Annotated in this window: 51 protein-coding genes and 1 rRNA gene; 24 read left to right on the top strand and 28 right to left on the bottom strand. The window is 72.7% G+C overall.

Annotated features, from left to right (window positions below; all coding sequences use genetic code 11):
- Positions 1 to 117, top strand: a 5S ribosomal RNA gene (gene rrf / locus KME80_RS30580).
- Between the two features lie 150 nt (positions 118 to 267).
- On the opposite strand, the gene KME80_RS30575 is transcribed toward rrf, so the two are convergent.
- On the bottom strand, positions 268 to 1,746 hold the full coding sequence (locus KME80_RS30575; protein WP_219509888.1) for a phosphodiester glycosidase family protein: 1,479 nt from the start codon (positions 1,744 to 1,746) through the stop codon (positions 268 to 270).
- Positions 1,747 to 2,024: 278 nt separating this feature from the next.
- Between KME80_RS30575 and trpS the strand changes: the two genes are divergently transcribed.
- On the top strand, positions 2,025 to 2,987 hold the full coding sequence (trpS, locus tag KME80_RS30570) for a tryptophan--tRNA ligase (RefSeq protein ID WP_219509887.1): 963 nt from the start codon (positions 2,025 to 2,027) through the stop codon (positions 2,985 to 2,987).
- Here trpS and KME80_RS30565 read toward each other — a convergent pair.
- From KME80_RS30565 to KME80_RS30555, 3 genes are read right to left on the bottom strand one after another with little or no spacing between them, the layout of a single operon-like run.
- A complete protein-coding gene (locus KME80_RS30565) occupies positions 2,947 to 3,996 on the bottom strand; it encodes a methyltransferase (RefSeq protein ID WP_219509886.1) in 1,050 nt (349 codons plus the stop codon). The two genes, trpS and KME80_RS30565, sit on opposite strands and share 41 nt — an antisense overlap.
- A gap of 25 nt (positions 3,997 to 4,021) precedes the next feature.
- Positions 4,022 to 5,644 (bottom strand): PucR family transcriptional regulator, encoded by a 1,623-nt coding sequence (locus tag KME80_RS30560; protein ID WP_219509885.1) that lies wholly within the window; start codon positions 5,642 to 5,644, stop codon positions 4,022 to 4,024.
- A gap of 56 nt (positions 5,645 to 5,700) precedes the next feature.
- Positions 5,701 to 6,399 (bottom strand): TetR/AcrR family transcriptional regulator, encoded by a 699-nt coding sequence (locus tag KME80_RS30555; protein WP_219509884.1) that lies wholly within the window; start codon positions 6,397 to 6,399, stop codon positions 5,701 to 5,703.
- A gap of 70 nt (positions 6,400 to 6,469) precedes the next feature.
- Here KME80_RS30555 and KME80_RS30550 point away from each other — a divergent pair, with 70 nt between their 5' ends.
- On the top strand, positions 6,470 to 7,912 hold the full coding sequence (locus KME80_RS30550) for an MFS transporter (protein ID WP_308125988.1): 1,443 nt from the start codon (positions 6,470 to 6,472) through the stop codon (positions 7,910 to 7,912).
- Here KME80_RS30550 and KME80_RS30545 read toward each other — a convergent pair.
- Positions 7,909 to 8,610, bottom strand: coding sequence for an alternative oxidase (locus tag KME80_RS30545; RefSeq protein WP_219509882.1), 702 nt, complete (start codon positions 8,608 to 8,610; stop codon positions 7,909 to 7,911). The two genes, KME80_RS30550 and KME80_RS30545, sit on opposite strands and share 4 nt — an antisense overlap.
- 221 nt (positions 8,611 to 8,831) lie before the next feature.
- On the bottom strand, positions 8,832 to 9,104 hold the full coding sequence (locus KME80_RS30540) for a WGxxGxxG family protein (protein ID WP_219509881.1): 273 nt from the start codon (positions 9,102 to 9,104) through the stop codon (positions 8,832 to 8,834).
- Between the two features lie 246 nt (positions 9,105 to 9,350).
- Here KME80_RS30540 and KME80_RS30535 point away from each other — a divergent pair, with 246 nt between their 5' ends.
- The 3 genes from KME80_RS30535 to KME80_RS30525 all read left to right on the top strand — a co-directional run bounded on the left by KME80_RS30535 (position 9,351) and on the right by KME80_RS30525 (position 13,292).
- The gene (locus tag KME80_RS30535) at positions 9,351 to 10,631 is read left to right on the top strand and encodes an aspartate aminotransferase family protein (protein ID WP_219509880.1); all 1,281 of its coding nucleotides are present in this window, start codon (positions 9,351 to 9,353) and stop codon (positions 10,629 to 10,631) included.
- The gene (locus KME80_RS30530; protein WP_219509879.1) at positions 10,628 to 12,133 is read left to right on the top strand and encodes a CoA-acylating methylmalonate-semialdehyde dehydrogenase; all 1,506 of its coding nucleotides are present in this window, start codon (positions 10,628 to 10,630) and stop codon (positions 12,131 to 12,133) included. Before KME80_RS30535 ends, KME80_RS30530 begins: the two co-directional genes overlap by 4 nt.
- A 61-nt stretch (positions 12,134 to 12,194) precedes the next feature.
- Positions 12,195 to 13,292 (top strand): extracellular solute-binding protein, encoded by a 1,098-nt coding sequence (locus tag KME80_RS30525; RefSeq protein ID WP_219509878.1) that lies wholly within the window; start codon positions 12,195 to 12,197, stop codon positions 13,290 to 13,292.
- Positions 13,293 to 13,508: 216 nt separating this feature from the next.
- Here the strand turns inward: KME80_RS30525 and KME80_RS30520 are convergent, their stop codons facing one another.
- Both KME80_RS30520 and gabT read right to left on the bottom strand, forming a co-directional pair.
- Positions 13,509 to 13,685 (bottom strand): hypothetical protein, encoded by a 177-nt coding sequence (locus KME80_RS30520; protein WP_246646013.1) that lies wholly within the window; start codon positions 13,683 to 13,685, stop codon positions 13,509 to 13,511.
- A 232-nt stretch (positions 13,686 to 13,917) separates the two neighbouring features.
- Entirely contained in the window at positions 13,918 to 15,246 is a 1,329-nt protein-coding gene (gene gabT, locus KME80_RS30515; RefSeq protein ID WP_219509876.1) for a 4-aminobutyrate--2-oxoglutarate transaminase, read from the bottom strand.
- A 91-nt stretch (positions 15,247 to 15,337) separates the two neighbouring features.
- Here gabT and KME80_RS30510 point away from each other — a divergent pair, with 91 nt between their 5' ends.
- Positions 15,338 to 16,795: a PucR family transcriptional regulator gene (locus KME80_RS30510; protein ID WP_219509875.1), complete on the top strand. Its 1,458-nt coding sequence runs from the start codon at positions 15,338 to 15,340 to the stop codon at positions 16,793 to 16,795.
- On the opposite strand, the gene KME80_RS30505 is transcribed toward KME80_RS30510, so the two are convergent.
- A complete protein-coding gene (locus tag KME80_RS30505) occupies positions 16,792 to 17,418 on the bottom strand; it encodes a TetR/AcrR family transcriptional regulator (protein ID WP_219509874.1) in 627 nt (208 codons plus the stop codon). The two genes, KME80_RS30510 and KME80_RS30505, sit on opposite strands and share 4 nt — an antisense overlap.
- A gap of 231 nt (positions 17,419 to 17,649) precedes the next feature.
- On the opposite strand from KME80_RS30505, the gene KME80_RS30500 reads away from it, so the two are divergent.
- Both KME80_RS30500 and KME80_RS30495 read left to right on the top strand, forming a co-directional pair.
- Positions 17,650 to 19,077 (top strand): aldehyde dehydrogenase family protein, encoded by a 1,428-nt coding sequence (locus KME80_RS30500; protein WP_219509873.1) that lies wholly within the window; start codon positions 17,650 to 17,652, stop codon positions 19,075 to 19,077.
- A 30-nt stretch (positions 19,078 to 19,107) separates the two neighbouring features.
- Entirely contained in the window at positions 19,108 to 21,696 is a 2,589-nt protein-coding gene (locus tag KME80_RS30495; protein WP_219509871.1) for an NACHT domain-containing protein, read from the top strand.
- On the opposite strand, the gene KME80_RS30490 is transcribed toward KME80_RS30495, so the two are convergent.
- Both KME80_RS30490 and KME80_RS30485 read right to left on the bottom strand, forming a co-directional pair.
- Positions 21,677 to 22,849, bottom strand: a complete 1,173-nt coding sequence (locus tag KME80_RS30490; protein ID WP_246646012.1) for a trypsin-like serine peptidase — start codon at positions 22,847 to 22,849, stop codon at positions 21,677 to 21,679. The two genes, KME80_RS30495 and KME80_RS30490, sit on opposite strands and share 20 nt — an antisense overlap.
- Positions 22,850 to 22,905: 56 nt before the next feature.
- A complete protein-coding gene (locus KME80_RS30485) occupies positions 22,906 to 23,877 on the bottom strand; it encodes a trypsin-like serine peptidase (protein ID WP_219509870.1) in 972 nt (323 codons plus the stop codon).
- Between the two features lie 187 nt (positions 23,878 to 24,064).
- On the opposite strand from KME80_RS30485, the gene dxr reads away from it, so the two are divergent.
- The 3 genes from dxr to KME80_RS30470 are packed head-to-tail and all read left to right on the top strand — an operon-like array spanning position 24,065 to position 26,900.
- On the top strand, positions 24,065 to 25,255 hold the full coding sequence (gene dxr, locus KME80_RS30480) for a 1-deoxy-D-xylulose-5-phosphate reductoisomerase (protein WP_308125987.1): 1,191 nt from the start codon (positions 24,065 to 24,067) through the stop codon (positions 25,253 to 25,255).
- Between the two features lie 41 nt (positions 25,256 to 25,296).
- Entirely contained in the window at positions 25,297 to 26,466 is a 1,170-nt protein-coding gene (gene ispG / locus KME80_RS30475; protein ID WP_219509868.1) for a flavodoxin-dependent (E)-4-hydroxy-3-methylbut-2-enyl-diphosphate synthase, read from the top strand.
- On the top strand, positions 26,466 to 26,900 hold the full coding sequence (locus KME80_RS30470; RefSeq protein WP_219509867.1) for a cytidine deaminase: 435 nt from the start codon (positions 26,466 to 26,468) through the stop codon (positions 26,898 to 26,900). The genes ispG and KME80_RS30470 overlap by 1 nt, the downstream gene beginning before the upstream one ends.
- On the opposite strand, the gene KME80_RS30465 is transcribed toward KME80_RS30470, so the two are convergent.
- On the bottom strand, positions 26,895 to 27,728 hold the full coding sequence (locus KME80_RS30465) for a MarR family winged helix-turn-helix transcriptional regulator (RefSeq protein ID WP_219509866.1): 834 nt from the start codon (positions 27,726 to 27,728) through the stop codon (positions 26,895 to 26,897). The two genes, KME80_RS30470 and KME80_RS30465, sit on opposite strands and share 6 nt — an antisense overlap.
- Before the next feature lie 103 nt (positions 27,729 to 27,831).
- Here KME80_RS30465 and KME80_RS30460 point away from each other — a divergent pair, with 103 nt between their 5' ends.
- From KME80_RS30460 to KME80_RS30450, 3 genes are all read left to right on the top strand, one after another.
- A complete protein-coding gene (locus KME80_RS30460; RefSeq protein WP_246646010.1) occupies positions 27,832 to 28,476 on the top strand; it encodes a hemerythrin domain-containing protein in 645 nt (214 codons plus the stop codon).
- A 94-nt stretch (positions 28,477 to 28,570) separates the two neighbouring features.
- Positions 28,571 to 30,148 carry an alpha/beta hydrolase gene (locus tag KME80_RS30455; RefSeq protein WP_308125986.1) on the top strand — a complete coding sequence of 526 codons (1,578 nt, stop codon included), beginning with the start codon at positions 28,571 to 28,573 and terminating at the stop codon, positions 30,146 to 30,148.
- A 36-nt stretch (positions 30,149 to 30,184) separates the two neighbouring features.
- On the top strand, positions 30,185 to 31,027 hold the full coding sequence (locus KME80_RS30450; protein WP_219509891.1) for a GNAT family N-acetyltransferase: 843 nt from the start codon (positions 30,185 to 30,187) through the stop codon (positions 31,025 to 31,027).
- Here KME80_RS30450 and KME80_RS30445 read toward each other — a convergent pair.
- Positions 31,008 to 31,316 carry a hypothetical protein gene (locus KME80_RS30445; RefSeq protein WP_219509864.1) on the bottom strand — a complete coding sequence of 103 codons (309 nt, stop codon included), beginning with the start codon at positions 31,314 to 31,316 and terminating at the stop codon, positions 31,008 to 31,010. The genes KME80_RS30450 and KME80_RS30445 overlap by 20 nt on opposite strands.
- A 64-nt stretch (positions 31,317 to 31,380) precedes the next feature.
- Between KME80_RS30445 and KME80_RS30440 the strand changes: the two genes are divergently transcribed.
- Positions 31,381 to 31,770 carry a GntR family transcriptional regulator gene (locus KME80_RS30440; protein ID WP_219509862.1) on the top strand — a complete coding sequence of 130 codons (390 nt, stop codon included), beginning with the start codon at positions 31,381 to 31,383 and terminating at the stop codon, positions 31,768 to 31,770.
- A 4-nt stretch (positions 31,771 to 31,774) separates the two neighbouring features.
- Here the strand turns inward: KME80_RS30440 and KME80_RS30435 are convergent, their stop codons facing one another.
- On the bottom strand, positions 31,775 to 32,152 hold the full coding sequence (locus tag KME80_RS30435; protein ID WP_219509860.1) for a DUF3037 domain-containing protein: 378 nt from the start codon (positions 32,150 to 32,152) through the stop codon (positions 31,775 to 31,777).
- The gene (locus KME80_RS30430) at positions 32,149 to 32,952 is read right to left on the bottom strand and encodes a HipA family kinase (RefSeq protein WP_219509858.1); all 804 of its coding nucleotides are present in this window, start codon (positions 32,950 to 32,952) and stop codon (positions 32,149 to 32,151) included. Before KME80_RS30430 ends, KME80_RS30435 begins: the two co-directional genes overlap by 4 nt.
- 175 nt (positions 32,953 to 33,127) lie before the next feature.
- On the opposite strand from KME80_RS30430, the gene KME80_RS30425 reads away from it, so the two are divergent.
- Together KME80_RS30425 and KME80_RS52115 are read left to right on the top strand one after the other, a co-directional pair.
- A complete protein-coding gene (locus KME80_RS30425; RefSeq protein WP_219509856.1) occupies positions 33,128 to 34,900 on the top strand; it encodes a serine/threonine-protein kinase in 1,773 nt (590 codons plus the stop codon).
- A gap of 107 nt (positions 34,901 to 35,007) precedes the next feature.
- Positions 35,008 to 36,963 (top strand): serine/threonine-protein kinase, encoded by a 1,956-nt coding sequence (locus tag KME80_RS52115; protein ID WP_219509854.1) that lies wholly within the window; start codon positions 35,008 to 35,010, stop codon positions 36,961 to 36,963.
- Between the two features lie 12 nt (positions 36,964 to 36,975).
- On the opposite strand, the gene KME80_RS30415 is transcribed toward KME80_RS52115, so the two are convergent.
- From KME80_RS30415 to KME80_RS30395, 5 genes are read right to left on the bottom strand one after another with little or no spacing between them, the layout of a single operon-like run.
- Complete coding sequence (locus tag KME80_RS30415; RefSeq protein WP_219509852.1) at positions 36,976 to 37,950, bottom strand: DUF8094 domain-containing protein; 975 nt, start codon at positions 37,948 to 37,950, stop codon at positions 36,976 to 36,978.
- A gap of 54 nt (positions 37,951 to 38,004) precedes the next feature.
- Positions 38,005 to 38,811 (bottom strand): carbohydrate ABC transporter permease, encoded by an 807-nt coding sequence (locus tag KME80_RS30410; protein WP_219509850.1) that lies wholly within the window; start codon positions 38,809 to 38,811, stop codon positions 38,005 to 38,007.
- On the bottom strand, positions 38,801 to 39,712 hold the full coding sequence (locus tag KME80_RS30405; RefSeq protein WP_219509849.1) for a carbohydrate ABC transporter permease: 912 nt from the start codon (positions 39,710 to 39,712) through the stop codon (positions 38,801 to 38,803). Before KME80_RS30405 ends, KME80_RS30410 begins: the two co-directional genes overlap by 11 nt.
- Positions 39,712 to 40,962 (bottom strand): ABC transporter substrate-binding protein, encoded by a 1,251-nt coding sequence (locus KME80_RS30400; protein WP_219509848.1) that lies wholly within the window; start codon positions 40,960 to 40,962, stop codon positions 39,712 to 39,714. Before KME80_RS30400 ends, KME80_RS30405 begins: the two co-directional genes overlap by 1 nt.
- Positions 40,959 to 42,188 carry a Gfo/Idh/MocA family protein gene (locus tag KME80_RS30395; protein WP_219509847.1) on the bottom strand — a complete coding sequence of 410 codons (1,230 nt, stop codon included), beginning with the start codon at positions 42,186 to 42,188 and terminating at the stop codon, positions 40,959 to 40,961. Before KME80_RS30395 ends, KME80_RS30400 begins: the two co-directional genes overlap by 4 nt.
- Positions 42,189 to 42,287: 99 nt before the next feature.
- Here KME80_RS30395 and KME80_RS30390 point away from each other — a divergent pair, with 99 nt between their 5' ends.
- Complete coding sequence (locus tag KME80_RS30390) at positions 42,288 to 43,385, top strand: ROK family transcriptional regulator (RefSeq protein WP_219509846.1); 1,098 nt, start codon at positions 42,288 to 42,290, stop codon at positions 43,383 to 43,385.
- Here the strand turns inward: KME80_RS30390 and KME80_RS30385 are convergent.
- Complete coding sequence (locus KME80_RS30385; RefSeq protein WP_219509845.1) at positions 43,382 to 43,912, bottom strand: TetR/AcrR family transcriptional regulator; 531 nt, start codon at positions 43,910 to 43,912, stop codon at positions 43,382 to 43,384. The genes KME80_RS30390 and KME80_RS30385 overlap by 4 nt on opposite strands.
- A 76-nt stretch (positions 43,913 to 43,988) precedes the next feature.
- On the opposite strand from KME80_RS30385, the gene KME80_RS30380 reads away from it, so the two are divergent.
- Positions 43,989 to 46,190, top strand: coding sequence for an MMPL family transporter (locus tag KME80_RS30380; protein ID WP_219509844.1), 2,202 nt, complete (start codon positions 43,989 to 43,991; stop codon positions 46,188 to 46,190).
- A gap of 3 nt (positions 46,191 to 46,193) precedes the next feature.
- Here KME80_RS30380 and KME80_RS30375 read toward each other — a convergent pair whose 3' ends face one another.
- Complete coding sequence (locus tag KME80_RS30375; protein ID WP_219509842.1) at positions 46,194 to 46,994, bottom strand: DUF4037 domain-containing protein; 801 nt, start codon at positions 46,992 to 46,994, stop codon at positions 46,194 to 46,196.
- Between the two features lie 42 nt (positions 46,995 to 47,036).
- Entirely contained in the window at positions 47,037 to 47,498 is a 462-nt protein-coding gene (locus KME80_RS30370) for a MarR family winged helix-turn-helix transcriptional regulator (protein ID WP_219509841.1), read from the bottom strand.
- A gap of 89 nt (positions 47,499 to 47,587) precedes the next feature.
- Between KME80_RS30370 and KME80_RS30365 the strand changes: the two genes are divergently transcribed.
- Positions 47,588 to 48,430, top strand: a complete 843-nt coding sequence (locus tag KME80_RS30365) for an NAD(P)H-binding protein (RefSeq protein WP_219509839.1) — start codon at positions 47,588 to 47,590, stop codon at positions 48,428 to 48,430.
- Positions 48,431 to 48,444: 14 nt separating this feature from the next.
- On the top strand, positions 48,445 to 49,827 hold the full coding sequence (locus tag KME80_RS30360; protein WP_246646008.1) for an MFS transporter: 1,383 nt from the start codon (positions 48,445 to 48,447) through the stop codon (positions 49,825 to 49,827).
- Here the strand turns inward: KME80_RS30360 and KME80_RS30355 are convergent.
- Entirely contained in the window at positions 49,824 to 50,117 is a 294-nt protein-coding gene (locus tag KME80_RS30355) for a hypothetical protein (RefSeq protein ID WP_219509838.1), read from the bottom strand. The genes KME80_RS30360 and KME80_RS30355 overlap by 4 nt on opposite strands.
- Before the next feature lie 144 nt (positions 50,118 to 50,261).
- Here KME80_RS30355 and gdhA point away from each other — a divergent pair, with 144 nt between their 5' ends.
- Positions 50,262 to 51,605: an NADP-specific glutamate dehydrogenase gene (gene gdhA, locus KME80_RS30350; RefSeq protein WP_219509837.1), complete on the top strand. Its 1,344-nt coding sequence runs from the start codon at positions 50,262 to 50,264 to the stop codon at positions 51,603 to 51,605.
- Here gdhA and KME80_RS30345 read toward each other — a convergent pair.
- Both KME80_RS30345 and KME80_RS30340 read right to left on the bottom strand, forming a co-directional pair.
- Positions 51,602 to 52,093, bottom strand: a complete 492-nt coding sequence (locus KME80_RS30345; RefSeq protein ID WP_219509836.1) for a cupin domain-containing protein — start codon at positions 52,091 to 52,093, stop codon at positions 51,602 to 51,604. The genes gdhA and KME80_RS30345 overlap by 4 nt on opposite strands.
- A 75-nt stretch (positions 52,094 to 52,168) precedes the next feature.
- A complete protein-coding gene (locus KME80_RS30340; RefSeq protein ID WP_219509835.1) occupies positions 52,169 to 54,022 on the bottom strand; it encodes a CHAP domain-containing protein in 1,854 nt (617 codons plus the stop codon).
- A gap of 303 nt (positions 54,023 to 54,325) precedes the next feature.
- Between KME80_RS30340 and KME80_RS30335 the strand changes: the two genes are divergently transcribed.
- Positions 54,326 to 54,973 carry a PaaI family thioesterase gene (locus KME80_RS30335; RefSeq protein ID WP_219509834.1) on the top strand — a complete coding sequence of 216 codons (648 nt, stop codon included), beginning with the start codon at positions 54,326 to 54,328 and terminating at the stop codon, positions 54,971 to 54,973.
- Here the strand turns inward: KME80_RS30335 and KME80_RS30330 are convergent.
- Positions 54,958 to 55,281, bottom strand: a complete 324-nt coding sequence (locus tag KME80_RS30330) for a VOC family protein (RefSeq protein WP_308125985.1) — start codon at positions 55,279 to 55,281, stop codon at positions 54,958 to 54,960. The genes KME80_RS30335 and KME80_RS30330 overlap by 16 nt on opposite strands.
- Before the next feature lie 78 nt (positions 55,282 to 55,359).
- On the bottom strand, positions 55,360 to 55,790 hold a 431-nt coding region (locus KME80_RS30325; protein WP_219509832.1), incomplete at its 5' end, for a hypothetical protein.

The raw sequence follows: 55,790 nt of genomic DNA, 5'->3' as shown, positions 1-55,790 counted from the left end.
TACGGCGGTTATGGCGGGAAGGAAACACCCGGTTACATTCCGAACCCGGAAGTTAAGCTTCCCTGCGCCGATGGTACTGCACTCGGGAGGGTGTGGGAGAGTAGGTCACCGCCGGACAATCTTTCAGAGAGGGCCCCGACAGTCAGTGTCGGGGCCTTCTCTGCGTTGTGTGACGAGATTGGGCCCTCGGGGGTGATCCCGGGGGCCTTTTCGCGTTCTGGGGACGAACCGGCCCTGCCCCTCGAACGGGGCAGGGCCGAAGGGTGGTCAGCGGGGCGGCAGGACGAGGAGCGCGTCGCCGACGGCGCGTTCGCGGCCGTCCGCCGGCTGGTTGACGACCTTCTTGCCCACGACCATCGCCGTCGACCCGCCGCCGTCCAGGTTGATGGCCTGGGTGGCGCCGAGCCAGCGCATGAGCTGGGCCGCCTCGGTGAAGCTCGCGCCGACCGTGATGCCGGGCTTGCGGCCGTCGATGGTGGCGAGGATGAGGCTGCCGTTGCGGGTGGTGCCGAGCAGGGTGCGGGGGTGGCGGCGCAGGATCATGTTGACCGAGTCGTGGCCGTCGCGCTTGGCCGTGATCTTGGCGCGGCCGTTGCGGACCAGGCCGACGCCGCCGGCGACCACGTGCAGGTCGGGCGTCAGCTTGATGGCCTTGCCGGTGCGCAGGTCGGTGAGCTTGGTCAGTACCTGGACGCTGCCGCCTTCCACGGCGTGCTCGGCGAGCCAGTCGGCCGCCGCGCCGCTGCCGTGCAGGACGCGCCCGCCCTTGGGCACCGCGTAGCCGGAGGCGCGCACGCCGACGACCTTGCCGGCCGGGTCGAGGACGACGTCGGCGCCGCCGTTCGCGGGGGTCTTGGCGCCGTACTCCTCGGTGTAGAGGACGAGCTCGTCGGTGGCGGCGGCGCGGTTGACGCCGGCGACCGGGGCGCGGGCGCCGTCGTGGGAGACGGCGGTGACGGCCGACTTGAGCTCGGTGATGCGGGCCGTACGCCCGCGCAGGACGACGGCGGAGCGGCCGGGGACGGCCTCGCTGAGCAGGCGGCCCGCGACCACGGAGGCGCCGACGGGCTCGCCGCGCAGCTCCTTGGCGGTGTGGATGTTGAAGAAGCCGCCGTTGATGGCCGCGATGGCGCCCTGCGCCTTGGCCATTGCGGAGACGGTCTCCCGCTTGGCGACGCTGGTGCCCAGGGAGGCGGCGTACGAGCCGCGGAACGTGCGGGCGTCGATCATGACGACCTTGACGTTCCACGGGCCGGTGGTCTTGAGGCCGTCGTCGCCGAGGTAGTCGGTCTTGACCTTGAGCCCGGCTTCCTTGAGCTTCTTGGCCGTCTTGTCGGCCTCGGCCTTGTCCTTGAAGGACCACAGGCCGACGCGGACCATGTAGATCTCCTGGGCGGGCGCGTCGGCGACCTGCGGGCGGATGACCTTCTGCAGGCTCGCGGTCTCGCCGGCGGCCTCGACCTCGGCCACCCTGGCCTCCGCGGTGGCGCGGGTGCCGTAGTCGCGGCCGCTGGGCATGAGCACGGTCACCGTGTAGCCGTCGGTGGCGCTGCCGGCCTTCACGTCGTACAGGTCGATCCCGGGCGCGACGGCGGTCATGGTCTTGGTGGGCGCCGAGCGGGGGCCGAGCGGGAACTTGGCCGACGGGAACTTCACCGCCACCTGCTCCGCGGCGGCGCCTGGCACGGTGGTCACCGTGAACGTCGCGGCCATGGCCAAGCCGGCGACGATGGTGCGTCGAGACATCAGAACTCCAGAGGGCGGAAAACAATCCGACCCATCCTGGCGTGATCTTGGTCCCGGGGTCCTCGAAACACGCCAAACGGTGGAAGAGGTTACGAGATTGACACCGGGTATGGCTGGCATCTTTGATCCGCCCATACAATGGGTGCATGAAGCGCATCAGCATGTGGTGGTGGCCGCGAGACGGCCACTGACATCCGCATGCACGGGCCGTCCTCAGGGCGGCCCGGCGCGACGGGCTCCTCCCTGGGACGGCATGAACACCTCAGGAGGAGCAGAGCATGAACCACGTCGTTCTCACCGGTGACCGCCCGACCGGGCCGCTGCATCTGGGCCACTACTTCGGCTCGTTGGCCAACCGGGTGCGGCTGCAGGACACGTACGAGATGTATGTGTTGATCGCCGACTATCAGGTGATCACCGATCGGGATCTGCCGGGGGCGATCCAGCAGAACATCGACGCGTTGCTGCTGGACTACCTGGCGGTCGGCATCGACCCGGCGAAGGTGACGATCTTCCAGCACAGCGCGATCCCCGAGCTCAACCAGCTCATGCTGCCGTTCCTGAGCCTGATCTCGGTGGCCGAGCTGGGGCGCAACCCCACGGTCAAGGACGAGATCGCGCACAGCAGCCAGCAGGTGGTGAGCGGGCTCATGTTCACCTACCCGGTGCACCAGGCGGCCGACATCCTGTTCTGCAAGGGCACGCTGGTGCCCGTCGGAAAGGACCAGTTGCCGCACGTGGAGACGACCAGGCTGGTGGCGCGGCGGTTCAACGAGCGGTACGGGCCGGTGTTCCCGGTGCCCGAGGCCATGATGGGCGAGCAGCCGCTGCTGCCGGGACTCGGCGGCGGCAAGATGAGCAAGAGCCGGGGCAACGCGATCGCGCTGTCGGCCACCGAGGACGAGACGGCGGCGCTGATCCGCAAGGCGCCCACCGACTCCGAGCGGCTGATCACCTTCGACCCGGAGAACCGGCCGGGCGTGGCGAGCCTGCTCACGCTGGCGTCCCTGTGCCTGGGGCGGACACAGCAGGAGCTCGCCGACGAGATCGGCGACGGGGGCGCGTCGCGGCTCAAGGCGCTGGCGACCGAGGCGGTCAACGAGTTCCTGGTCCCGATCCGGGCGCGGCGCCGCGAGCACACCGTGGCGGAGGCCAGGGAGGTGCTCGGCGAGGGCAACGCGGCGGCCCGCGAGCGGGCGATCAAGACGCTGGACGAGGTACGTGCCGCGATGGGGTTCTAGCGAGGGCGAGCTGGGTGACGGGGGAGCGCCAGGGGCGGCGGTGGCGCGGCCGCTCGAAGCCCGCCTCCCGCAGCAGGTCCGCGACCTGTGAGAACGCGCGCACCCGGCCGCCGCCGGCGACGAGGTAGTTGAGGTCCAGCAGCCGCATCAGGCCGCGGCTGGCCCGCCCGGGTAAGAGGCGGTCGCCGAACTGGTCGCCGATGGCCACGACGCCGCCGGGGTTCAGGGCGGCGGACACCCGGCGCAGCAGCGCCGCCGTCTCGGCGTCGTCCAGCAGGTGGATGACGTTGAACAGCAGGATGACGTCGTAGCCGTCGCCCAGGTCGCCGTTCAGGAACGAGCCGGCGCGCAGCGTCAGGCGGGGGTGCTCGGCCGCCGACAGGAGCGCCTGCGGCAGGTCGAGCACGGTGGCGCGCAGCGCCGGATGGCGGCGCAGCAGCGCCACGCTGTAGAGGGCGTGGCCGCCGCCCACGTCGAGCAGCCGCCGGGCGTGCCGGGGGACGGGGATGGCGCGGGCCGCCGCCGGGGCCTGCTGCCCGGCGAGCGCCGCCGTCCACGCCTGGAACGAGCGCGACAGCTCCGGGTCCTGCTCGGTCAGCGTGTAGAGGGGGACGGGCGGCGTGCCGTCGCGGACGGCCTTCTCGGTCTCCGGCCAGATCACGCACGCCGTACGCTCCCAGAACGTGAGCCCCTCCAGCAGGCTGGTGGCCGAGCCGGTGACGAGCCAGCGGCGGGAGGCGCGCGTGAGCGCGTAGCGCCCGCGCCGCCGGCGCAGGTAGCCGAGCGCGGCGAGGCTGTCGAGCAGCACCCGGGCGGCGCGCCCGTCCAGGCCGCGGGCGGCGGCCAGCTCGTCGCCGGTCAGCGGCCCGTCGCGCAGCGCGTCGAACAGGCCCAGCCGCGCCGCCGCGACGATCGCGTGCACGCCCAGGGCGCCGAAGTAGTCGAACATCGGGGGAACGAGCGACAGCCGGTGGGCCGCCGCCTCCAGGGGGTTGTAGAAGAGGGGCACACCGCAGACGCTAGGCGGCGCGACCTCATTCGGGGCGGGCGTTGCGGCGGAACGACTCCAGGGCCAGCAGCGCGACGTGCAGCGACAGGCAGGACTCCGAGTCGTCCAGGTCGGTGTCGAGGATGCGCTCCAGGCGGCGCAGCCGGTCGTAGAAGGCGGGCCTGGACAGGTGGGCCTTCTGCGCGGCCACGGCCTTGTTGCGCCCGGCGTCGAGGTAGATGCGCAGGATGCGGGTCAGGTCGCCGCCGCGCTGGGCGTCGTGCGCCAGCAGCGCGCCCAGCTCGCGCTCGGCGAACGTCTGCAGCCTGGCGTCGTCGCGCAGCAGGTGGAGCAGCCCGCGCAGCCGCAGGTCGGGCAGCCGGTAGAAGGGGCGGCCGTCGGGCTGGCGGACCGCGACGTCGGCCACCTGCTCGGCCTCCAGGAAGCTGCGCCGCACGTCGCGGATCGACTCGACCACCGAGCCGGAGGCGAGCACGAACGCGCCGCCGGACTTCGACAGGGCGCGCAGCCGCTCGGCGAGCGAGGTCAGCGCGGGCTCGACGGCGGTGCGCGGCGGCAGCGGCAGCAGCACGCCCACGCGGTCCTGGTCGAGGGCGCCCACGAGGGCGGGCAGCCGGGCCTCGCGGCAGGCGGCGGCGGTGGCCTCGGCCAGCTCGCCGAGCTCGGCCTGCCCGTCGAGCGCCTGCTCGGCCAGGTCGGTCGGGCGGATGACGACGCTGACGAGCCTGCGGCCGGTGAGCGGGACGCCGACGGCCCTGGCGCGGGCGGCGGCCTCGTCGGGGTCGGCGTAGGCGTGGGTGAGGATGCCGGTGATGATCGTGCCGTGCGCCTGGCGTTCGAGCGATTCCTGGTGGCGTTCCAGCAGGCGGCCGAGGGCGAGCGTGGTGGCGGCGCGCTCGGCCAGCACCAGCTCGCGGGGCGAGGGCTGGGCGTCGCACAGCAGGATGAGGCGCCCCCAGTCCTGGCCGCGGGCGCCGACGGTGGTGACGAGCCAGCCGGAGGCGGCGTCGTAGGCGGTGCGCTCGGCCGGGGCGACCGCGCGGGACCTGGTCTCCCAGCCTGCCAGCAGCGTGCCGGTGTCGCGGCCCGCCGACTCGCAGGCCAGCACCTGGTGGGCGAGGTTCTCCAGCAGGACCGGGCGGCCCGACAGCCGGGAGACCTGGGCCAGCACCTCGGCCGGTGAGGCGCCCTCGACCGACAGCTCGGTGAACACCTCGTGCAGTTGCTCGGAGGCGCGCAGCTCCTCCAGCTGGATGTCGATGATCCGGGCGTGGACGGCCTCGGTGATCTGCACGAACGGGGTCTCGCGGGTCAGCACGACCAGCGGCAGCCCGTGGTCCTCGGCCGTCTTGACCACGGCGCGGGGCAGCTCGTGGACGAAGCGGCGGCCCAGCTCGACGATGAGGCCGGAGACGCCGACGGACGACAGCTCGCCGATGTAGTCGGCCAGCTTGTCGGGGTCGTCGGGCAGGGCCACGCCGGTGGTGAGCACCAGCTCGCCGCCGCGCAGCAGTTGCGCGATGTCGGCGATCTCGCCCACGTGCACCCACCGCACGCGGGTGTCGAGCCGGTCCGCGCCCGCGACCACGCGCGGGTTGCCCCGGCGGACGCTCTCCAGGGCGAGGATGTCGGCGATGGTGGGGAGCACGAGCCGAGCCTATCCGATCAGCTTGTAAGATCGAGTCCGCGCAGGCTGACAATCTGCTAGGCGACCAGGCGTGCCGTGAGTCCGTCGAGCACCGCGTCGAGCCCGAAGCTGAAGGCCATCTCGCGCACCGCGTCAGTGTCGGAGCTCTGCACCTCGTTCATGCGGCTCGCCAGGTCCGGATAGTCGGCGGCCAGCAGGGCGACCGTCTCGCGGATGCTCTCGTCGGGATAGTCGGTCTCGGCGACCTTCTGGGCCCAGGCGACCTCCGGGATCGTGATGCCGAACACGTACGAGGTCAGCGTGGTGTTGGCGTAGTCGATCTCCAGCCCTTCGAAGCCGGCCAGGTGGAAGCTCCTGCGCAGGGTGTCGGCGGCGCCGAGCGCGTTGGGGCCGAGCGCGGGCAGGCGGCCGATGAGCGAGGCCGACCAGGGGTGGCGCAGGATCACCCGGCGCATGTCGTGGGCGAAGGCCGACGCGGTGACCCGCCAGGTCTCCGCCGTGGGCTCGGGCAGCCGCAGCTCGCCCCAGATCTCGTCGTAGACCAGCTCCAGCAGCTCCTCCTTGTTGGCCACGTACCAGTAGATGCTGGTCGCGCCCGCGCTCAGCTTGGCGCCGAGCCTGCGCATGCTGAGTCCGTCGAGGCCGTCGGCGTCGAGCAGCTCGACGGCGGCGTGGACGATCTCGTCGCGGCTGCGGCCGGTGCTCTTGGCGGGACGGGCTTCCCGGAGCCAGACGGTGCTGAACTGCTTGGTCATGCTCCAAGGATAATTCCACTCGCACACTGTACGAGTGTTGTCGTACAGTGTGCGAGTGGAATCGAACGCTGTGCGAGACCCCCGTCGCTGGTGGGTCCTCGCCGTACTCTGTCTGTCGCTGCTCGTGCTGTCCGTCGACGGCACGGTGCTCAATCTGGCCATCCCCTCGCTGATCGAGGACCTGGGCGCGACGCCGTCCGACATCCAGTGGATCCTGGACTCGTACGTGCTGGCCTTCGCCGGGCTGCTGCTGACGGCGGGGAGCCTGTCCGACCGGTTCGGCCGCCGGAAGTTCCTGATCATCGGGCTGGCGCTGTTCGGCGGGGCCTCGGTGCTGGCCGTGCTGTCCGGGGAGCCGTGGCAGCTCATCTGGTCGCGCGCGCTCATGGGCGTCGGCGGGGCCATCCTGATGCCGTCGACGCTGTCGATCCTGATGACGGTCTTCGACGCGGACGAGCGGCGCAAGGCCATGGCCATCTGGGGCGGCGTGGCGATGATCAGCGTGATCATCGGGCCGACCCTGGGCGGCTTCCTGCTGGAGCACTACTGGTGGGGGTCGGTGTTCCTGCTGAACATCCCCATCGCGCTGATCGCCATCGTGGCCGCGCTGGTGCTGATGCCGGAGACCCGCAGCGCCGGGCGCCCGATCGACCCGGTGGGCGTGGTGCTGTCGGTGGTCGGGCTGACCGCCGCCGTCTACGTGATCATCGAGCGGGTCTTCGACCCGGTGATCATCGCGCTGGCCGTGGTCACGCTGGGCGTGTTCGTGTGGTGGGAGCGGCGCTCGGCCCATCCGATGCTGCCGCTGCGGCTGTTCAGGAACCGCAACTTCAGCGGGGCGTCGTTCTCGATCCTGCTCATGGCGTTCGGGGCCGGGGCCGTGATGCTGATGCTGACGCAGTACCTGCAGTTCGTGCTGGGCTACGGGGAGACGAAGGCCGGGCTGGCCCTGCTGCCCTACGCCGTGGCCGCGGCGATCTTCAACGGGGTCGGCGCCGGGCTCGGCAAGAAGGTCACCAACCGGACGCTGATCGCCTCCGGGCTGGCCGTCATGGCCGGCGGGTTCCTGGTGATGGCCACCACCACCGGCTACCTGGGGCTGCTGATCGGGCTCGTGCTCATGGGCGTCGGCGGCGGCCTGGCCGGGCCGTCGGCGTACGCGTCGCTGATGAACGCGATCCCGCTGGAGCACGCCGGGGTGGGCTCGGCCATGAACGACACCGTCCAGCAGGTCGGCCTGGCCCTGAGCATCGCCGTGCTGGGCAGCGTGCTGGCCGGGGTGTTCACCTCGTCCATGCCGGCGGGCGCGCCCGAGGCGGCCAGGGAGTCGATCGGCGTCGCGTTCCGGACGCCCGAGCTGGTCGAGCCGGCCAAGGCGGCGTTCACCGACGCGATGCACGTCGGCTGCTTCGTGGGCGCCGGGTTCTGCCTGGCCGCGGCGCTGCTCGCGCTCCTCGTGCTCCGGCCCGCCGCCACCGCGCCGGACACCGCGCCCGAGCCGGTGAGCGCCTAGCGGATGCGGGGCTCGCGCATGCTCCGCAGGCTGTCGAGCTTGTGCGTCCGCTCGTCGTGGCCGATCTGCCGCAGCAGGTCGGCCACCGAGCGGTAACGGCCGTACTCGGCGGCGTAGGCGCCCGGGTCGGGGACGAAGTCCAGGTCCGGGTTGTCCGCCACGAACGTCATGTACTCGTGCTCGGCGTGGTCCTCGAACTCGGCGTTGAGCCGGTAGCTCCAGTCGGGCCGGACCAGGAACAGCACCCACGACACGTGGTAGTAGAAGAACGCGATCAGCCAGGGCGCGGCCCGGTGCAGCAGCCAGCTCTGTCGGTGCCCGGAGCGCTGCACCAGGTCCTGCATGATGAGCAGGTGCCACTGCTCGTTGTCCTGGTCGGCACGGGCCTCGACGATGCGCTCGAAGACCCGGCGGGCCAGCGCCGAGCGGCCTCTGTGGCGGTGCACCGCCCAGTAGCCCATCCGCTCCCACGCCTGGTAGGGCACCCGGGCGATGATCTCCAGCATGGCGAACTTCGTGTACGAGCCCTCCTTGCCGTACATGAGGTCCACGGGCTTGAACATCATCCTGGCCAGCAGGCTGTACTTCATGCGCGGGGTGGCGAGCGTGTCCTGCTGGGCCTGGCGGAGCTGGTCGCGGTCGAGCTTGGGCGGCCCGGGGTGGGTGGTGGCGGGGGCGTGGTCCAGGGCGAGCGTCATGCCGGTCTCCTCGGGTCTGCTGTCGTGATGACCCGATGGTGGCGGACCGGACCCGCGCCGGTCGTCGCCCGGGAGTGGGCTTTGCGGGTGCCTCCGGCGGCGTAGCCCGTACGCCGGCCGTACGCCCGCAGGCGGACGGGTGATCCCCTAAGGGACGGGGGCCGGTGGGACGGGGGATCCCCGTGCCGGGCTCGCCGGCACGGGGATCCCGCGCGAGGACCTTACGGGTTGCGGTGCGGCCGATTGGTCATGTGCTCGGCCGTGCCGACCTGGCTCTTCTGCTTGCGCATGCCGGTCAGGCCCAGAAGCCCGAGCAGGCCCAGCAGGCCCCACAGGCCGGCGTTGCTGCCGCCTTCGTCTCGGGTGTCGGTCGGCTGAGGTGACGGATTGACCTGGCTCTGCGCGGCCTGAACGGGTGTGTCCGCCGTGGCGGCCGCGGCCGGGGCGAGCGTCAGGAAGAAGGCCAGCCCCAGACCCGTGAGCGTCTTGCGCATTGGGTTCCCCCGATCCGGCGGTCTTACGACGGTCGCCAGACCGCCTGTCGCGTCTTCTGGACGGTGCTCCAGAAGGCTTCCCCCTGGAGGGGCGATCTCACATATTCCCTGCTAGACGTAGCCATACCATCACCCATCCCGACGAAACCTCTTCTCGGCCCCGGGTCGACAGTATGTAAGCCAATTCGGCGACAGGCCGACATCTTGCCGTTCCGGGGAAGTCGCGGCAACAGCGATACTCAAGACATGTCCGAGCTTCTCGCGCGCCACAGGGCCGTGATCCCCGCCTGGGTGAGCCTCAACTACGACGAGCCCATCGAGATCGTCAGCGGCAAGGGCAACCGTGTCGTCGACGCCGACGGCAAGAGTTACCTCGACTTCTTCGCCGGCATCCTGACCAACATGATCGGCTACGACGTGCCGGAGGTGCGCGAGGCCGTCGAGCGCCAGCTCGCCACCGGCGTCGTCCACACCAGCACCGTCTACCTGCTGCGCGGCCAGGTCGAGCTCGCCGAGAAGATCGCCAGGCTGTCCGGCATCCCCGACGCCAAGGTGTTCTTCACCAACTCCGGCACCGAGGCGAACGAGACCGCCCTGCTCCTGGCCACCTGCGCGCGCAAGAGCGACCAGGTGCTCGCCATGCGGCAGAGCTACCACGGCCGCAGCTTCGGCGCCATCGGCGTCACCTCCAACCGGGCCTGGAAGAACAACTCGCTCTCCCCGCTCAACGCGCACTTCCTGCACGGCACCGACCGGCACCTGACCCAGTTCAAGGGCCTGTCCGACGCCGACTACATCCGCGCGTGCACCGAGGACCTGCGCCACGTGCTCGCCACCGCCGTCGCGGGCGACGTCGCCGCGCTCATCGCCGAGCCGATCCAGGGCGTGGGCGGGTTCACCATGCCGCCCGACGGGCTGTTCGCCGCCTACAAGGAGGTCCTGGACGAACAGGGCATCCTGTTCATCTCCGACGAGGTGCAGACCGGCTGGGGACGCACCGGCAGTGCGTTCTTCGGCATCCAGAACCACGGCGTGACGCCCGACATGATGACGTTCGCCAAGGGCCTGGGCAACGGGTTCGCCGTCGGCGGCGTCGTGGCGCGCGGCGACCTGATGGACGTCCTGCCCGCCGTCGGCCTGGCGACGTTCGGCGGCAACCCGATCTCCATGGCCGCCGCCAACGCCACCCTCGACTACGTCCTCGACCGCGACCTCCAGGCCAACGCCGCCAGGACCGGCAAGATCATCATCGACGGCCTGCGCGAGGCCGCCGCCCGCCTGCCCATCGTCAAGGAGGTGCGCGGCAAGGGCCTGATGTTCGCCGTCGAGCTGGAGAGCCCGGCCCAGGCAGCCCGCTTCATGGAGGAGACCAAGAAGGCCGGCCTGCTCGCCGGCAAGGGCGGCCTGTACGGCACCGCGATCCGCATGGCGCCGCCGCTCACCCTGACCGTCGACGAGGCCGCCGAGGGGCTCGGCATCATCGTCGGCGCGCTCGAAGTCATCAACGCGGAGGCGGCGCAGCAGTGAAGTCAGTCAAGCACTGGATCGGCGGAAAGCTCGTCGACGGTGACCCCCGTACGAGCGAGATCTTCAACCCGGCGACCGGGGAGGTCAGCGGCACGGTCGCGATGGCGTCGGCGGCCGACGTCGACGCGGCGGTCGCCGCCGCGGCGGCCGCGTTCCCCGCGTGGCGTGACACGTCGCTGGTCAGGCGCGCGCACGTGCTGTTCCGCTTCCGCGAGCTCCTGTACGCCCACCGCGACGAGATGGCGGCGCTGATCTCCGCCGAGCACGGCAAGGTCCACTCCGACGCGCTCGGCGAGGTGGCCCGCGGGCTGGAGGTCGTGGAGTTCGCCTGCGGCATCCCGCACCTGCTCAAGGGCGGTTTCTCCGAAGGGGTGTCCACCCGCGTGGACTCCTACTCGATCCGGCAGCCGCTCGGCGTCGTCGCCGGGATCACGCCGTTCAACTTCCCGGCCATGGTGCCGATGTGGATGTACCCGATCGCGATCGCGTGCGGCAACGCGTTCGTGCTCAAGCCGTCGGAGAAGGACCCGTCGGCGTCGCTGCTCATGGCGCGGCTCTGGCAGGAGGCCGGGCTGCCCGACGGCGTGTTCAACGTCGTGCAGGGCGACAAGGTGGCGGTGGACCGGCTGCTGGAGCACCCCGACGTGCGCGCCGTCTCGTTCGTCGGCTCCACCCCGATCGCCCGGTACGTCTACGAGACCGGATCGGCCCACGGCAAGCGGGTGCAGGCGCTCGGCGGCGCCAAGAACCACATGCTCGTGCTGCCCGACGCCGACCTCGACCTGGTGGCCGACTCCGCGGTGTCGGCCGGGTTCGGCTCGGCGGGCGAGCGGTGCATGGCGATCTCCGTCGTGCTGGCCGTCGACCCCGTCGGCGACGAGCTCGTGCAGAAGATCGTCGAACGGGTCGAGCGGCTGACCATCGGCCCCGGCGACGACCCCGCCTCCGAGATGGGCCCGCTCGTCACCGGCCCGCACCGCGACAAGGTCGCCTCCTACCTCGACGTGGCCGTCGAGGAGGGCGCCAAGGTGGTCGTCGACGGCCGCGAGACGCCGGTGCGCGGCGGCGGCAAGGCGTCGGAGACGCCCGGGTTCTGGCTCGGGCCGACCGTCGTCGACCACGTCAGGCCCGGCTCGCGAGTGCACGTCGAGGAGATCTTCGGGCCCGTCCTGTCGATCGTCCGCGTCGGCTCCTACGAGGAGGGCGTCGAGGTCATCAACGCGGGCGAGTACGGCAACGGCACCGCGATCTTCACCAACGACGGCGGCGCAGCCCGGCGCTTCCAGAACGAGATCGAGGTCGGCATGATCGGCATCAACGTGCCGATCCCGGTGCCGATGGCGTTCTACAGCTTCGGCGGCTGGAAGTCCTCGCTCTTCGGCGACACGCACGCCCACGGCACCGAGGGCGTGCACTTCTACACCCGCGGCAAGGTCGTCACCTCCCGCTGGCTCGACCCGTCCCACGGCGGCGTCAACCTGGGGTTCCCGACGAACAAGTAGGTTGTCCACAGGCGGGCGGGCTTCGGCTCCGCCCGCCCGGGGCCCCGGTAAGCTCCAGGGCGTGGATCTCCGACGCGCTCCCGCCCTGGCCCTGGCCGCCCTGGCGATGCTGGCCGGCACCGGCGCGGCCACGCCGTCGCCCAAGCCCACCACGAGCCCCACGCAGCGCGACGGCACCCTGCAGATCCTCGCCTACCGGGGCTATGCCGAATACGGCGGCACCAGCCCGCAGGCCAACTGGACGGGCACGTTCGAGAAGGAGACCGGCTGCCGGGTGGCCCGGCTCGACACGGTCTCCACGCCCGAGGAGATGGCCGCCCGCGTCGCCGAGCGGCCCTACGACGTGATCGCCGCCGATCCGGTGCTGGCGGACTCCATGATCGAGGCCAAGCAGGTGCAGCCCATCGACACGGCCGAGATCGAGGGCTACGACGACCTGCTGGAGCCGCTGCGCGAGCTGGTGAGCGACTCCGGCAATGCCTACGGGGTGCCGTTCCTGTGGGGCTACCACGAGTTCCTCTACGACCCGGAGCGGGTCAAGGGCGGCGACCTGGGCCAGGTGCTCAAGGCCGGGCGGGTGATGCTCAAGGACAGCCCGCTGACGCTGGCCGACGCGGCGCTCGTCGACGACGCCGTCGACCGGCCGTTCGAGCTGACCGCCACCCAGCTCGACCGGGTGGCGGAGGGGCTGGAGGGCCACGAGGACCGCACCTACTGGAAGAACCCGCTCGACCTGATCAAGGGCTTCGCCACCGGCTCGATCGACTACGCCCAGGCGACGCCCTACCACCGGATGCTGCTGGAGAAGGCCGGCAAGAAGGTCAAGGCGGTCCCCGCGCGCAAGGCCACCGGGTGGGCCGACTCGTGGATGCTCGGCTCCGGCGTCACCGACACGGGCTGCGCCTACCTATGGCTCAACCGGATGACCGACCCCGACTCCCAGCGTGACGCCGCCGCGTGGCTCGGGCTGGCGCCGGCCAATACCAAGGCGTGCAAAGGCCGCGCCAAACCGGTCTGTGAGGCGTACGGTGCGACCAGGTCACCACGGCTCGACCGCATCGCCTTCGCGGTGCGGCCGCCGGGCGACTGCCGTCCGCCGGAAGGAGAGTGCGTGGACTACGCCACCTGGACCGCCCGGTGGCGTGAGCTCGCGAAGTGACGGCCGGCCGGTGACCTCGCCCGCGGCGGGCGCGCCCTATCCCCCCGCTGAGCTCGCCAGCTGAGACGCCCCCGGGCGGTCCCCCCGCCCTGGGGCGTCTCGTCTCCCGAGAGGCGGCCCCGGCGCGTACGGGGGCTGTGTGCGTGGTCGGTGTTGGCGTGGCCAGTGCGGCCTGGTCAGTGGCGTGGTCAGTGCGGCTTGGTCAGTGCGGCGTGGTCAGCGTGACGGGAAGGCCACGACGGTGGCCAGCGGCGACGGGATGAGGGCTTCGGCGCAGTCGGTGCAGGCCAGGGCCGTCATGTCGTCGGGGAAGCGGCCCACCCGCACGCGCGGACGCGGCCACCGCTTGTGGCAGACGACGCAGGCGTCGCCCTGGCGCTGCGCCCAGCTCATGCCCTCAGGGTCGAACGTCAACATCTCCCCAGCCGTTCTGGTCGGACCCCAGTTCATCACGCTCCCCGCGGCGCTCGCCCGGCTTCATGTCGGATCCGTTATAACCCCGGCCGCGTCCGTGCTCCGCTAGCTTCGCGTCAAGGCCAGGTGATTTCTCTACCCGGACGACAGGTCTTACACCAACAAAATCGGGCATCCAGCAACAAGCTGGATGCCCGATTTGCGGGTTTATCTACAGGCTGGCGAAAGCCTTCTCCAGGATGCCGAGCCCCTCCTCAAGCAGGTGCTCGGGCATCACCAGCGGCGGCAGGAAGCGCAGCACGTTGCCGTACGTGCCCGCGGTCAGCACCAGCAGCCCCTCCGCGTGGCAGCGCCGGACGACCTCCTGGACGGCGGCCGGGTTCGGGTCCTTGGTGCCCGGCACGACGAGCTCGACGGCGATCATCGCGCCGCGTCCCCGGACGTCGCCGATCATGTCGAACCGCTCGCTCATGGCCAGCAGTCGCGGGATCATCACGTCCCCGATGCGGCGGGCGCGGCCGACCAGGTCCTCCTCCTCGATGGTCTCCAGCACGCCCAGCGCCGCCTCGCAGGCCAGCGGGTTGCCGCCGTAGGTGCCGCCGAGGCCGCCCGCGTGCACGGTGTCCATGAGCTCGGCCCGGCCCGTCACCGCGGCGAGCGGCAGGCCGCCCGCGATGCCCTTGGCGGTGCAGATGATGTCGGGCACCACGCCCTCGTCCTCGCAGGCGAACAGGTCACCGGTGCGCGCGAAGCCGGTCTGCACCTCGTCGGCAACGAACACGATCCCGTTGGCGCGGCAGAACTCGGCGATCCTCGGCAGGAAGCCCTTGGCGGGCTCGATGAAGCCGCCCTCGCCGGCGATCGGCTCGATCACCACGGCGGCCACGTTCTCGGCGCCGATCTGCTTGCCGATCATGTCGATGGCCTGGGCGGCGGCCTCCTCGGCGCAGTTCTCGGGCCCCGTCGGCCAGCGGAACGGGTAGGCCAGCGGCACCCGGTAGACCTCGGGCGCGAACGGGCCGAAGCCCTGCTTGTACGGCATGTTCTTGGCCGTCAGCGTCATCGTGAGCAGGGTGCGGCCGTGGTAGCCGTGGTCGAACACGACGACCGCCTGGCGGCCGGTGGCGAGCCTGGCGACCTTGACCGCGTTCTCCACGGCCTCGGCGCCGCTGTTGACCAGGAACGTGCGCTTCTCGTGGTCGCCCGGCGTGAGCTCGTTCAGCTTCTCGCACACGCGCACGTACGACTCGTACGGGGTGACCATGAAACAGGTGTGGGTGAAGTCGGCGGCCTGCTTCTGGACACGCTCGACCACCTTGGGGGCGGCGTTGCCGACGTTGGTGACGGCGATGCCGGAGCCGAAGTCGATCAGCGAGTTCCCGTCGGCGTCCTCCAGCACGCCGCCGCCGGCGCGGGTCACGAAGACCGGCAGCGTGGTGCCGATGCCCGGGGGGACGGCGGCCTGCTTGCGGGCCAGCAGCTCCTGCGACTTGGGGCCGGGGATGGCGGTGACGAGGCGACGCTCCTGGGGAATGCTCATGGCTCTGACGGTACGGTGGCCGCCCGCCTGCTCCGATAGGGCGATATGGCACACTGTGGGTGCTCACCTTTGCCGGAATGGACAACTCGCGATGGCGCCTTCGCTGCGGACCGTGGTGCGGCGGATGGGGCTGCGGTCGCTGGCCGGCTCGCTGGACTCGGCCGTGCGCTGGGTGGCGGTCAGCGAGCTGGAGGATCCGACGCCGTTCCTGGAGGGTGACGAGCTGCTGCTCACCACCGGGATGCGCCTGGAAGGTGATTTTTCCGGCTATGTTGCCCGGCTGGTGGCGCGGGGCGTGGCCGGGCTCGGCTTCGGGGTCGGGCTCTCCCACGACGAGGTGCCGCCCGCGCTCGTGACCGCCGCGGAGGAGGCCGGGCTGCCGCTGCTGGAGGTGCCCCGGGAGACGCCGTTCATCGCCATCGGCAAGACGGTCGGCGAGCTGCTGGCCGCCGAGCAGTACGAGGAGATCACCCGCGCGTTCGCCGCGCAGGGGCGGCTGACGCGGGCAGCGCTGCGGCCCGAGGGGCTGCACGCGGTCGTCGACCGGCTGGCCGCCGAGGTCGGCGGCTGGGCGGTGCTGCTGGACGAGACCGGGCAGGTGCGCCACGCCACGCGCGGGGCGCGGGCCGAGGCGGTGACGGGGGAGCTCGGCCGGCTGCGCGGCACGCGGATGCCCGCCAGCCTGTCGCTGTCCGGGCCCGAGGGCCACGTCGTGCTCCAGCCGCTCGGCGGCGGGGCGCGGCCGCGCGGCTACTTCGCCGTGGGGGCGCGGGAGGCGTTCACGCCGGTCGCCCACACGGTGATCAACGCGGCCGGGTCGCTGCTCACGCTCGCCCTGGAGCAGGGCGGCGCGCAGCGGGAGGCCGCCCGGCGGGTCCGGCAGGCGGTGCTGGAGCTGCTGCTGGCGGGGGAGGACGAGCGGGCGCGGGCGGTGCTGGACGCGCTCGGCGGCCGGCTGCCCGGCGAGCCGTTCGCCGTGCTGGCCGTCCCGGCGGAGGCCCTGGAGAGCGTCGAGGCCACGGTGTTCGCCACCCGCCTGCCCCAGGCGGCGGGCGGCGGCGCGCCGGTGGAAGGCGGGGCGGCCGGTGGCGCCGGCGTCGTGCTGGTGGAGGAAGGGGCTGCCGACGAGGTCGCCGGGGCGGTCGAGGGGGCTGTGGGGGTGAGCACCGCCTGCCGCTACGGCGAGCTGCGGGCCGGGATCGACCAGGCCGTGCGGGCCCGCGCGGCGAGCCGGGGCGGCGTGGTGCGCTTCGCCGAGCTGGCCGGGCAGGGGCTCGTCGGGCTGCTGGACCCGGCCGTGGCGCAGGCGTTCGCGACCGCGCTGCTGGGGCCGCTCACCGCCTACGGGGCGCGGCCCGACCTCGTCGCCTCGCTGCGCGCGTACCTGGAGTGCAACGGGCACTGGGACGCGGCGGCGCAGCGGCTGGGCGTGCACCGGCACACGCTGCGCTACCGGATGCGGCGGGTCGCCGAGCTGCTGGGGCGCGATCTCGACGACCCCGCGGTGCGGGCCGAGCTGTGGTTCGCGCTGGAGGCGGCCAGGCGCTAGGCACGTTCCACCAGGTAGCAGCAGATCGTGGCCGTCGTCACCGCCTCGAAGGTGCGGCCGTCACGCAGGTGGCCCGCGCGTTCGAGGCTGATCGCGCCCTGGGCGGCGGCCCAGAGGGCGTCGGCGATCTTGCGGGGCTGGGTGGGGACGAGCCGCCCCGCCGAGATGCAGTCGGCGATCACCCGGTCGAAGATGTTGAGCGCCGCCCGGGCGAGGGTGCGGGCGCGCTCGCTGGGTTCGAAACCGGGGATCGCCCGCTCGAACATGAGGCTGTAGTAGCCGGGCTCCGACAGGCACGCCTGCCGGTAGGCCGGGGCGAGCGCCGTCAGGTGCTCGAAGGGGTCGCGGCGCTGCGGCACCGCGTCGAGGATGCGCCGGAAGCGCTCGAACCCCTCCAGGTAGAGGGCTTCGGCCAGCCCCTCCCTGTTGCCGAACATCGTGTAGATGACGGTGGTGGTGCAGCCGGCCTCGGTGGCGATCCTGCGCATCGTGAGGCTGTCGGCTCCGTCGGTGACCAGCAGGTTCACCGCGACGTCCAGCAGTCTGGAACGAAGCTCGTCCTGGCCGGCCCGTTCGCCCAGCAGGTAGGCGCCCTGGAGCCCAAGCGGCGCCGAGGAGGTCATGGGCCCACGCCTTTCTGCTCGGGGGCCCGCCGCGCTGAGGGACCCGCATCGATGACTTAGCCAGGGCAGAGACCGTTCAAACCGCTCCGCATCGTAAACATCCTGAATTAGGCCTACTTCTGTTACACAGTGGGTATACAAGAGGGCTTGTACGTAACGGTGGGGCCAGGCGGGAGTCTTGTGCAGCCTGGTGTAAATCCCCCTCTGTCCGCTTGGCATAACGTCGTGGGTATGGACGTGCGTACCTTCTGGCTCGCCGGACGCCCCGCCACCGGGGACGCCGAGCTGAGCGTGACCAATCCGCTCGACGGGCGCGAGGTCGGCCGATACTCGGTGCCGACCGGCGAGCAGGTCGAGGAGGCGATCGCGGCCGCGCGGGCGGTGGCCGGCGAGGCCGCCGCGCTGCCGGTGCACGTGCGCGCCGAAGCGCTCGCGCACGTGTCCCGGCGGCTGGCCGAGCGGGCCGACGAGCTCGCCCACCTGATCACCGCCGAGAACGGCAAGCCGATCTTCTGGGCGCGCGGCGAGGTCGGCCGCGCCATCTCCACGTTCCGGTTCGCCGCCGAGGAGACCCGGCGCTGGTCCGGCGACGTGCAGCGGCTCGACACCGAGCCCGCCGCCGCCGGGCGGCTGGCCTACGTCTCGCGCGTGCCCAAGGGGCCGGTGCTGGCGATCACGCCGTTCAACTTCCCGCTCAACCTGGTCGCGCACAAGGTCGCGCCCGCCATCGCGGTCGGCGCGCCGGTCATCGTCAAGCCCGCGCCCGCCACGCCGCTGTCGTCGCTGGTGCTCGGCGAGATCCTGGCCGAGACCGACCTGCCCGCCGGCATGTTCTCGGTGCTGCCCATCGAGAACGAGCGCGCCGCCGCGCTTGTCGCCGACCCGAGGCTGCCCGTGGTGTCGTTCACCGGCTCGGCCCCCGTCGGCTACGCCATCGCCGACCAGGTGCCGCGCAAGCACGTGACGCTGGAGCTGGGCGGCAACGCGGCGGCCGTGGTGCTGGCCGACGCCGACCTCGACTGGGCGGCCAAGCGGGTGGCACTGTTCTCCAACTACCAGGCCGGGCAGAGCTGCATCGCCGTGCAGCGGGTGATCGTCGAGGAGCCGGTGTACGACGCGTTCGTCGAGCGCCTGCTCCCGGCCGTCGCCGGGCTCGTCACCGGTGACCCGGCCGACGAGAAGACGCAGGTCGGCCCGCTCGTCTCCGAGGCCGCCGCCGAACGGGTCGAGCAGTGGGTGCGCGAGGCCGTCGACGCCGGCGCCCGCGTGCTGGCCGGCGGCACCCGGGAGGGCGCCACCATCGCCCCGACCGTGCTCGCCGACGTCCCGGCCGACGCCAAGGTCTCCCGCGAGGAGGTCTTCGGCCCCGTCATGGTGCTGCAGAAGGCCGCCTCGATCGACGAGGCGTACGCGATGGTCAACGACTCGGCCTACGGGCTTCAGGCCGGGGTGTTCACCCGGTCGCTGGACGCCGCCTTCCGGGCCAACCGGGAGCTGGAGGTCGGCGGTGTGATCATCGGCGACGTGCCGTCGTACCGGGCCGACCAGATGCCGTACGGCGGGGTCAAGGACTCCGGGATCGGCCGTGAGGGCCTGCGATCGGCGATGGAAGATCTTACTTACGAGAAAGTGATGGTATTGACGGGTATCACCCTTTGACCAACGGCCCATCCAAGGCGGCGATGCTGCATGGGGGACAAATACCGGTACATCGATGCTGTCCGATTACTCGGCGGCGCTGATCCGGCGCTCGAAGCGCTGGTCAGCACCGGAACCGTCGCGCTCCTGCCCGTAGCGGGGGTGATGGAGGCCCGTGGGGCGCTGGTCAAACTCGGGGCCGAGCTGCTGGGACGCTGGCGCGAATGGCGTCCCGGCAGCACCTGGCGCTCCCGTACCGACAGGTTCGAGGCCGCGCACGCCGTGCTCGTCGTCACCGCCTACGTCGAGGCCGTCGACACGCTCGACCTGCCGTTCGCGCCCGGCGAGCTGCACGCGGGCGAGGCCGGCGGGCGGCACTACTGGGAGCTGGCCGCGCCGCTGTGCCCCTCGCCGCACACCTCCTTCGACGAGACCGTGGCGGTCGTGCGCGGCTACTACCTCGGGCTCGGCCAGCAGTTGCTCGCCCACGTCAGGGAGCTGGGCCTGTGGGAGCGGCTCGGCGACCACGACCGGCAGTGGACCGCCGCCGCCTACGGGGACGAGCTGGCCGAGATGGCCGTGCTCCGCTACACCGACCGCTTCCGCACGCTGGCGAGGGACGTGCCGGAGTTCGCGTTCTGGGCGGGCATCGCCGACCACCAGCCGAGCCTGCCCGGCATGGCCGAGCTGGAGCGGCTCATCTCGCTCGTCGCCACCGGCGAGCCGCTGCCCGAGCGGGCCGCCGCGCTCGACCGGCTGCACCAGGCGGCGCTCGTCCGGCCCATCGCCGAGACCGGCGCCCTGCCGATCGGCCTGCGGCTGCCGACGCTCGCGCAGGCGTACGTGACCCCGCAGTTCAGGGCGGCGCGGATCGCGCCCGGCGACGACCCGAGCGGCGACGCCTGGTGGGAGGGGCACCCGATCCGCTCCGACCTGCCCGTGTTCCTGGCCGGGTTCCTGACCTCGTCGGCGGCGGCCGAGGCGCCCCTCCTCGTGCTCGGCCAGCCCGGCTCCGGCAAGTCGGTGCTGAGCAAGGTGCTCGCCGCCCGCCTGCGCGACGCGCCGTTCCTGCCGATACGGGTGCCGCTGCGTGAAGTGTCGGCCGGAGCGGGCATCCAGGAGCAGATCGAGGAGGCCGTCCACCACCTGAGCGGCGAACGCCAGGACTGGCCGGCCATCGCCAGGTCGGCCGGCGGCGCGCTGCCCGTGATCATCCTGGACGGGTTCGACGAGCTGCTCCAGGCCACGGGCGTGCGCCAGTCGGACTACCTGATGAAGGTCGCCAGGTTCCAGCACGAGGAGGCCGACGCCGGGCGGGCCGTCGCCGTCGTCGTCACCTCGCGCACCGCCGTCGCCAACCGTGCCGGGCTGCCCGAGGGCACCGTGGTCACCCGGCTGGAGGCGTTCGGCCCCGACGCCACCCGGCGCTGGCTCGAGGTGTGGAACGCCGTCAACGCCGACTACTTCCCGGCCGCCGGGCTGGAGCCGTTCACCCTGGACGTGGCCATGACCCAGCGGCACCTGGCGGGCTCACCGCTGCTGCTGCTCATGCTGGCCTTCTACGACGCCGACGGCAACGCGCTGCGCCGCGAACCGGGCACCCTCGGGCAGGCCGAGCTGTACGAGCGGCTGATGACCCGCTACGCCGAACGCGCGCTGGAGAAGCTCCACCCGCGCGAGCAGGTGGCCAGGCAGGTGGAGCTGGAGCTGCTGCGGCTGTCGTTCGTCGCCTCCTCCATGTTCAACCGGGGACGGCAGTGGGCCACGGTCGAGGAGGTCGACGCCGACCTGGAGGTGCTGCTGCCCGAACGGCGGCGCGAGCCCGCGCCGGTCCGGCGGCACGGCGGCGGGCACGAGGCCGTGGCCAGGTCCTTCTTCGTGCACCGCGCCCAGGTCGTGCGCGACGGCGAGGTGCTGCACACCTTCGAGTTCCTGCACGCGACGTTCGGCGAGTTCCTCATCGCCAGGCTCGTCGCCTCGCTGCTGCGCGAGCTGGTCGCCCAGGAGTCGAGCCTGGTGCTCACCGGCGTGCACGACGGGCTGCTGCGCACCGTGCTGTCCTGGGCGACGCTGGCCTCACGGCTGCCCGTGGTCTCGTTCCTCCAGGAGCTGGCCGACGACCCCGACCGGTGGCGGGCGGTGGTGCTGCGGCTGTTCCGGGAGCTGGACGCGCGCGAGGACTCCGCCATCGCCGCCTACCGGCCGTGGATCGCCGGGCCGCAGCGCCGATACGCCTACTACTCGGCCAACCTCATGGTGCTCGCCCTCGTGTGCGCCCCCGAGCTGCGGGCCAGCGAGTTCATGCCCGGACACGAGGACGTGGTGACCGAGTGGCGCAGCTACGCTCTGCTGTGGCGCTCGCAGTGCGCGCTCGCCGAATGGCAGAGCTTGGTGGACCTGGTCGCCGTGCGCCCGGTCTGGTCGCAGGACGACCTGCGGGAGCTGCACCTGAAGCTGTCGCTGCCCGACCTGTGGGAGCCCGCGCCGTACAGCTGGTCGTGGGCCGGGATGGACAAGCTCCTGACGATCGCGCAGCTCCGTCGCCAGATCATGTTCTCGGCCCTGCCCGACGAGGGCGCGCTGCTCGCCCTCTACGTCGACGACCTGCGCCGCCCGGAGGTCAGGCGCGCTCCGCCGTGAGGAACAGCTTCCTGGCCGCCTCGCCCAGGAACGGGCCGTACATGGTGCGCTGGTCGTTGCTGTACTTGAAGCTGCTCAGGGACGTGATCGTGCCCTTGCCGGTGGCGCTGTCGAACCCCGACATCCACGGCCCGCCGCTGGAGCCCGCCGTCATGTCGCAGCCCAGCCCCTGGTCGTGGGTGTCGCCGTAGGGGTCGTCACGCAGCTTGCCGGCGCAGTAGACCAGGTGGCTGCCGTCGTAGGGCGGGTCGGCCGGGTAGCCGAAGCCGAACGCGTGGCCGCCGCGCTTGGCGTTGAAGGCGATCTCCTGCGTGCCCACGACGTCGGCGACGTGCTTGCCGCCGGACGTGGCCAGCGCCACCATGCCGACGTCGTAGCTGTCGTCGGCGCTGCGCGACCACGGGCCCGCCACGAACATGCGGCGGGCCGTCCACTGCCCGTACGGCTTGCGGCCCGAGGTGCCGTAGGCGGGGACGAACGTCCAGTTCTGCGCCCAGGCGCCGGTGCCGTCCTTGACGCAGTGGCCGGCGGTGAGGACGACGTCGCGGTTGGCGCTGCGCACGGTGCTGGCCGAGCAGACGAAGTCGACGCCCGACATGGTGAGGAAGACCCGGCCGGTGGTCCTGGCCACCGCGCCGCCGACGGCCCACCGGGAGCCGGAGGTGGTGGCCAGCGGGCGGGACGACTGGTGCTGCGGGCGCGGCTTGACGGGGGCCAGCTCGATCGAGCGGTTGGCCAGCTGGGGCGCGGCGCCGAGGCCCGTGCCCCCGGTCAGGCCGTTGAGCGTGCCGGTGAGCTTGCTGGAGCTGGTGAGGTCGGTGAGGTCCTTCTTCAGCTCCGTCACGCCGAGGCCCTTGGTCCCGCCGGACTCCTTGGCGTCGGTGAGGCCGCCCAGCAGGCCGCCCTGGGTGACCAGGCCGAGCAGGCTGATCGGCAGCGCCTTGGACATGCGCTGCGGGGTCCAGTAGTCGAGCACCCGGCGCTGGTCGGCCGGGCTGCGGGCGGCGACGTGCTCGACGATGTCGCCGTGCGCCGCGGCGGGGACGGCGACCTGGCGGCCGGGGTGCTGCTCGGGGGCGGCGCCGATCAGCGCGGGCCCCAGGAGTCCGGCGACCAGGGGCGCGGCCGCCAGCACGGGGGTGGTCAGCGTCATGCCCCCCGAGTGTGCACCACGAGATGTGTTCTTGTGACTACTTTCGGTAAATTACCTCAGGTCGTGGCGGTGTTCTGGGCGGCCTCGTAGACGGATTGGGCTTCCGTCCCAAAATAGGGCCCGAACATCCAATTGGGGGCAAAGCTGTATTTGAAGCTGTTGACCGAGTTCTGCGTGCCGAGACCGGTCGCCTCGTTGAAATTCAGCATCCACGGACCGCCGCTCGCACCGCCGGTCATGTCGCACGTCAGGCCGAGGTCCTGGCTCAGCAGGAAGTCGTCGAAGGCCCGGCCGCTGCAGTAGACGAGCGCGGACCCGTCGTACGGCGCCGCCGCCGGGTAGCCGAACGCGTACATCTGCCGGCGCCTGGGCTGGTTGAACGCGACGCCCTGGCCGCCCACCACGTCGGTCAGCGAGCGCCCCTCCAGGGGCGCGACCACGGCGGCGGCGACGTCGAAGTTGATGTCCTCGGTGGCGTTCCACTCCTGGGTGGTCAGCAGCCGGGTGGCCGGCCAGGTGCCGAACGGCCGCTGCCCGGCGTCGTAGCCCGGGACGAAGACCCAGTTCGTGTGGAAGGCGCCGCCCATCTTCACGCAGTGCCCGGCGGTCAGCACGACGCTCTTGTTGGCGCTGGTCACGGCGCTGCCCGAGCAGGAGGCGTTGCGCCCCTGGGTGGTGAAGAACACCCGGCCGGCGGCCTTGGCGACCACGCCGCCGCCGGTCCACGGGCGGCCGCCGCTGTTGGGCGCCTGCCGCAGCTGCACGCCGGAGGCGCCGGTGGGCGGGGCGGTCCACGGGGCGCCCTCGGTCGGCTTGCCGGCGGTGGCGGCGGCCTTGGCGTGCGGCGCTGCCACGTCGAGCGGCCGGGCCGCGGCCATCCTGGCCGGTGTCCAGTAGTCGAGGACGGCCTGCCGCTCGCGGTCGGAGTCGGCCGCCGCCCGTTGCGCGGGCCTGGGCTCCGCGTGCGCGGGCGCGGCCGGGAGCAGGGCGAGGGTCAAAGCGGCGAGCAGGGTGACTCCGCGGTGCATTTTTCTACCTCCCGGGACCGGATCTCGGGTTGGAAGGTAACTGCGCAATATCGCGATTTCTCGGCTTATGCGGATTCGGATATGGGGATATTCCGGCATTTGCGTACTGGGTGCTCTGGGGTCACTCCGGTTGACCACCTGGGCCTCCCGGTGCCCGCGCGGGCCGGGCGGAGGGGACAATGGATCCGTGCATGAACAGTCCCTCCGCTCCGTGGTCGTGCTCGGCTCCACCGGCTCCGTCGGCACGCAGGCCCTCGACGTCATCGCCGCCTGCCCCGGCCGCTTCCGGGTCGCGGCGCTCGCCGCAGGAGGAGGCAAGGTCGACCTCCTCGCCCGGCAGGCCGCCGAGACCGGGGCGGAGGCCGTCGCCGTGGCCGACCCCGCCGCCGTGCCCGCCCTGAAGGAGGCGCTGGCCGCGCTCGGCGCCGCCCCCGAGGTGCTCGCCGGCCCCGACGGCGTCGCGGAGCTCGCCGCCCGGCCGTGCGACACCGTGCTCAACGGCATCAACGGCGCGCTCGGCCTCACCTCCACGCTCGTCGCGCTGGAGGCCGGGCGCACGCTCGCGCTGGCCAACAAGGAGTCCCTGATCATCGGCGGCCCGCTGGTCAAGCGGCTGGCCAAGCCCGGCCAGATCCTGCCCGTCGACTCCGAGCACTCCGCCCTGCAGCAGTGCCTGTGGGCCTCCGGGCCGCACGGCTACGACCCCGACGCGGTCAGGCGGCTGGTCGTCACCGCGAGCGGCGGGCCGTTCCGCGGCCGGACCCGCGCGGAGATGACCGACGTCACTCCCGAGATGGCGCTGGCCCACCCCACCTGGTCCATGGGCCCGATGATCACCATCAACTCGGCGACCCTGGTCAACAAGGGCCTGGAGGTGATCGAGGCCCACCTGCTGTTCGACATCGGCTTCGACCGCATCGAGGTCGTCGTCCACCCGCAGTCGATCATCCACTCCATGGTGGAGTACGTCGACGGCTCGACCATCGCCCAGGCCAGCCCGCCCGACATGCGGCTGCCGATCGCGCTCGCGCTCGGCCACCCCGAGCGCGTCACCGGCGCCGCCCGGCCCGTCGACTGGACCAGGGCCCACACCTGGACCTTCGAGCCGCTCGACGACGCCGCCTTCCCCGCCGTGGCGCTGGCCAGGCACGTGGGCGCCGAGGGCGGCACCGCCCCGGCCGTCTACAACGCGGCCAACGAGGCGTGCCTGGAGGCGTTCATCGGCGGCCGGCTGCCGTTCCTGGCGATCGTCGACACCGTCGCCCGCGTCGTGGACGAGCACGAGGTCACCCCGGCCGGCTCGGTCGAGGAGGTGCTCGCCGCCGACGCCTGGGCCCGCGCCCGCGCGGCGGAGCTCGCGGCCGGGCAGTCCCGCTAGCTACCTAAACTGGACAACGTCGTCGACACTCAAGGGTTGAAATGTCTTCTGTAGCACTCGGCATCCCGACGCTCCGCCCCAAGCCGCTCGCCGAACGCCGCCACTCCCGGCAGATCATGGTCGGCAGCGTGCCCGTCGGCGGCGACGCACCCGTCTCCGTGCAGTCGATGACCACCACGGTGACCGCCGACGTCAACGCGACCCTGCAGCAGATCGCCGAGCTCACCGCCTCCGGCTGCCAGATCGTCCGCGTCGCCGTGCCGTCCCAGGACGACGCCGACGCGCTGCCGATCATCGCCAGGAAGTCGCAGATCCCGGTCATCGCCGACATCCACTTCCAGCCCAAGTACGTCTTCGCCGCCATCGAGGCGGGCTGCGCGGCCGTCCGGGTCAACCCGGGCAACATCAAGAAGTTCGACGACAAGGTCGGCGAGATCGCCAAGGCCGCGGCCGACCACGGCGTGCCGATCCGCATCGGCGTCAACGCCGGCTCCCTCGACCCCCGGCTGCTGCAGAAGTACGGCAAGGCCACGCCCGAGGCGCTGGTGGAGTCGGCGCTGTGGGAGTGCTCGCTGTTCGAGGAGCACGGCTTCCGCGACATCAAGATCTCGGTCAAGCACAACGACCCCGTCGTCATGATCAACGCCTACCGACTGCTGGCCGCCAAGTGCGACTACCCGCTGCACCTGGGCGTCACCGAGGCCGGGCCGGCCTTCCAGGGCACGATCAAGTCCGCCGTCGCGTTCGGCGCGCTGCTGGCCGAGGGCATCGGCGACACCATCCGCGTCTCCCTGTCGGCGCCGCCGGTCGAGGAGGTCAAGGTCGGCAACCAGATCCTGGAGTCGCTCGGCCTGCGCGAGCGCGGCCTGGAGATCGTCTCCTGCCCGTCGTGCGGCCGCGCCCAGGTCGACGTCTACACGCTGGCCGAGCAGGTCCAGGCCGGGCTGGAGGGCCTGAAGGTGCCGCTGCGGGTCGCGGTCATGGGCTGCGTCGTCAACGGCCCCGGCGAGGCCCGCGAGGCCGACCTGGGCGTCGCCTCCGGCAACGGCAAGGGCCAGATCTTCGTCAAGGGCGAGGTCATCAAGACCGTGCCGGAGTCGCAGATCGTCGAGACCCTGATCGAGGAGGCGCTGCGCCTGGCCGAGGAGATGGGCGTCGAGGTCGACCTGGACGACGACGAGAGCTCGGGCGTGCAGGTGACGGTCGGCTGATGCGGCTCGACCAGCAGCTCGTCGACGCGGCCGTCGCCCAGCTCGAACGCCGGTGGCCGGCCGGCGAGGAGGGCGGCGCCGCCGCTGTTTACCTCGACGACGGCCGCATCCTCACCAGCGTCGGGCTCGACAACCTCAACGGCGGCGTGTCGCTGTGCCACGAGACCGGCGCGCTGTGCCAGGCCTACACGCTCGACGCGAAGGTCACCGCCTCCGTCTGCGTCTTCCGGGAGGGCGACGCGCTGCTCGTGCTGCCGCCCTGCGGCGTCTGCCAGGAGCGGCTGGCGCTGTGGGGGCCCGGCGTCGAGGTCGGCGTGCCCGACGGGGCAGGCGGCTGGCGCGCGCTCACGCTGCGCGAGGTCAACCCCCACTACTGGGGGCCGCAGTTCACCCCCGACGGCTCCTGGCCCACCAAGGAGATGCACTCCTCATGACGTGAGGAGCTTGCCGAGCAGCGCTCGCAGCTCCTCTGTCGCCTCCGTGCCGAGCAGGGCGCGGACGTCCTCGCGCAGCCGCGCCGCCGCGTCGCGCACCACGACCAGCCGTTCGCGGCCCAGGGGCGTCAGCTCCAGCGCGTAGCGGCGGCGGTCGCGCGGGTCCTGGCCCCGGGCCACCAGGCCGAGCCGCACCAGCTCGTCGACGATCTGGGCGGCCGTCGGCTCGGAGACGTGCATGCGCTCGGCGAGCGCCTGCTGGGGGCAGGGGCCGAGCTCCTCTATCGCGGCGAGCGAGCCGAAGTGCCGGGTGCGCAGGCCCACGTCGGCCAGCAGCGCGTCGCCCATGCGCCGCAGCCGGTAGTGCGCCTGCGCCACCAGGTAGGCGGTCGTCCGCAGCGGCTCCGGCTCCGGGAGCAGCAGGCTCAGGAGCTCGTCGAGCCGCCGCCGCTCGGCCGGGGTCAGCGCGGCCGTGATGCGCGCGTCGTGCTCGGCGACCGCCTGCCGCATCGCGTCGCGGGCCGCCCGGCCCTCGGGGGTGATCGACAGCACGTACGAGCGCCGGTTGGCGGGGTTGCGCGTGCGGGTCACGTACCCGGAGTCCTGGAGCCGGTCGATCAGGCGGACCATGATCGTCCTGTTGATGCCGAGCCGTTCCGCGAGGTCGTGCTGGGAGCCGGCGTCCTGGTCGGCGAGCGTGTCGAGGACCACGTAGTCGCGCGAGGCCGGGTCGGCGTCCAGCGCCTCGGCGGTGAAGCGCGCATACACCCTGCGCAGCAGCGCCCCGACGGAGCCGCGCAGCGTCTCCGAGAGAGTCCCTTCCGTCACCGATCACACCTCCGGGCGGCAGCTTACCCGAGACCTGTGATGGTTAGGCGGAGTGTTAGTTAGCTTGTTGACGATTAATGTGTGGATGGTTATGGTCGCTGACATGGCACTCGACTTCACGATGATGAACGCGATGCACGACGCGCTGCGGCGGGAGCTGGAACGGCTCGCCAGGGTCGCCGCCCGGGCGGGGGACGAGCCCCGCCGGGTCCTCGCCGCCGGGGCGGGGTGGTCGCTGTTCAAGAGGTTCCTGACCGTCCACCACGCCGCCGAGGACGAGGCGCTGTGGCCCCCCATGCGCGCCGCGCTCGCCGCACGCCCCGACGACCTCCTGCTGCTCGACGCCATGGAGGCCGAGCACGCCGCCATCGACCCGCTGCTCGGCGCCGTGGACGCCGCGCTGGCCGACCGCGACCACGGCGCCGAGCGGCTGGCCGGCCTGATCGACGAGCTCGCCACCGGCCTGCGCGGCCACCTGCGCCACGAGGAGGCCGACGGGCTCGCCCTCGTCGACGCGGTGCTGACCGCCGAGCAGTGGGCCGGGTTCGGCGCGGCGCACCGCCGCAGGATCGGCCACGACGACACCACCTACCTGCCGTGGGTCCTCGACGGGCGCGCCGACGAGGCCGCCGCGAGCATCCTCGACGGCATGCCCGACGAGGTTCGCGCCGCCTACCGCGACGACTGGCGGCCCGCCTTTGACCGCCTCGACCTCTACGCCCAGGAGCGATCACTCACCACGGAGTGATCACAGGATGGCAAGTATTTCTCCATACCCACCGTCACCGGGCGGCTACGTACGGGAGCATTCCCTTCGCCTATGAAGTGGGGGAGGGGACCGGGTGAAACGGTTCGTGGGGTTGGTCGCCGGTGCGGCGACGCTGGTCGTCGGGGTGGCGCCGGTCGCGGTGACCGCCGAGGTGCGGCAGGCCGCCGCCGCCGACAGGGTCAGATGGGAGAAGTGCCCGGCCGCCGAGCGCAAGACGGCCGCGGCGGCCACGATGGAGTGCGGCACCGTACGCGTGCCGCTCGACTACCGGGAGCCGTGGGGACAGTCGATCCAGCTGTCGATCAACCGGATCAAGGCCAAGGTGCCGCGTGACGGCAACCACCTGGGCACGCTGCTCGTCAACCCGGGCGGGCCGGGGGCGTCCGGGCGGACCCTCGCGCAGTACGTCGCCGCCGTGCTGCCCGCCGGCGTGCGCGACCGCTACGACGTGGTCGGCTTCGACCCGCGCGGCGTCGGCGCCAGCCGGCCGGCGATGCGCTGCGTCGACCCGGAGACCTACTACCGGGCGCCCCGGCCCGACGCGGTGCCCCGCACCGCCGCCGAGGAGCAGGTGCTGCTCGGCCGGGCCGCCGAGTACGCCAACCGGTGCGGCGACTTCTGGTCGTGGCTGCTGCCCCACATGACCACCGAGAACGTGGCCAGGGACCTCGACGGCATCCGCGCCGCGCTCGGCGAGAAGCAGATCAGCTACCTCGGCTACTCCTACGGCACCTACATCGGCGCCGTGTACGCCACGCTGTTCCCCAGCCGGGTCAAGCGCCTCGTCATGGACAGCTCGGTCGACCCCGACGGCGTCTGGTACGCCAACAACCTGGCCCAGGATCGCGCCTTCCAGCGCAGGCACCGCGCCTTCCTCGACTGGACGGCCCGGCACAACTCGGTCTACCGGCTCGGCCGCACCGCCCGGCAGACCGGGTTCGCCTGGAACGCGATGCGCGCCCGGCTGCACGACCGGCCGGCGGGCGGGGTGGTCGGGGCCAGCGAGCTCGACGACACCTTCACCGTGGGCGGCTACAGCGACCGCGTGTGGCCCGAGCTCGCCGCCGCCTGGTCGGCGTACGTGCGCAAGGGCGACACCAAGCCGCTGCTCGCCGCGTACGAGAAGCACGGCAAGAACGACGCCGCCGACGAGAACGGCTACGCCGTCTACCTGGCCATCCAGTGCCGCGACGCCGCCTGGCCGCGCGACTGGGCCACCTGGCATGCCGACATGACCCGGATGCACCGCCACGCGCCGTTCCTGACCTGGCCGAACGCCTGGTTCAACGCGCCGTGCAAGTTCTGGCCGGTGCCCGGCGGCACCCCCGTCAAGGTGCACGGCTCGTGGCGGCTGCCGCCGGTCCTGATGATCCAGTCGCGCGACGACGCCGCCACCCCGTACGCGGGCGCGATGTCGATGAAGCGGCACTTCGCCACCGCGCGCATGGTCGTCGACACCGGCGGCAACCACGGCGTCTCGCTGGGCGGCAACCAGTGCGTCGACCGCCACCTCGCCGCGTACCTGGCCGACGGCACCCTGCCCGCCGACGGGGCCACCTGCCGGGCCGTGCCGGAGCCCCGTCCGGCCGCCCACATGCTGTCAGGCGGGACGGGAGGTCACGAAAGGCTCACCGAGGCGCTGTCCAGATGAGCTAATCCAGGGGTGTTCGCGTAGTCTGACCATGTGATGCTGCGTACATCGGCGTCGCGTGTCCTCGACGACAGCGACCGGGACGAGGTGCTCGCGCTGCTCGACACCGACCCGGTCGCGAACGTCTTCGTCGCCTCCCGGGTGCGCAGCGTCGGGCTCAACCCGGCGCGGCTCGGCGGGCAGATGTGGGGCTTCGGGCCGCGCGGCGCCATCGCCTCGCTCTGCTATGCCGGAGCCAACCTGGTGCCGGTCGCCGCCGGGCCCGAGGCGGTGCACGCGTTCGCCGACCGGGCACGCAAGCAGGGGCGACGCTGCTCGTCCATCGTGGGCCCGGTCGACGCGGTGTCGCTGCTGTGGGAGCGGCTGGAGCCGCACTGGGGCCCGGCCCGCGCCATCCGCTGGGCCCAGCCCGTCATGGCGACCTCGCAGCGGCCTCCCGTGCTGTCCGACCCGCTGGTGCGGCGGGTGCGGCCCGACGAGTTCGAGACGCTGCTGCCGGCGTGCGTCGCGATGTTCACCGAGGAGGTGGGCATCTCGCCCAACCTCGGCGACGGCGGCGCCCTCTACCGCACCCGGGTGGCCGAGCTGATCCGCATCGGCCGCTCCTACGCCCGCATCGAGAACGGCCGGGTGGCGTTCAAGGCCGAGATCGGCGCCGTCACCCCGCAGGCGTGCCAGATCCAGGGCGTCTGGGTGCACCCCGAGCTGCGCGGCCGCGGCCTCGCCGTGGCGGGCATGGCCGCCGTCGTCGAAGCCTCCCTCGCCTGCTTCGCGCCCGTCGTCTCGCTGTACGTCAACGACTACAACCACGCGGCGCGGGCCGTCTACCGCAAGGTCGGCTTCCGCGAGGTCGACACGTTCATGTCCGTGCTGTTCTGAGCCGCGCCGCCGTCTCCTCGACGAGCTGGGTGAGGATCGACGCGTAACCGGGGCACTCGTCGAGCAGCTCGTCCAGCCGAGCCCGCCAGGCGCCCGATTCGAGCAGCGGCGTCACCTTCCGCCCGTCGGACTGCAGCCGCAGCCGCGTCTCGGCGAGCTGGAGCTCGTACATCACGCCCAGATAGCGGCCGATCGCCTCGCTGAGCCACCAGTAGGTCTCCGTGCCGGCCGCGGCCACGAAGACGCGCGCGCCCTCCCAGGCCACCCGCCGGGGATGCAGGACCGCCATAAACGGGATGCTACGCCTCGTCTCAGGATACGAGAATGGTCTTGCGCGGAAGGAAGGGAAGATCGTGCCGGAGCCGAGAGCGACGTGGAAGGTCGGGGTGGACGTCTACGCCACCGAGGAGCAGGCCAGGGAGCTGCAGAAGCGGATCGAGCTGCTGCTCTGCCCCGAGCCCGAGCACGTCGGGCCGTGCCCCGTCCCGTGGTCGTCGTGGCGCCATCCGGGCGGCGGCGGCGGCGACGGCGACGGCGGCCTCGCCGAGCAGTACGTGCTGGAGCGCCTGCGCGAGCGCGTCGTGACCGGCGGCGAGACCCGGCTGCCGTCCCGCCCCGCCCTGCGGAAGGAGTACGGGGTCGGCCGGGCGGCCGTGGACCGGGCGATCCGCAAACTGGAGGAGGCCGGGCTGGTCGAGACCGTCAGGGGGCGCGGCACGTTCGCCGTGCGCCGGCCCGCCTGACCCCTCAGAGGCGGACGAGCTTGCCGAACAGCCGGTCGAGCTCGGCCTCCGGATCGCCCGTGAGTCCCGCGTGCACCGGGCCGGTCTGCACGATCGTGCTGCGCGGCGCCGTCAGCCAGCGGAACCGCCCGCCCAGCGACTCGCGCGCCAGCGGGCCCGAGTCCTCGCCGCACGCCAGCTCGTACGCGCCCAGCGCCTGCTCGACGCAGCCCACGTCCGCGGCCGGGTCGAGCGCGCGCAGCCGGGCCGCGTCGAGCTCGACGCGGGCGCACAGGTAGGCGCGCGGCTGGCAGTAGAGGAGCACGCCGGCGTTGATCTGCTCGCCGCGCTCCACCCTCGGCACCACGCGGATGATCGCGTACTCGTAGACGTCCCTGGTCACGCGCGGCCTCCTCGCCAGAACTCGCCGACCGAGCCGGGGCCGGGGCGGACCGTCGCGGGCTCGCCGCGCACCAGCCACGCGCGCGGGCCGTGCGCGCGCTGGAGCAGATGCTCCACGTACGCGTCGCGGACGGCCTGCGCGGAGGCGAAGCCGGGCTCGTCGTCGAGCCAGTCGTCGGGCACCAGGGCGGTCACCGCTTCGAGCAGGTCACGGGTGACGCGCTCGTGCAGGGCGACCCGGCCGAGGTCGCCCGCGAACGGCGCCAGCACGTGGTCACCGGCGTCGAACGGGCGCTGCGGGTCGGCGCCCTTCCAGTTGTGGTGGAACCAGAGCGCGGCGCCGTGGTCGATGAGCCAGATGTCGCGGTGCCAGAGCAGCAGGTTGGGGTTGCGCCAGCTCCGGTCGACGTTGTGGATCAGGCCGTCGAACCAGATCAGGTCGGCGGCGAACGCCGGATCGGGCTGCCAGGCAAGCGGCTCGAAGCCGAGCGCGCCCGGCAGGAAGTCGACCGCCAGGTTGCGGCCGGTGCTGGCGTTGAGCAGGTCCTGCACCTCTTCGTCCGGCTCGCGGACGCCGAGCTGCGGGTCGAGGTCGATGACCTTCAGCTCGGGGGTGCGGAAGCCGAGGCGGCGGGCCAGCTCGCCGGAGATGATCTCCGCGACGAGCACCCGGCGGCCCTGGCCTGCTTCACGAAATTTCACGACATAGGTGCCGAGGTCGTCGGCCTCGACCACCCCCGGCAGCGAGCCGCCCTCGCGCAGCGGCGTCACGTAACGCGTCGCCGCGATCTCTTCCAGCACGCCCCCGAGGCTATCGCGCCCCGTGGGATGCCCTGTGGCAGCCCGTGGCAGCCCGTGGCAGCCCGTGGCAGCCCGTGGCAGCCCGTGGCAGCCCCGACGCCCCGGGCTTCCCGATTGTGAGGCGGCTCAGGGCGAGTACGCGAGGCTTATCTCACCCCTGTCATAATGGCGGGCTATGTCCGAGCTCCGTGCCGATGATCCGCGCCGGCTGGGCGCGTACCGGATCTCCGGGCGGCTCGGCCAGGGCGGCCAGGGCGTCGTCTATCTCGGCCACTCCGGCGACGGGACCAAGGTGGCCGTCAAACTGCTGCACGCCAGCCTGTCGGCCGACCCGGTGGTGCGCCGCCGGTTCCTGGCCGAGGTCGAGGCGCTGCGCCGCGTCGCGCCCTTCTGCACCGCCCAGCTCCTCGACGCCGACCTCGAAGGCGACCAGCCCTACCTCGTCAGCGAGTACGTCGACGGCGTCTCCCTCCGCGAGCACGTCCTCACCGCCGGGCCGCGCACCGGCGGCTCCCTGCACCGCCTGGCCATCGGCACCGCCACCGCCCTGGTCGCCATCCACCGGGCCGGCGTCGTGCACCGCGACTTCAAGCCCGGCAACGTGCTGCTCAGCCTCGACGGGCCCCGCGTGATCGACTTCGGCGTCTCCCGGCTCGCCGACGGCACCGCCACCACCGGCATCATCCCCATGGGCACGCCCGCCTACCTGGCGCCCGAGCGCATCGAGGGCCTGCCCGCTGGGCCCGCCGCCGACCTGTACGCCTGGGCGCTCACCGTCGCCTACACCGCCACCGGCCGCCACGCCTTCGCCGGCGGGACCCACCAGGAGGTGCTGGCCAGGATCCTGTACGGGCGGCCCGACCTGGGGAACCTGTCCGGACGGCTCCGTGGCATCGTGGACGCCTGCCTCGCCCGCGACCCGGCCGACCGGCCCGGCGCCGAGGAGGTGCTGGGGCTGCTGCTCGGCCAGGACCTGACCGGCGGCGACGTGCTCACCACCGGCGCGATGGCCGCCGTCGACCCGGGGGTGCGTCCGGAGCCGGACGGGAAGACCCTCGAATGGCAGATGCCCGACGACACGACGGACCCGGGCACGGGACCGACCCTGGGGTCGGGTGGCGGGCCGCTGACGGGGCCGGCTTCGGGGTCGGGTGGTGGGTCGCTGACGGGGTCGGCCCTGAGGCCGGCCGGCGGGGCGTTGTCGGGGGCGCAGGTGACGGAGGGCGGGCGCACGCCGGGCGGGCGGAGCCGGCGGGGGGCCGGGCGCAGCGCGCTGGCCGCTCTGGTCGATCCCACCGCGCCGCTGCCCGGGGTCGCTCCTTCGGGGGCCGCGTCCGGGGCCTCCTCGGGGGGCTTTGCGGGCGATGGCGGCGGGCCGGGCGGACATGCGGCCGGGGACGCCGCGTCGGGCGGTCTCGCGCTGGGTGGGTCCGCGTCGGGTGGGGCTGCCTCAGGTGGGTTCGTGCGGGGGGACGGATCGGGCGGCTCGTCCGCCGGTGGTTCGGGGTCCGCCGGGGGGTTCCCGGCTGTGGGGAAGCGGGGGCGGAGGGGGCGCTGGCCGCGGTGGGGGATCGGCGTGGCCGCCGTGGTGCTCGCCGCCGCCGGGGTCACGTACTGGATGGGGATGGACGGCGCGACCCCCGTGGACGGGACCTGGACCGGGTCGGCGCGGCACCCGACGGCCGGCCGGGTGTTCCCCGTGGAGATCAGGCTGGACGGCGAGCGCGAGTCGCGCATGCGCTGGGGCGCGGACCTGCACTGCACCGGGGAGCTCAGCCCGACCTCGCGCGGCCTGGTGTTCACGCTGGGCGACGTCGCCGGGAAGGAGTGCCACCCCGGCACCCTCCACCTGCTGCCCACCTCCGACGCCGACCGGATGGGCATCTCGGTCATCCGCCAGGGACAGCATGATGTGACGTATTCGGGCACGGTCTCGCGCACTCCGTGAGCCGGAGTGTCACGGTCAGGCGGCGATGGCGCGGTCACCGTTGACTCCCCGGCACCGGTTGCCTTCAGTGGAAGGGAAACAGGGGTGGCGGCGAGGGGAGGCTACCCGTGCCGACGGCGCAGCCCCTCAGAACGGGGGACCCGCGCACACTCGGCCCCTACGCGCTGGCCGGGAGGCTGGGCGAGGGCGGCCAGGGTGTGGTGTACCTCGGGACGAGGGACGACGACACCTACGCGGTCAAGCTGCTGCACGGCCCCGTGGGGGACGAGCGGGCGGCGTTCCTGCGTGAGGTGGAGCTGGCCAAGCACGTGGCCAGGTTCTGCACGGCCCAGGTGGTCGACGCCGGGTTCGACGAGGGCAGGGCGTACATCGTCAGCGAGTACGTCGACGGGCCGTCGCTGGCCCGCGAGGTCATGCTCACCGGGCCGCGGCGCGGCGGGGCGCTCGAACGGCTCGCGGTCGGCACCGCCACCGCCATCGCCGCCATCCACCGGGCCGGGATCGTGCACCGCGACTTCAAGCCGCAGAACGTGCTGCTGGGCTCCGACGGCCCGCGCGTGATCGACTTCGGTCTCGCCAGGGCGCTGGACGCGGCCGCCACCGTGAGCGGGCGGGGCGTCGGCACCCCCGCGTACATGGCGCCCGAGCAGATCACCGCGTCGGCGGTCACGGGGGCGGCGGACGTGTTCTCGTGGGGGGCGACGATGTGCTTCGCCGCCAACGGGGCCGCGCCGTTCGGGCAGGACTCGGTGGCGCCGGTGCTGCACCGCATCCTCACCGCGCCGCCCGAGCTGGGGCTGCTCGACGGGCAGCTCCGCGTGCTCGTCGCCGCCTGTCTCGACAAGGACGCGCGTAACCGGCCCAGCAGCAGGGACCTCCTGCTGGCGCTGCTGGGGGACTCCGGAGGGCTGCCCGATTCGGTCCTCCGGTCGCCGCCGGCCCACGTCCTGAGCGCCTCGGGCGTGGCCGTCCCGGCGCCCCGTACGGACATCTCGGGACCTGAAGGACCGGAAGGACCTGGACCCACGGGAGGGAGCGTCGCCCGGTCGAGGCCCTTGGCCGAGCCGGAGGCCACGGGCGCGGCCTCCGGCTACCGGCTGCCTGCCACCCCGGATGCCCCTGCGCCGTCCGGTGGCGGGCGGCGGGCGGCGCGGCGGGCCGGGGTGGCGGTGGTGGGCGCCCTGGTGGTGAGTGTGGCGATTCTCGGGATGCTGCTGGGGCCGGCGCTCAGCGGGGACGACCGGATGCCGCAGGGCGGCGGCGCGGCGGGGCCGGGTGCGACGGCGGCGACCGTGTCGCCGGTGGAGGAGGCCACGCCGCCGGAGGACGAGGGGCGGCGCGGCCCGGGGGAGCCGGATCCGCCGGTGGCGAAGCCGGCGCGGGTGCCGGTGCCGCCGCTGGCGGGGTTGAGTCGGGCGGCGGCGGTGCGGGCGCTCCAGCGGGCCGGGCTGGTGGCGGGCCAGGTGTCGCTGGTGGACTCGGGGCGGAAGATCGGCCTCGTGCTCGGGAGCCGGCCCGGGGCGGGCGTCGACGTGGAGAAGGGGGCCGTGGTGTCGCTGCGGGTGTCGGCGGGGGTGCCGGTGCCGTCGCTCGCCGGGATGGGCCGCGAGGCCGCGGAGGCGGCGGTGGCCGGTGCGGGGCTGGCGGTGGGGCCGGTGATGAGGAAGTGCGGGCCGGAGCCGGACGGCCGGGTGCTGTCCACCTCGCCGGAGGCGGGCAGCCGGGTCGCGGGCGGTACGCCGGTGGCTCTTACCGTGTCGCGGCGGGGCGTCGAGGTGCCGTCGGTGATCGGCCGGTCGCGGGAGGACGCGGCCGGCACGCTGCGCGGGGCCGGGTTCGAGGTCACGGTGCAGGGCCAGGTCGTGGCGGACGAGTCGCAGGTGAACCTGGCCATCGCGCAGTCGCTGGAGGCGGGCGGGTGCGCCAGGAAGGGGGCGGCGGTGGTGGTCACGGTGGGGCTGGCGCCGCAGTCGGGCCCGGACCCGTCCGAGCCGACCGGCAAGCCGACCGGCAAGCCGGCCGACAAGCCGACGGCCGCCCCCGGGGCCCGGGCGAAGCCCTGAACCCGGGCGGGGTCAGCGGCCGTCGCCGGTGATGATGCCGGTGTAGGAGGCGATCACCTTGACCTGCGCGGGTTCGTCGCTCTTCGGCGGGATGTGGGCCGCCACCTGGAGCAGGTCCGTGACGTTCATGTACGTGTAGAACTTGCCCTTGATGAGGCCGTTGTCCTTCTGGAACACGTAGTTGCGCTGCGGCCCCTGGCGCACGTCGTAGCGCCGGGCGCGCTGGAAGGTGGTGAAGACGAGGGCGCCGCCGTCGGCGGTGCGCAGAGCGTACGAGGGGTAGCGCGACGCGGGCCGGACCACCTCCTTGAGCTTGGCGTACGGGGCCATGTTGCGGCGGTTCCTGGCGGCGGAGGTGGTGAGCTCGTCGGCGGCGAAGCGGGTGGAGCTCCTGCCGCCGAGGTGGGCGGCGTAGCTCTTGGCGAAGTCGGCGGGTGACATGAGCAGCCCGGTCGCGTCGGCCGGCTTCACCTCGGCGGCGGGGGTGGCGAGCTCGGGGGCGCCGCCGATGCCGGAGAAGACGTCGGGCGCGTACACCTGGCGCCAGCCGTCCGCCTCCTTGGTGAACAGCAGGTACGTGGGGGTGTCGGCGGTCTTCGTCCGGCCCTTCCACAGGGCGGTGGTCAGGAACCAGGTGGGCGTGGGCGCGTGGAAGGCAGGCCGGGTGTAGCCGAAGGGCACGTACTCGGTCGTCCTGGAGAGGGCGCGGCTGGAGGCGTAGGCGGCGCGGTCGATGGCGTAGCTGGAGCCGGCCTCGTACGCGGCGAGCAGTTCGTCGCTCCTGGCCTTGTTGGCGGCGTTGTTGCGCTTGACGTAGTCGTCGAGGACGGCGGCGGCCTCCTGGGGGGAGACCACGGCCGCCGGGGCGGCGGACGGGGAGGGGGGCTGCTGACGGGCGGGCCGGTCGGGGCCGGGCAGTCCGGAGCAGCCCGCGACCAGGCAGGCCGCCAGGACGCCGCCGATGACCGTTCCGTGCCGCCGCCGCATGCCCCGCACCTCCACAACCGACTTAACAGAAAGAAGTGGACAAAGGTAGCAGAGTCACTTGAGGGCCCCGGCGGTGAGCCCGGAGACGATGCGGCGCTGGAAGAACAGCACCATGAGCACCAGCGGGATCGTGACCAGCACGCCCGCGGCCATCTGGGTGCCGAACGGCGTGTCGAACTTGGCCGCCCCGGTGAACTGCGCGATGCGTACGGTGGCCGTCTGGACGTCCTGGTCGTTGACCATCGTGACCGCGATGATGAACTCGTTCCAGGTGGCGATGAAGGCCAGGATGGCCGTGGTGAAGATGCCCGGCGCGGCCAGCGGCACCATGACCCGGCGGAAGGCGGCGAACGGCGTGCAGCCGTCGATCATCGCGGCCTGCTCCAGATCGTAGGGGAGCTGCCGGAAGAACGTGGTCAGGTTCCAAATGGTCAGCGGCAGCGCGAACGACATCGACGGCACGATCATCGCCTGGTAGCTGTTGATCCAGCCGATCGAGGTGAACAGCTTGAGCAGCGGCACGATGAGCAGCGCCCCGGGGAACATGGAGACCGCGATGACCAGGGCCAGGATCACGTTCTTGCCCCGGAAGCGCAGCCGGGCCAGGGCGTAGGCGGCCAGCGTGCCGATGACGAGCGTGACCGCGGTCGTAGTGCCGGCGACGACGAGGCTGTTGACCAGCGACCGGCCGAACCCCATGCCCTCGGCGAAGACCGCGTCGTAGCTCTCCAGCGACCACGGGCTGGGAAGTGGCGAAATTTCGTAAATGTCGGAGGTGCGGCGGAAGCTCGACACCACCATCCAGTAGAACGGCACCAGGCAGTACAGCGCGATGCCGATCATCCCGGCCCTACCCCACATCGCGGGCCTCCTTCCGCCGCTGCCGCACGTCGCTCAGCAGGTCGGCCCCCAGCAGCTTGACGAACACGAACGCGATCACCGCGATGTAGACGAACAGCGCGGTCCCGTACGCCGAGGCGGGCCCGTAGTGCACCCGGGTGGCCTCGTCCCAGATCAGCCCCGACAGCGTCTCGACCGAGTGCTTGCGCGGCCCGACGAGCACGTACGGCAGGTCGAACACCCGCAGCGCGTCCATCAGCCGGAACAGCACGGCCACCAGCAGCGCGGGCTTGACCAGCGGCAGCGTGATCCGGCGGAACCGCTGCCCGGCCGAGGCGCCGTCCACCCGCGCGGCCTCGTACACCTCCGACGGGATGATCTGCAGCCCGGCCAGCACGAGCAGGCCGACGAACGGCGCGGTCTTCCAGACGTCGGCGACGACCACGGCGAGCTTGGCCCACGGGCCGTCGGCCGTCCACAGGATCTCGGTGCCGAGCAGCGCGTTCGCCACGCCGTCGGCCTGGAAGATCCACTTCCACATGAGGCCGGCGACCGCCGTCGGCACCGCCCACGGGACCAGGATGCTGGCCCGCAGGATGGCCCGGCCGCGGAAGGCGCGCTGCATGACCAGCGCCATCGCGACGCCGAGCACCACCTCCAGGCCGACCGTGACCACGGTGAACAGCGTCGTGTTGAGCGCCGCGTTCAGGAAGCGCTCACCCGCGACGCCGGCGTAGTTGGCCAGGCCGGCGAACCGCTCGCCCTCCACCACGAAGCCGTCCGCGTCCAGCGTCTGCCCGCTGGTGTAGAACGACTCGCGCATCGCCGCCACCAGCGGGTAGAACACCACCAGCGCCAGCACGATCATCGTGGGGGAGAGCATCGCGGCCGCCAGCCACGACTGCCCGCGCGGCCTGCTCATCACGGCTGGAGCAGCGGGCCGAGCGCCGCCTGCAGCTCGGTCATGGCCTGGTCGACGGGCTTGGCGCCGGTGACGACGGCGTAGGCCGACTCCTGGATGGCGGCGGTCACGTCACCGTAGCGGACCGCGCTCGGGCGCGGCTTGGCGGCCAGGATGCCCTCCTTGAGCGCCGGCAGATACGGATACTTCTTGATCAGCTCCGGGTCGTCGTAGACGGCGGCCGTGGCCACCGGCATCGAGCTGGACATCGCGAACGCCCGCATCTGCTCGGCGCTGGTCATGAACGCGACGAAGTCCCTGGCCGTCTGCTTGTTCTTGGAGAAGGACGACACGGCCAGGTTGTTGCCGCCGAGCGTGCCCGCGCCCGGCCCGTCCAGCCCGGGGATCGGCGCCACGTCCGTCTTGCCGGCGACCTTGCTGGACCCGTCGGTCTTCTGCGCGGCCTCGTAGCCGTAGGCCCAGTTGCGGTAGAAGAGCAGCTTGCCGTCCTGGAAGGCGACCCGTCCCTCTTCCTCCTTGTACGTGATCGCCTCCTTCGGCATCATCCCGCTCTTGAACCCGTCGGCCAGGAACTGGGCGGCCTTCTTGGCGCCGTCACCGGTGACCTGCGGCTTGCCGGAGGCGTCGACCAGCTCGCCGCCCGCGGAGTGCACGGCCTCGGAGAAGTTGACGGTCAGGCCCTCGTACTTGTCGAACTGGCCGCCGTAACAGGCCATGCCCTTCTGCTCGGGCAGGACCTCGTCGCAGATGCGCCTCATCTCGTCCCACGTCTTCGGCGGCTTCTTGACCAGGTCCGTCCGGTAGTAGAGGAGCCCGGTGCCGGTGAACATCGGCATCGCGTACAGCTTGCCGCGGTACTTGCCGGTCTCGACCGTGGGCGGCAGGAACGCCGAGGTGTCCAGCTTGAGCTCGTCGATCCACCGGTTGGCGGCGAACTCGCTGGTCCACACCGCGTCGATGAGGATCACGTCCCCGGTGTCGGACTTGGTCTGGGCGCTCTGGACGAGCTTCCTGCGCTGCTCGTCGGCGGCCTCGGGCAGCAGCACCACGGTCGCCTTCTCGTCCGGGTGCGCGGCGTTCCAGGCGTCGACGATCTTCTGGACCGACTCGGCCTCGAACTTGCCGCCGACGAACGTGATCGGCCCACGCCCGTCGCCGCCGCCCTGCGCGGCCGGTTCCGGGTCGGACGAGCCGCAGGCCACGAGGCTCGCGCCGAGCGCCAGCAGGGCCGTGATCTGCCGTGTTCTCATGTGGGGGTTCCTTCCAGCGTGACGGTCTCGCCGTCGAGCCGCGACCTCTCGGCGGCCCAGGCGATGAGGTGGCTGTGCAGGCTCTCGCCCGGCGACGACAGGATCGGCGTGCGGTCCCTGCTCGACACGGCGGCGAGGAACGCCCTGACCAGGCCCTCGTCGCCGCCGCCGTGCCCGCCGGCGGCGGTGCCGTCGCCGGTGGCCCGGGTGTCGACGGTCTCGGCGCGACCGGTGACGAAGTCGTGCACGGTCAGCAGTTCGCCGTCGCCCTCGATCGAGCCCCGGGTGCCGAAGATCCGGGTCTGCCGGTGCGCGGCCGGGGTGAAACCGGTCATGGTGAACGAGGCGGTCGCGCCGCCCTCGAACTCCATGTTCACGACCTGGTGGTCGACCACGTCGTTGTCGCAGTCGTAGACGCACCTGCCGTACGGGCCGGTCCGCAGCGCCTCCAGGACCCCCTGTTCGGAGACGTCGTCGGTGAGCACCGACAGCGGCCAGCGGTCCTGCCCGGCCAGCGGCAGGTAGATGCGCCGGGCCGAGTACGGGCAGCCGGGCTCGGCCGGGCAGTCGAGGCAGCGCGCGGTCGCCCCGGCGGGCCGGTTCTCCGGGCGGAAGTGCTTGAGCCCGCCGAACGACGACACCCTGCGCACCTGCCTGCCGGTCAGGTGCACCAGCCAGTCCAGGTCGTGGCAGGACTTGGCCAGCAGCATGAACGTGGACTCGTCGGCCCGGCGCCAGTTGCCGCGCACGTACGAGTGGGCCTGGTGCCACCAGCCGACCGGCTCCAGGTGCTGGACGCTGACGATCTCGCCGATCCGCCCGGCGTCGAGCAGCGCCTTGAGCGCCCGGGTGTAGGGCGTGTAGCGCAGCACGTGGCAGACCGCGAAGATCGCCTCGGAGCGTTCGGCCGCCGCGACGATGGCCCGGCAGTCGTCCTCGGAGACCGCCATCGGCTTCTCCAGCAGGATGTCGTAGCCCAGCTCGGCGAAGCGCACCGCGGGCTCGACGTGGTCGCGGTCCTGGGTGGCGATGATGACCGCGTCGGCCTGGCGCGGCAGCGCCGCCAGCTCGCGCCAGTCCCCGTACGGCGCGGCGCCGGGGAACCTGTCGCGCCGGCTCGCCACGGGGTCCGCCACCGCGACCACCCGTGCCAGGCCCGAGTCGACGGCGTGGCGGGCGTACGCGCTCCCCCGCGAACCCGCGCCGACGACGGCGAGAGTCACCATGTGCGCCTCCACATATGTAACCGATTAACGTATGTCGGCCGATGCTAGGATCCGGGCTCATACTCGTCAATAGGAAACTTATGGAAAGAGGTCTCGTAAGTGACCGACCTCCGGCCGGGTGACGCGTCGCTGGTGCGCAAGGTCAACACCCAGGTGACGCTGCGCGCGCTGCGCCGGGAGGGCGTGGCCACGCTGACCCAGCTCGGCCGCATCACCGGGCTGTCCCGGCAGACCGTGGAGGCGGTGCTCGACGAGCTGGGGGAGCGCGGCTGGGTCCGGGAGGTGCCGCCCGACGGGGGCGTGATGGGCCGGCCCGCCCGGCGCTTCGGCTTCCGCGCCGACGCCGGCCACGTCGTGGGCGTGGACGTGAGCGGCGACCGGGTCGTGGTCACGCTGGCCGACCTCAACGGCGAGGTCGTCGCCTGCGAGCGCGTCCCCGTCGCCGCCGGCGCGCCCGCCCCCGAACGCCTCGACGTGGCCCGCCGCGCCTGCCTGGCCTGCGTGGACGGCGCCGGCGTGGCCCGCACCCGGGTGTGGGCGCTGGCGGCGGGCACCTCCGGCATCGTCGACCGCTCGGGCCGGGTGTCGCTGTCGCTCACGCTGCCCGGCTGGACCGGCGTCGACCTGGCGGGCATCGCCGGGCGCTGGTTCGGCTGCACCGCGCTGGCCGCCAACGACGCGAACCTGGCCGCGCTCGCCGAGCACTGGCGCGGCAGCGCCCAGCACGCCTCCGACGTCGTCTACATCCTGGCCGGGCACCGGCTTGGCGCGGGCATCCTGATCGGCGGCAGGCTGCACCCCGGCCGCTCCGGCGCGGCCGGGGAGATCGGCACGCTGCGCCAGGTCGGCTGGGAGGAGGCCGCGACCTCCCTGGTCAAGGAGGGCAGCGCCGAGGAGGTGTTCGCGGGGGCGGTGGCCGGTGACCGGGCCGCGCTGCGCGCCGTCGACCGCTACGCCGAGAACCTGGCGATCGGCGCCTCGGCGCTCGTGCTGGCCGTGGACCCCGACCTGCTGGTGATCGGCGGCGCCTACTCCCAGGCCGGGGACGTGCTGCTGGCGCCGCTCCGCCGCCACCTGGCCGAGCTGTGCCTGAGCGGGCCCGAGGTGGTGACCTCCACGTTCGGCGACGACGGCGTGGCCCTGGGCGCGGTGCGGCTCGCGCTCGACCGGGTCGAACGCGACGTGCTCGGGCTCTAGCCGGCCAGCGTCAGCACCGCGCGCACCAGCGACCGGCGCACCCGCTCCTCCGGCAGGTCCATCGTCTGCGTGACGCCGAGCTGCAGCGCGCCCAGCACGGCCCAGCCGCGCAGCCGCGCCTCGTCGTCCGGGTCGGGGCCGGTCAGCCGGGCGAACAGCTCGTCGCGGAACGTGCGCACCGCCTCGCCGGTGGAGCCCGGCGGCGCGTCGTCGGCGCCGCCCAGGTCCTCCATGAACAGCCGGACCACCGCCCGGTGGCGCACCACGAACCCGGTCAGCGCCTCGGCGAAGGCCCGCCTGTCGCCGCCGAACTCGGTGCCGAGCAGCGTGAGCATGTCCTCCACGCACGGCGCGAGCAGCTCGGTGGCCAGCCGGTCCTTCGGGTGGAAGTGGTAGGCGACGGCGGTCTTGGTCAGGCCCACGGCGGCGGCGATGTCGGCCAGCGAGGTGCGGGCGTAGCCGCGCTCGGCGAACAGCTCCCTGGCGGCGGCCAGGATGCGGCTGCGGGTGTCGTCAGGTGTGGTCATCGTCTCATTTCCACCAGGGCGTGCCTGCTTTATCGTAAGTCCCTGTACGGGCGTACAGGACGGGGGAACAGGCGAGATGTCACGTTTTCTGGGCCGGCTGGGCGAATGGTGTGCCAGGCGTGGCCGGCTCGTCCTGGCATTATGGGTCATCGCCGCCGCCGCGCTCATGGGCGGCAGCCTCGTGTTCGGCAGCCCGGTCAGCAACGACGTGGCCATCCCCGGCACCGACAGCCAGCGGGCCCACGACCTCATGCGCGCGGGCTTCGGCCCCGGCTACGAGGTCGGCGGCACCGTACAGCTCCTGGTCTACTCGCCGGACGGGTCGCTGCTGGACGAGCCGCGCAAGGCGGCCGTCGAGCGGGCGCTCGACCGGCTGCGCGAGCAGCCGCACGTCGACGAGGTCAGCACGCCCTACAGCGCCGCCGGGATGTCGCCCAGCCTGCAGATCGGCCTGATCACCGTCCGGCTGAGCGGCCACGACAGCACCCAGCAGGCCGCCACCGCGCAGGCGCTGTCCGACGCCGCCGAGCCCGCCAGGCAGGCCGGGCTGGAGGTCGTCGCCGCCGCCAGCGGCAACCCCGCCGACAAGGAGATCAAGACCGGGCCCAGCGAGGTCATCGGCGTCGTGTGCGCGTTGCTCGTGCTGGTCTTCGCCTTCGGCACGCTCACCGCCGCCCTCGTGCCGATCTTCACCGCGCTCGTCAGCGTCGCCTCCAGCCTGGGCGTGATCGGGCTGCTCGGCCACGTCGTGGACGTGCCCAAGCAGGCCGGCATCATGGCCACGATGATCGGCCTCGGCGTGGGCATCGACTACGCGCTGTTCCTGCTGTCGCGGCACCGGCGGCTGCTCGCCAGCGGGCTCACCGTCCGGCAGGCCGTGCGCGGCGCCGTGTCCAGCTCCGGCGGGGCCGTGGTGTTCGCCGGCGGGACCGTCATCATCGCGCTCAGCGCGCTCATGTTCGGCGGCTTCCCGCTGCTGCGCACGCTCGGCTGGGTCACCGGCATCTCCGTCGTCACCGCCGTGCTCACCGCCGTCACGCTCGTCCCCGCCCAGCTCGGGCTGCTCGGCCACCGGGTGAACGCGCTCAAGGTGCCGTTCCTGGGCAGGCGGCCCGAATCGTCCGGGTGGGGGTCGCTCGGCGCGTGGGTGGCCCGCCGGCCCTGGCGGGTGCTCATCGGCAGCGTGCTGCTGCTCGGCGCGCTCGCCGCCCCCGCGCTGTCGCTCCAGCTCGGGCCGCTCGACGAGGGCTACGGGGCCAAGGACGATCCGGGACGGCGCGCGTACGAGCTCATGGAGGTCGGGTTCGGGCCCGGCAGCAACGGGCCGGTCAGCGTCGTGGCGACGGTGCCGCACGCGGCGACGGACGCCGACCTGGACCGGCTCCGGGACGAGATCGAGACCGTCGACGGCGTCCGCCACGTGTCCGACGGCGAGATCGGCGAGTCCGGCACCGTGATGATGGTCCAGGTCATCCCCGACCACGCGCCCAGCGACCCGGAGGCCCTGGAGGTCGTCAAGGCCATCAGGGGGCTGGACCTGCCCGGGTTCGAGGTGCACGTGGGCGGCGAGGTGGCCGCGCTCGCCGACGCCGGTGACCGCATCTCCGAGCGCACGCCGCTGGTCATCGCCGTCGTCGTGCTGCTCAGCGCGCTGCTGCTGTTGCTGGCCTTCCGGGCGCCCATCGTGGCGATCAAGGCGGCGCTGATGAACCTGGTGTCGCTCGGCACCGCGTTCGGGGCGCTCGCGCTCGTCTTCTCCATCGGGCTCGGCAGCGGGCTCGTCGGCATGGACCCGCCGGCCGGCGCCTCGTACCTGGAGACGCTGTTCTTCAGCGTGCCGATCGAGACGTACGTGCCGTTGCTGCTGTTCGCGGTGCTGTTCGGGCTGTCGATGGACTACGAGGTGTTCCTGCTGACGGCCGTGCGGCAGGCGTACCTGAAGCATGGTGACAACCGGCGCGCCGTGGCCGAGGGGCTCGGCTCCACCGGGCGGGTGATCACCTCGGCGGCGCTCATCATGGTCGCGGTGTTCACCGCGTTCATCGCCTACCCCGACCCGATGGTCAAGACGTTCGGCGTGGGGCTGGCGGTGGCCATCGCGGTGGACGCCACGCTGATCCGCGGCTTCCTCGTCCCGGCGACCATGGTGCTGCTCGGGCGGTGGAACTGGTGGTGCCCGCGCTGGCTCGACCGGCTGCTGCCCAACCTGTCGGTGGAGGGCGAGGAGGACGAGCGGCCCGCCGAGCCCGCTCGCGAGCCCGAGCGCGTCACCGTCTGAGGCTCACTCCAGGGCGGCGCGGGTCTCGGCCACCAGGGCCCGCGCCTCCTCCACCGCCGCAGCCAGCGGCTCCGCGTCCTGGCCGAGCGCGCCCAGGATCGCCCGCACCCGCCCGGCGAACCCCTCGGGCGCGGCCGGGAGCGTCCCGGCGACCGCCAGCGCGCCCTTCTCGTTGAGGCACCAGCGCCGGTCGGCCGCGTACAGCGCCTGGGCCAGCACGCCGAACGCCCGCGACAGGCACAGCGCCACGTGCAGCCCGTCGGCGCGGGCCGCGCTCTTGGCCGCGATCCCGGTCAGGAACTCCGCCTCCCACGCGCTCGCCGTCAGCGCCAGCCGCAGCGGCTCCGGATAGACGGCGACCTCCGCGCGCAGCCGCGCCAGCTCGCCCGACGGGTCCGCGAGCACCTGGCCCAGCGCCACCTCGCCCGGATAGCACGGCGACCAGAAGCCCAGCGGATGCCCGGCCTGGATCGCCACCTCGTAGCGGCCCTCCCGGCAGTCGGCCCACACCCGCTCCACCCGGTCCAGGTCACGCAGGATCCAGTCCACCGCGACGTCGCCGACGGTCAGCCAGGCGCCGCCGTTCACCCACGGGCCCCAGCCGCCCGGCCCGGCCACCTCGACCCCCGGCCCGGCCAGCGCCCGCAGCGCGCCGAGATCCAGCTCGCCCCGGTAGTAGACGCCCAGGTCCCAGTCGGAGCCCGGCCCGTGCTCGCCGCGCGCCCGGCTCCCGCCGAGCATCACGCCCCGCACCCCGGGCACCTCGGCCAGCCTGGCCGCCATCTCTTCGACGTATGCGCGCATCGTCGGAAGTGTGCCAGCCCGATGCCGTCGCGGCCAGCGGTTTTACCGGGGGTCCGGGGCCCTGCGGGCGCTGAGGGTGGCCAGGGAGTCGACGTACTTGAGCATGAGGCGGGCGAAGTCGAGCCGGTCGCGCTCGGACCAGTCGGCGGTGATGAACTCGTAGGCGGCCCGCTGGTGGCGGCGGAAGCGGGCCATGAGCTCCCGGCCCTCCGGGCTGAGGTGCAGGACGGTGCGGCGGCCGTCCTGCTGGGAGGCGGCGCGGACCAGGTAGCCGGCCTTGATGTTGTCGCTGACCATCCGGCTGGCCACCGAGGGGTCGACGCCGAGCAGGTCGGCCACCCCGCCGACGGTGACCTCCTCGCCGGGGTGCTCCAGGACGACGTTGAGCACGAGCGTCCGGCTGAGGTCCTTGGCGGAGATCGGGTTCTCGACCTCCAGCAGCGAGGTGCGCCTCAGCTTGGAGAACGCGGGACCCACGGCGTCGAGCAGCTCATCGTCCGTCATTTGTAAATCGTACCTCCGAGGGCACATGTTGACAGGATTTTATATGCATGCTGTCATGCATGTGTCTTCAGTCAACGAATGGAGTGGCCATGACCATCCTCGTCACCGGCGCCCGCGGCCAGGTCGCCCAGGCGCTCGTCGCCCGCCTCCACGCCGCCGGGCTGCCCGTCCGCGCCGCCAGCGCCCGCCCCGCCGAGCTCACCGTCCCCGCCGGGGTCCAGACCGCCGAGGTCGTCCTCGACCGGCCGGAGACGTTCGGCCCGGCCCTGCACGGCGTCGAGCAGGTCTTCCTCTATCCCGACCCCGACGGCATCGACGCCTTCACCAAGGCCGCCCAGTCCGCCGGCGTCGGCCACGTCGTCCTGCTGTCGTCCTCGTCGGTCCTGAGCCCCGACGCCGAGACCGACCCCATGGCGAGCCAGAGCCTCCTGGTCGAGCGGGCCCTGACCGCCTCCGGCCTGCCGAGCACGTTCCTGCGGCCGGACGCCTTCGCCGGCAACGCACTCGGCTGGGCGTACGACATCAGCCAGGGCCGGCCGGTCCAGCTCGCCTACCCCGACGCCGAACTCGCGCCCATCCACTCCGCCGACATCGCCGACGTCGCCTGCGAGGCGCTGACCGGCACCCGGCTCCGGGGCCGCGCGATCACGCTCACCGGCCCCGAAGGGCTCACCTTCAGGCAGCAGCTCGCCATCCTGTCCGAGGTCGCCGGGCACGAGATCCCCGTCGTCCGGATCACCCACGAGGAGGCCGAGCGCCAGCTCGTCCGCTACATGCCGGCGGCGTCCGCCGGATCGCTCCTCGCCTGGTGGGCCACCGCCTCCCGGCAGCCCGCCGCCATCGCCGACACCACCCAGACCCTCCTCGGCACCCCCGCCCGCACCTTCCGCCAGTGGGCCGCCGAGAACGCCGCGGCCTTCACCCGGCGCTGAACGAGAGAACCCCCTTGTCCACAGCCGTGACCACCGGCCGGAGACGCTGGGCCGTCCTGGCCGTCGTCCTGTTCGCCGCCATCCTCGACCTCCTCGACGCGACGATCACCAACCTCGCCGCGCCCACCATCGCCGCCGACCTGTCCGGCGGCGAGCCCCTCATCCAATGGCTCGGCAGCGCCTACGCGCTGTCCATGGGAGTCCTGCTCGTGGTCGGCGGCCGCCTGGGCGACAAGTACGGCCGCCGCCGCCTGTTCCTCGTCGGCGTCACCGGCTTCACCCTCGCCTCCGTCGCCTGCGGCCTGGCCTGGGACCCGGTCTCGATCGTCGTCTTCCGGCTGCTCCAGGGGGCGCTCGGGGCGCTGCTGATCCCGCAGGGGTTCGGCATCCTCGGCGCCGTGTTCCCCCGCGAGGAACTCGGCAAGGCGTTCGGCGTCTTCGCCCCCGCCCTCGGCCTGGCGTCCATCGGCGGGCCGATCCTGGCCGGCGTCCTCATCGACGCCGACCTGCTCGGCCTCGGCTGGCGCGCCATGTTCCTGATCAACATCGTGCTGGGCGGCCTGGCGGTCGTCCTCGCCGTCCGGCTGCTGCCCCGCGACGAGGGCGAGCGCGCCGTCAAGGTCGACGGCCCCGGCTCCGGCCTGCTCGCCGCCGCCATGCTCGGCCTGCTGTACGGGCTCATCGACGGCGCGGGCCACGGCTGGACGCCCCGGGCCGCCGCCTGCCTGGCGGCGGGAGCGGTGTTCTTCGTCCTGTTCGCACGGCGTCAGCGCACCGCGCCGAGCCCGCTCATCGAACCCTCACTGCTGCGCAACCGCGGCTTCGTCTCCGGGCTGACCCTCGGCCTGGTGTTCAACGCCGCCGTCTCCGGCCTGCTGTTCCTGCTCGCGCTCTTCCTCCAGGACGCGCTGCACCGCACGCCCACCCAGGCGTCCGCCAGCCTGGCGCCGCTCGCCGCCGGCATCGTCGTCGCCTCCGTCGCCTCGCACCGGCTGCTGGACCGCCTCGGCCGCCGGCTCATCCTGACCGGGCTGCTCATCACGCTCACCGGCGCGCTCTGGCTGCTCGCGCTGGGCACCGGACCGGCCGTCTGGGCGCTCGTCCCGCCCGTCCTCGTCATCGGGCTCGGCCTGGGCTCCTGCTTCGGCAGCGTCTACCAGGTCACGCTCGGCGGCGTCGACGCCAGGGAGTCGGGCAGCGCCAGCGGCGCCCTGTCGGCCAGCCAGCAACTGGCCAACAGCGTCGGCGCCGCCGCCGTCACCACCGTCTACCTCCACACCGCCGGCGGCGTCACCGCCGGGCTGACGGTGGTCGCCGCGGCCCTCGTGGCCTGCTGCGGGCTCGTCCGGCTGCTGCCAGGCCGCCGGCCCGTCGAGGGCGCCCACGCCGGGGGCTAACCGACGCGGGTGCAGTCCTGCATCAGGACCTCGCCCGGCAGCGCCGCCCGGCCGCCGCCGGTGCACCGGATGCGGATCGCGTACTGCCGGGTCTGGCCGGTCACCTCGCCGGCGAACTCACCCGAGGTGACCGCCCCAGGAGTGGCCTCGCAGGGGCCGTACAGCACGGTCGTCGCCGGGTCGCCGCGCAGGTTGTCGCAGGTGTAGGCGGGCACGTCGGTCGCCTGCGCGGGGGAGGCGGTGCCGAGCGCGGCGCCCGCGAGGGCGGCCAGGGCGAAGTCGCGGATCATCGTGTCTCCTCGTGGGGGTTCGCGTTCGCCACACAGAGTAAGAGTCCGTCACGCAGCGTGCGACCTGTTTCGGGGTCCCGGCGACTTCTCACAAATGCGCACCTCTTAAGGTGAGGGGCGAATGCAAATGAGTGGGGAGAATCCGTGTTGCACGAGAAACTGTCGTCGATCTATGACAACGTCCTGCGCCGCAATCCTGGGGAGATCGAGTTCCACCAGGCGGTGCGCGAGGTGCTGGAAAGCATCGGCCCAGTGCTCGGCAAGCACCCTGAATACGCCGAATCGAAGATCATAGAGCGTATTTGCGAGCCCGAGCGGCAGATCATCTTCCGCGTGCCGTGGGAGGACGACCGCGGCGAGGTGCACATCAACCGCGGCTTCCGGGTCGAGTTCAACAGCGCCCTCGGCCCGTACAAAGGCGGCCTGCGCTTTCACCCGTCCGTCTACCTGGGAATCGTGAAGTTCCTCGGCTTCGAGCAGATCTTCAAGAACAGCCTCACCGGGCTGCCCATCGGCGGCGGCAAGGGCGGCTCCGACTTCGACCCCAAGGGCCGCTCGGAGCGCGAGATCATGCGCTTCTGCCAGAGCTTCATGACCGAGCTCTACCGCCACATCGGCGAGTACACCGACGTCCCCGCCGGTGACATCGGCGTCGGCGGGCGCGAGGTCGGCTTCCTGTTCGGCCAGTACAAGCGCATCACCAACCGGTACGAGTCCGGCGTCATCACCGGCAAGGGCCTCGCCTACGGCGGCGCCCAGGTACGCACCGAGGCCACCGGCTACGGGTGCGCCTTCTTCGTCGACGAGATGCTCAAGGCGCGCGGCACGTCGTTCGACGGCAAGCGGGTCGTCGTCTCCGGCTCCGGCAACGTCGCCGTCTACACCATCGAGAAGGTCCAGCAGCTCGGCGGCACGGTCGTGGCCTGCTCCGACTCCTCCGGCTACGTCCTCGACGACAAGGGCATCGACCTGGAGCTGCTCAAGCAGATCAAGCAGGTCGAGCGGGCCCGGCTCGACGTCTACGCCGAGCGCCGCGGCGAGCACGTCTCGTTCGTGCCCGGCCGCAGCGTGTGGGAGGTGCCCTGCCAGGTCGCCATGCCGTCGGCCACGCAGAACGAGATCACCGGCCGCGACGCCGCCCACCTCGTCGAAGGCGGCCTGCTGGCCGTCGGCGAGGGCGCCAACATGCCCACCACGCCAGAAGGCATCAAGATCTTCCTTGACGCGGGCGTGGCCTTCGGCCCCGGCAAGGCCGCCAACGCCGGCGGCGTCGCCACCAGCGCCCTGGAGATGCAGCAGAACGCCAGCCGCGACTCCTGGACGTTCGAGTTCTCCGAGCACCGGCTCCAGGAGATCATGCGCGACATCCACGGCCGCTGCCTGCAGACCGCCGACGAGTACGGCATGCCCGGCAACTACGTCGCCGGCTCCAACATCGACGGCTTCCGCCGCGTGGCGGACGCGATGCTCGCCCTGGGTCTCATCTAGACCATGTACTGGTCGTGGCGCAGGTAGAGGTCGGCCAGCTCCTCGGCGCTGGGCTGCCGGCCGCTCGCCATCAGCGCCACGCTCTCCTCGAAGTACGCCTCCCGCGGCGCGCCCGGCGTGAACAGGATCAGCATCGACGCCGGCTCGCCGGACTCGTTGCGGAAGGCGTGGACGCCGCCCTCGGGCACGAACAGGAAGTCGCCCGGCTTCCCGTCGATCCAGGTCGTGCCGTCGTAGAGCCGGATCGTGCCGGACAGCACGTAGAAGGACTCGGTGATGGTCCGGTGGAAGTGCGGCGCCGGGCCTGACGGCCGGGGCCCCATCTCCCATCGGTAGAGCCCGAACGCGCCGTTCGTGCTCGCGCCCGTGCCCAGGTAGTGGGCGGCGCCTCCGCCGCCCATCTGCAGGTCGGGCGGCGCGTCGGCGGGGCGCAGCACGGCGTTCCGCTCGCCGCTCTCGCCGAAATAGCGGGGTTCGGGGTAGGACATGAGACTCCTTCGCGGCTCGTGGTCCTCCCGAGCATAGGGCGGGCCCGTCGCCCGCCCTCCGGCCCGGGGGTCCGGTCAGGCGCGGTGACGGCCCCGGCGCTGGTGGGCCGTGCGGCGGGCGCCGCCGCCCCGGGAGGGGGCGGTGTCCTCCGACGACTGCCGCTGCGGCGGGCCCGTCAGCGCCATCTGCTGGTGCGCCGCCGTACGCGCCTGCTGGGCGGCCGTACGGTGGCGACGGCCACGCAGCGGCGCGTCCTGCGCGAACGGCTCCAGGTACTGCGGCGACACGCCCCCGTTGCGGTGCCGGCGCCCGCGCGGGGGAGCGTCGGCGGCGAACCCCGGCTCCTCGATCGGGTGCTCGTAGCGCCGCCGCCGCCCGGCGTAACCGTGCTGGCGGACAGGCGGCCGGGCGAACGCGTCGAACGCGTCGGCGCTGCCCCCCGGCACGAGCGCGGCCCCGTCCGAGAACACCGGCCGCGCGAACTCCCCGGTCGTCGCCGGCACGCGGCCGAACTCCCCGGTCGTCGCCGGGATGGGGGCGAACTCGCCGGTGGTTTCCGGGAGGCGGGTGAAGGCGTTGAAGGGGGTCGTCGCCGGGGGGATGACGATGGGGGCGACCGAGGCGGTGACCGGGATGACGATGGGCTCGAACGGCCCTGTGGTCGCCGGTGCGGCGGCGGGGACGACGAGGGGCTCACGCGGGGTGGTGACCGGCGTGGCGGTGTCCTGGAGGGAGCGGAGCGCGCTGACGGGCTCGGCGGCGTCCAGGAGCTTGGGCGGCGCGGCCAGCTCGACGGCGTCGCGCCTGGCGGACAGGGAGACGCGCTTGCGCGGCTTGCGGCGGCGGTGGGCCGGAGCGGCGGGAGGCGCGGCGACAGCGGCGGCGGCGACGGCACGGCCGGCCGGGCGCAGGCGCAGGCTCCTGGTCTTGGCGATGGCCAGCACCGCGAGCGCCGCGACGAGGGCGGAGGTGACCAGCGTGGTGGAGTCGGCGGGCGCGGCCGGGGTGGCGATGGAGGCGTCCACGATGGCGGGCATCGGCCCGGTGGTGGCCGCGCTGGTGTCGGCGGTCGAGTGCTTGGCGTGCTTGCCGGGCTTGGGCGCGGCGGAGGCGGCCTTGCCGTCGGTGGACGGCGCTCCCACCTGGGACTGCGGCGCGGTGGCGGCCTTGGCGTCCTTGGCCGGCTTGGCGGCCGTGGCGGGGGCGTCGGGCCGCGTGCGGGACTCGGTCTTGGGCTGGGCCCGCCCTGACTCGGTCCGCCCGGAGTCGGGCGAGGCGATCTCCAGGTTCTGCAGCGAGCCGGTGCGGGCGCCGGGCGTGGGGGCGGCGAGGGGGATGCGCAGGTCGCTCTCGGCGCGCGGGATCAGCGTCGTGAGCTGCTCGGACGGCTGGTAGGTGCCGGCCTCGGCGGATCGGGTGCCGGCCTCCTTGAGGACGCGCTGGGCCTCCTTCTCGTCCAGCCGTTCCTTGATCTTCCACGGGTAGCCGTAGCCGACGACCTTGCTGGTGTCGCGTTCCTTGCGTTTGGCGACGCCGCCGTCGATGTTGCCCTCGATGGTGAAGATCCGGCCGCCCTCGACGCGGGTGACGACCCCGACGTGGTCGATGCGGTCGATGTCGTTGGTGCCGCTCCAGTCGTAGAAGACGAACGCGCCGGGCTGCGGCTTGGTGCCCCAGGCGTCCTGCCGCTTGAACCACTTGGCGTGCGCCACGGTCCAGGCGAACTGCCCCATCCACTCCTCGTACCCGAGCTTGGTGGCCGCCCAGGAGAGGAACATGTCGCACCAGGGCGCGCCGGTGTAGTCGGCGTCGAACTCGACGTTGGAGCCGTACCAGTCGCCGAACTTGGTGTACGCGCCGGCCTTCTCCGAGTAGCCGAGCTGGCTCTCGAGAAGATCGATGAACTTCTTCATCTCTGGGGTCGTCATGGAAGTGCGGGGGAACCCTTCCGAGCCGGGCCGGTTTCGGCACGAGCGTCCCGGGGTACCAGGGGTAGTCCTGGGACGGTCGTGACGAACCGGAGACCTGTGTTCGTCCGTGATGCAGGAGGCTACCGGCACGTAACGGCAGGTCAAGCACGCGCAAAGACACTGCCATCCGTTGCCCATGGCCGATACCGCAGGTCAGCTATGTTACGGAAGTGTCACGACAAAGGTGATAAAACCTCAAAAGATCTACCGAACCGGGCGTGTCGTTCCCGTTTAGAACGGAATTCGGTAGCGTGGACCATCATGACGATCGAGGCCGCAACCGACGGAGCCAGAGCTGAGGCGCTGACCGAGCTGGCCGAGCGGACCAGACGCCTTATGGACGCCGTGGCCACCACCGGCGCGCCCCCGGACGAGCTGGCCGCCGTAGCCGCCGAGCTGGAGGCCCTGACCAGGCGGCTCGGCGGATCCGGCGGCCCGGCCCCGCACCCGTACGAGATCGCCCCCGACGGCAGCCTGCGCGCCCTCGGCAACGCCGTCGTGGGCGCGGCGAACCCGTTCGCCCTCCCGCTCGTCGTCGAGCGGACCCCGGCCGGTGTGCGGGCCGAGGTGACGTTCCGGCCGCTGCACGAGGGGCCGCCCGGCGGAGTCCACGGCGGCATCAGCGCGATGGTGCTCGACCACCTGCTCGGCCAGGCCAACGCCGCCGCCGGGTTCGCCGGCGTGACCGTCTCGCTCACCATGACCTACCGGGCGATGGTCCCGTACGGCGCCCCCGTCGTCGCCACGGCCGAGCACACGCGGTCGGAGGGCCGCAAGAACTGGGCCGGCGGCCGCATCAGCGCGCCCGACGGCACGGTGCTCGTGGAGGCGGCCGGGCTGTTCGTCACCCCCGCCGCCTGGGTGCGCGACGGGCTGCCGGTCCGGGGCGCCGCTCAGAGCGGCGAATAGAGCACGAAGACGTTGCCCGACGGGTCGCGCAGCACCGCCCGGGTCTCGTGCGGCCCCGCCTCCGGTGCCCGCACCACCTCGGCGCCGCGCGCCGCCAGCTCCGCCACCGCCGCCGCCGTGTCGTCCACCCGGTACGAGGGCGCGGCCGACGCGGTGACGTGCTCGGCCGGACCGGCCAGCGCGATCGTCACCCCGCCCGCGTCCAGCGCCGCGAACCTGTCGCCGTCCCGGAACCGCACCGGCAGCCCGTAGAACGCGATCGCCTGGTCCAGATCGGTGACGGGAATCAGCACGTTGCCGAGCCTCACACTGGCCTCCCCTGAGCTGGTCGTGCTCCCAGCATCCGGCGTCCGGCCGCGCCGCCGCATCCTGCGGTGTGCCCGGCCTCAGCCGGTGGCCGGGGCCGCCTCCGGCGTCGGGTGGGTGGTGGCGGGCGACGGGGACGGCGTGGCGGGGGTGCGGGTCGGGCAGGGCGGGCCGTCCACGGGCACCTCGCGGATCTGGGGGCCGTTGGCGGCGGCCGGCTCCGTCATGGCGAGGATCGCCAGGTACGCCCGGTCGCCGCAGGGCACCGCCGCCGGGGTGCGGCCCACCTGGGCCGTGTACGCGGTGCGGCCCGTGAGGGTGCGCGTCTCCTGGCCCACCTCGCGGGCCTCGCCGCCGTTCTCCCGTCTCAGGTACGCGATCCGCAGGCGTACGGGGCCCGGGCCGTCGGCCAGGACGCGCACCGAGCCCGCCGAGCCGTCCCAGGCCAGGACACCCGCCTCCCGCACCGACGGGGGAGCCGGCGGCCGGGTCGGGGGCGGGGTCGGGGGCC

The organism is Nonomuraea ceibae (genome assembly GCF_019396325.1).
In the GTDB taxonomy this organism is placed as follows: Bacteria; Actinomycetota; Actinomycetes; order Streptosporangiales; family Streptosporangiaceae; genus Nonomuraea; species Nonomuraea ceibae.
This window is presented reverse-complemented; position numbering and strand designations above follow the sequence as displayed.

Coding starts and splice junctions, on each gene's coding strand:
- KME80_RS30575 (WP_219509888.1), bottom strand. CDS start 1,746: ATGTCTCGACGCACCATCGTCGCCGGCTTGGCCATGGCCGCGACGTTC.
- trpS (WP_219509887.1), top strand. CDS start 2,025: ATGAACCACGTCGTTCTCACCGGTGACCGCCCGACCGGGCCGCTGCAT.
- KME80_RS30555 (WP_219509884.1), bottom strand. CDS start 6,399: ATGACCAAGCAGTTCAGCACCGTCTGGCTCCGGGAAGCCCGTCCCGCC.
- KME80_RS30545 (WP_219509882.1), bottom strand. CDS start 8,610: ATGACGCTCGCCCTGGACCACGCCCCCGCCACCACCCACCCCGGGCCG.
- KME80_RS30540 (WP_219509881.1), bottom strand. CDS start 9,104: ATGCGCAAGACGCTCACGGGTCTGGGGCTGGCCTTCTTCCTGACGCTC.
- KME80_RS30535 (WP_219509880.1), top strand. CDS start 9,351: ATGTCCGAGCTTCTCGCGCGCCACAGGGCCGTGATCCCCGCCTGGGTG.
- KME80_RS30520 (WP_246646013.1), bottom strand. CDS start 13,685: ATGAGCTGGGCGCAGCGCCAGGGCGACGCCTGCGTCGTCTGCCACAAG.
- gabT (WP_219509876.1), bottom strand. CDS start 15,246: ATGAGCATTCCCCAGGAGCGTCGCCTCGTCACCGCCATCCCCGGCCCC.
- KME80_RS30510 (WP_219509875.1), top strand. CDS start 15,338: ATGGCGCCTTCGCTGCGGACCGTGGTGCGGCGGATGGGGCTGCGGTCG.
- KME80_RS30505 (WP_219509874.1), bottom strand. CDS start 17,418: ATGACCTCCTCGGCGCCGCTTGGGCTCCAGGGCGCCTACCTGCTGGGC.
- KME80_RS30500 (WP_219509873.1), top strand. CDS start 17,650: ATGGACGTGCGTACCTTCTGGCTCGCCGGACGCCCCGCCACCGGGGAC.
- KME80_RS30495 (WP_219509871.1), top strand. CDS start 19,108: ATGGGGGACAAATACCGGTACATCGATGCTGTCCGATTACTCGGCGGC.
- KME80_RS30490 (WP_246646012.1), bottom strand. CDS start 22,849: ATGACGCTGACCACCCCCGTGCTGGCGGCCGCGCCCCTGGTCGCCGGA.
- KME80_RS30485 (WP_219509870.1), bottom strand. CDS start 23,877: ATGCACCGCGGAGTCACCCTGCTCGCCGCTTTGACCCTCGCCCTGCTC.
- ispG (WP_219509868.1), top strand. CDS start 25,297: ATGTCTTCTGTAGCACTCGGCATCCCGACGCTCCGCCCCAAGCCGCTC.
- KME80_RS30470 (WP_219509867.1), top strand. CDS start 26,466: ATGCGGCTCGACCAGCAGCTCGTCGACGCGGCCGTCGCCCAGCTCGAA.
- KME80_RS30460 (WP_246646010.1), top strand. CDS start 27,832: ATGGCACTCGACTTCACGATGATGAACGCGATGCACGACGCGCTGCGG.
- KME80_RS30450 (WP_219509891.1), top strand. CDS start 30,185: ATGCTGCGTACATCGGCGTCGCGTGTCCTCGACGACAGCGACCGGGAC.
- KME80_RS30445 (WP_219509864.1), bottom strand. CDS start 31,316: ATGGCGGTCCTGCATCCCCGGCGGGTGGCCTGGGAGGGCGCGCGCGTC.
- KME80_RS30425 (WP_219509856.1), top strand. CDS start 33,128: ATGTCCGAGCTCCGTGCCGATGATCCGCGCCGGCTGGGCGCGTACCGG.
- KME80_RS30415 (WP_219509852.1), bottom strand. CDS start 37,950: ATGCGGCGGCGGCACGGAACGGTCATCGGCGGCGTCCTGGCGGCCTGC.
- KME80_RS30410 (WP_219509850.1), bottom strand. CDS start 38,811: ATGTGGGGTAGGGCCGGGATGATCGGCATCGCGCTGTACTGCCTGGTG.
- KME80_RS30405 (WP_219509849.1), bottom strand. CDS start 39,712: ATGAGCAGGCCGCGCGGGCAGTCGTGGCTGGCGGCCGCGATGCTCTCC.
- KME80_RS30400 (WP_219509848.1), bottom strand. CDS start 40,962: ATGAGAACACGGCAGATCACGGCCCTGCTGGCGCTCGGCGCGAGCCTC.
- KME80_RS30395 (WP_219509847.1), bottom strand. CDS start 42,188: ATGGTGACTCTCGCCGTCGTCGGCGCGGGTTCGCGGGGGAGCGCGTAC.
- KME80_RS30385 (WP_219509845.1), bottom strand. CDS start 43,912: ATGACCACACCTGACGACACCCGCAGCCGCATCCTGGCCGCCGCCAGG.
- KME80_RS30380 (WP_219509844.1), top strand. CDS start 43,989: ATGTCACGTTTTCTGGGCCGGCTGGGCGAATGGTGTGCCAGGCGTGGC.
- KME80_RS30375 (WP_219509842.1), bottom strand. CDS start 46,994: ATGCGCGCATACGTCGAAGAGATGGCGGCCAGGCTGGCCGAGGTGCCC.
- KME80_RS30370 (WP_219509841.1), bottom strand. CDS start 47,498: ATGACGGACGATGAGCTGCTCGACGCCGTGGGTCCCGCGTTCTCCAAG.
- KME80_RS30365 (WP_219509839.1), top strand. CDS start 47,588: ATGACCATCCTCGTCACCGGCGCCCGCGGCCAGGTCGCCCAGGCGCTC.
- KME80_RS30355 (WP_219509838.1), bottom strand. CDS start 50,117: ATGATCCGCGACTTCGCCCTGGCCGCCCTCGCGGGCGCCGCGCTCGGC.
- KME80_RS30345 (WP_219509836.1), bottom strand. CDS start 52,093: ATGTCCTACCCCGAACCCCGCTATTTCGGCGAGAGCGGCGAGCGGAAC.
- KME80_RS30340 (WP_219509835.1), bottom strand. CDS start 54,022: ATGACGACCCCAGAGATGAAGAAGTTCATCGATCTTCTCGAGAGCCAG.
- KME80_RS30335 (WP_219509834.1), top strand. CDS start 54,326: ATGACGATCGAGGCCGCAACCGACGGAGCCAGAGCTGAGGCGCTGACC.